The organism is Flexivirga meconopsidis, from assembly GCF_026162425.1.
Taxonomy (GTDB): Bacteria; Actinomycetota; Actinomycetes; order Actinomycetales; family Dermatophilaceae; genus Flexivirga; species Flexivirga meconopsidis.
This window is the reverse complement of record NZ_JAOBQJ010000003.1, coordinates 396288-451589: the sequence shown is the minus strand read 5'-3', so window position 1 is coordinate 451589 and position 55302 is coordinate 396288. Positions and strand designations below refer to the sequence as shown.

55 protein-coding genes, 3 tRNA genes and 1 riboswitch (2 of these 59 running past the window's edge) are annotated in these 55302 nt (G+C 68.9%); of the genes, 21 read left to right on the top strand and 37 right to left on the bottom strand.

All coding sequences use genetic code 11. The annotated features are described in order from the left end of the window. The 9 genes from N2M23_RS11915 to N2M23_RS11875 form a co-directional block, all read right to left on the bottom strand. Positions 1 to 1072, bottom strand: partial view of a UDP-N-acetylmuramate dehydrogenase gene (locus N2M23_RS11915; protein WP_265445760.1) — the 5' portion only. 17 nt of this gene lie to the left of the window's left edge; only the first 1072 of its 1089 coding nucleotides appear in the window; its start codon is at positions 1070 to 1072; the stop codon falls past the left edge of the window. Continuing rightward, positions 1072 to 1494 (bottom strand): MaoC family dehydratase, encoded by a 423-nt coding sequence (locus N2M23_RS11910; protein ID WP_265445758.1) that lies wholly within the window; start codon positions 1492 to 1494, stop codon positions 1072 to 1074. The genes N2M23_RS11915 and N2M23_RS11910 overlap by 1 nt, the downstream gene beginning before the upstream one ends. Further along, complete coding sequence (locus N2M23_RS11905; RefSeq protein WP_265445756.1) at positions 1487 to 1930, bottom strand: FAS1-like dehydratase domain-containing protein; 444 nt, start codon at positions 1928 to 1930, stop codon at positions 1487 to 1489. Before N2M23_RS11905 ends, N2M23_RS11910 begins: the two co-directional genes overlap by 8 nt. Positions 1931 to 2108: 178 nt before the next feature. Then, positions 2109 to 2279 (bottom strand): 50S ribosomal protein L33, encoded by a 171-nt coding sequence (gene rpmG / locus N2M23_RS11900; protein ID WP_171153271.1) that lies wholly within the window; start codon positions 2277 to 2279, stop codon positions 2109 to 2111. A gap of 54 nt (positions 2280 to 2333) precedes the next feature. Beyond that, a tRNA-Met gene (locus tag N2M23_RS11895) sits at positions 2334 to 2407 on the bottom strand. A gap of 46 nt (positions 2408 to 2453) precedes the next feature. Next, positions 2454 to 2526, bottom strand: a tRNA-Thr gene (locus N2M23_RS11890). Between the two features lie 75 nt (positions 2527 to 2601). Then, positions 2602 to 3468, bottom strand: coding sequence for a MaoC/PaaZ C-terminal domain-containing protein (locus tag N2M23_RS11885; RefSeq protein ID WP_265445753.1), 867 nt, complete (start codon positions 3466 to 3468; stop codon positions 2602 to 2604). A gap of 76 nt (positions 3469 to 3544) precedes the next feature. Further along, on the bottom strand, positions 3545 to 4912 hold the full coding sequence (locus N2M23_RS11880) for a 3-oxoacyl-ACP reductase (RefSeq protein WP_265445751.1): 1368 nt from the start codon (positions 4910 to 4912) through the stop codon (positions 3545 to 3547). 47 nt (positions 4913 to 4959) lie between these two features. Beyond that, a complete protein-coding gene (locus tag N2M23_RS11875; RefSeq protein WP_265445749.1) occupies positions 4960 to 6237 on the bottom strand; it encodes an acetyl-CoA C-acetyltransferase in 1278 nt (425 codons plus the stop codon). A gap of 91 nt (positions 6238 to 6328) precedes the next feature. On the opposite strand from N2M23_RS11875, the gene N2M23_RS11870 reads away from it, so the two are divergent. Both N2M23_RS11870 and N2M23_RS11865 read left to right on the top strand, forming a co-directional pair. Beyond that, entirely contained in the window at positions 6329 to 7042 is a 714-nt protein-coding gene (locus N2M23_RS11870; protein WP_265445747.1) for a TetR/AcrR family transcriptional regulator, read from the top strand. Positions 7043 to 7074: 32 nt separating this feature from the next. After that, positions 7075 to 8976: an acyl-CoA dehydrogenase family protein gene (locus N2M23_RS11865; RefSeq protein ID WP_265445746.1), complete on the top strand. Its 1902-nt coding sequence runs from the start codon at positions 7075 to 7077 to the stop codon at positions 8974 to 8976. Between the two features lie 26 nt (positions 8977 to 9002). Here N2M23_RS11865 and N2M23_RS11860 read toward each other — a convergent pair whose 3' ends face one another. Beyond that, positions 9003 to 10394, bottom strand: a complete 1392-nt coding sequence (locus tag N2M23_RS11860; RefSeq protein WP_265445744.1) for an MFS transporter — start codon at positions 10392 to 10394, stop codon at positions 9003 to 9005. A gap of 122 nt (positions 10395 to 10516) precedes the next feature. Here N2M23_RS11860 and N2M23_RS11855 point away from each other — a divergent pair, with 122 nt between their 5' ends. Together N2M23_RS11855 and N2M23_RS11850 are read left to right on the top strand one after the other, a co-directional pair. Beyond that, complete coding sequence (locus tag N2M23_RS11855) at positions 10517 to 11383, top strand: DMT family transporter (protein ID WP_279672220.1); 867 nt, start codon at positions 10517 to 10519, stop codon at positions 11381 to 11383. 33 nt (positions 11384 to 11416) lie between these two features. Then, positions 11417 to 12232: a MerR family transcriptional regulator gene (locus tag N2M23_RS11850; RefSeq protein WP_265445740.1), complete on the top strand. Its 816-nt coding sequence runs from the start codon at positions 11417 to 11419 to the stop codon at positions 12230 to 12232. Positions 12233 to 12281: 49 nt separating this feature from the next. Here the strand turns inward: N2M23_RS11850 and N2M23_RS11845 are convergent. Further along, a tRNA-Tyr gene (locus N2M23_RS11845) sits at positions 12282 to 12365 on the bottom strand. Between the two features lie 104 nt (positions 12366 to 12469). On the opposite strand from N2M23_RS11845, the gene N2M23_RS11840 reads away from it, so the two are divergent. Next, a complete protein-coding gene (locus tag N2M23_RS11840; RefSeq protein WP_265445739.1) occupies positions 12470 to 12967 on the top strand; it encodes a YajQ family cyclic di-GMP-binding protein in 498 nt (165 codons plus the stop codon). A 69-nt stretch (positions 12968 to 13036) separates the two neighbouring features. Here N2M23_RS11840 and N2M23_RS11835 read toward each other — a convergent pair whose 3' ends face one another. After that, positions 13037 to 13693: a hypothetical protein gene (locus N2M23_RS11835; RefSeq protein WP_265445737.1), complete on the bottom strand. Its 657-nt coding sequence runs from the start codon at positions 13691 to 13693 to the stop codon at positions 13037 to 13039. Positions 13694 to 13778: 85 nt separating this feature from the next. On the opposite strand from N2M23_RS11835, the gene N2M23_RS11830 reads away from it, so the two are divergent. Beyond that, a complete protein-coding gene (locus N2M23_RS11830) occupies positions 13779 to 14084 on the top strand; it encodes a hypothetical protein (protein WP_265445736.1) in 306 nt (101 codons plus the stop codon). 17 nt (positions 14085 to 14101) lie between these two features. On the opposite strand, the gene N2M23_RS11825 is transcribed toward N2M23_RS11830, so the two are convergent. Continuing rightward, positions 14102 to 14560, bottom strand: coding sequence for a hypothetical protein (locus N2M23_RS11825; RefSeq protein ID WP_265445734.1), 459 nt, complete (start codon positions 14558 to 14560; stop codon positions 14102 to 14104). Between the two features lie 72 nt (positions 14561 to 14632). Between N2M23_RS11825 and N2M23_RS11820 the strand changes: the two genes are divergently transcribed. Beyond that, positions 14633 to 15589 carry a Dyp-type peroxidase gene (locus N2M23_RS11820; RefSeq protein WP_265445732.1) on the top strand — a complete coding sequence of 319 codons (957 nt, stop codon included), beginning with the start codon at positions 14633 to 14635 and terminating at the stop codon, positions 15587 to 15589. A 69-nt stretch (positions 15590 to 15658) separates the two neighbouring features. Here N2M23_RS11820 and N2M23_RS11815 read toward each other — a convergent pair whose 3' ends face one another. From N2M23_RS11815 to N2M23_RS11805, 3 genes are all read right to left on the bottom strand, one after another. Further along, positions 15659 to 17866 (bottom strand): 5'-nucleotidase C-terminal domain-containing protein, encoded by a 2208-nt coding sequence (locus N2M23_RS11815; protein WP_265445731.1) that lies wholly within the window; start codon positions 17864 to 17866, stop codon positions 15659 to 15661. Positions 17867 to 18006: 140 nt separating this feature from the next. Then, positions 18007 to 19728, bottom strand: coding sequence for a TIGR03767 family metallophosphoesterase (locus N2M23_RS11810; protein WP_265445730.1), 1722 nt, complete (start codon positions 19726 to 19728; stop codon positions 18007 to 18009). Between the two features lie 101 nt (positions 19729 to 19829). After that, a complete protein-coding gene (locus N2M23_RS11805) occupies positions 19830 to 20420 on the bottom strand; it encodes a TetR/AcrR family transcriptional regulator (protein WP_265445728.1) in 591 nt (196 codons plus the stop codon). A 123-nt stretch (positions 20421 to 20543) separates the two neighbouring features. Here N2M23_RS11805 and N2M23_RS11800 point away from each other — a divergent pair, with 123 nt between their 5' ends. From N2M23_RS11800 to N2M23_RS11785, 4 genes are read left to right on the top strand one after another with little or no spacing between them, the layout of a single operon-like run. Then, positions 20544 to 21341, top strand: coding sequence for an SDR family oxidoreductase (locus N2M23_RS11800; RefSeq protein ID WP_265445726.1), 798 nt, complete (start codon positions 20544 to 20546; stop codon positions 21339 to 21341). A gap of 13 nt (positions 21342 to 21354) precedes the next feature. Further along, complete coding sequence (locus tag N2M23_RS11795) at positions 21355 to 22341, top strand: NADPH:quinone oxidoreductase family protein (protein ID WP_265445724.1); 987 nt, start codon at positions 21355 to 21357, stop codon at positions 22339 to 22341. Positions 22342 to 22392: 51 nt separating this feature from the next. Further along, complete coding sequence (gene fabG, locus N2M23_RS11790; RefSeq protein WP_265445723.1) at positions 22393 to 23157, top strand: 3-oxoacyl-ACP reductase FabG; 765 nt, start codon at positions 22393 to 22395, stop codon at positions 23155 to 23157. Between the two features lie 3 nt (positions 23158 to 23160). Continuing rightward, the gene (locus tag N2M23_RS11785) at positions 23161 to 23613 is read left to right on the top strand and encodes a MaoC family dehydratase (RefSeq protein ID WP_171153220.1); all 453 of its coding nucleotides are present in this window, start codon (positions 23161 to 23163) and stop codon (positions 23611 to 23613) included. 46 nt (positions 23614 to 23659) lie between these two features. Here the strand turns inward: N2M23_RS11785 and N2M23_RS11780 are convergent, their stop codons facing one another. Beyond that, positions 23660 to 24322, bottom strand: a complete 663-nt coding sequence (locus N2M23_RS11780; protein ID WP_265445722.1) for a VC0807 family protein — start codon at positions 24320 to 24322, stop codon at positions 23660 to 23662. A gap of 126 nt (positions 24323 to 24448) precedes the next feature. On the opposite strand from N2M23_RS11780, the gene N2M23_RS11775 reads away from it, so the two are divergent. Together N2M23_RS11775 and N2M23_RS20995 are read left to right on the top strand one after the other, a co-directional pair. Continuing rightward, the gene (locus N2M23_RS11775) at positions 24449 to 24664 is read left to right on the top strand and encodes a hypothetical protein (RefSeq protein WP_265445721.1); all 216 of its coding nucleotides are present in this window, start codon (positions 24449 to 24451) and stop codon (positions 24662 to 24664) included. Positions 24665 to 24731: 67 nt separating this feature from the next. Then, positions 24732 to 27596, top strand: a complete 2865-nt coding sequence (locus N2M23_RS20995; protein ID WP_341870597.1) for a helix-turn-helix transcriptional regulator — start codon at positions 24732 to 24734, stop codon at positions 27594 to 27596. 24 nt (positions 27597 to 27620) lie between these two features. Here the strand turns inward: N2M23_RS20995 and N2M23_RS11760 are convergent, their stop codons facing one another. Genes N2M23_RS11760 through pdxR form a run of 14 tightly spaced genes read right to left on the bottom strand, consistent with a single transcriptional unit; the run spans position 27621 to position 42331 of the window. Continuing rightward, positions 27621 to 28412: a serine hydrolase gene (locus N2M23_RS11760; protein ID WP_265445719.1), complete on the bottom strand. Its 792-nt coding sequence runs from the start codon at positions 28410 to 28412 to the stop codon at positions 27621 to 27623. After that, positions 28409 to 30868: an aminopeptidase N gene (gene pepN, locus N2M23_RS11755; RefSeq protein ID WP_265445717.1), complete on the bottom strand. Its 2460-nt coding sequence runs from the start codon at positions 30866 to 30868 to the stop codon at positions 28409 to 28411. The genes N2M23_RS11760 and pepN overlap by 4 nt, the downstream gene beginning before the upstream one ends. Before the next feature lie 45 nt (positions 30869 to 30913). Beyond that, a complete protein-coding gene (htpX, locus tag N2M23_RS11750) occupies positions 30914 to 31795 on the bottom strand; it encodes a zinc metalloprotease HtpX (RefSeq protein WP_265445715.1) in 882 nt (293 codons plus the stop codon). A 59-nt stretch (positions 31796 to 31854) separates the two neighbouring features. Further along, on the bottom strand, positions 31855 to 33303 hold the full coding sequence (locus N2M23_RS11745; protein WP_265445713.1) for an NADH-quinone oxidoreductase subunit N: 1449 nt from the start codon (positions 33301 to 33303) through the stop codon (positions 31855 to 31857). Further along, the gene (locus tag N2M23_RS11740; RefSeq protein WP_265445711.1) at positions 33300 to 34802 is read right to left on the bottom strand and encodes a complex I subunit 4 family protein; all 1503 of its coding nucleotides are present in this window, start codon (positions 34800 to 34802) and stop codon (positions 33300 to 33302) included. Before N2M23_RS11740 ends, N2M23_RS11745 begins: the two co-directional genes overlap by 4 nt. Continuing rightward, on the bottom strand, positions 34796 to 36847 hold the full coding sequence (locus N2M23_RS11735) for an NADH-quinone oxidoreductase subunit 5 family protein (protein ID WP_265445709.1): 2052 nt from the start codon (positions 36845 to 36847) through the stop codon (positions 34796 to 34798). The genes N2M23_RS11740 and N2M23_RS11735 overlap by 7 nt, the downstream gene beginning before the upstream one ends. After that, positions 36847 to 37152, bottom strand: coding sequence for an NADH-quinone oxidoreductase subunit NuoK (gene nuoK, locus N2M23_RS11730; protein WP_265445708.1), 306 nt, complete (start codon positions 37150 to 37152; stop codon positions 36847 to 36849). Before nuoK ends, N2M23_RS11735 begins: the two co-directional genes overlap by 1 nt. After that, complete coding sequence (locus N2M23_RS11725; protein ID WP_265445706.1) at positions 37149 to 37679, bottom strand: NADH-quinone oxidoreductase subunit J family protein; 531 nt, start codon at positions 37677 to 37679, stop codon at positions 37149 to 37151. The genes nuoK and N2M23_RS11725 overlap by 4 nt, the downstream gene beginning before the upstream one ends. Then, positions 37676 to 38260: a 4Fe-4S binding protein gene (locus N2M23_RS11720; RefSeq protein ID WP_265445704.1), complete on the bottom strand. Its 585-nt coding sequence runs from the start codon at positions 38258 to 38260 to the stop codon at positions 37676 to 37678. The genes N2M23_RS11725 and N2M23_RS11720 overlap by 4 nt, the downstream gene beginning before the upstream one ends. A gap of 7 nt (positions 38261 to 38267) precedes the next feature. After that, a complete protein-coding gene (locus tag N2M23_RS11715) occupies positions 38268 to 39233 on the bottom strand; it encodes a complex I subunit 1/NuoH family protein (protein WP_265445702.1) in 966 nt (321 codons plus the stop codon). Between the two features lie 58 nt (positions 39234 to 39291). Next, a complete protein-coding gene (locus tag N2M23_RS11710) occupies positions 39292 to 39822 on the bottom strand; it encodes an NADH-quinone oxidoreductase subunit C (protein ID WP_265445700.1) in 531 nt (176 codons plus the stop codon). After that, complete coding sequence (locus N2M23_RS11705) at positions 39819 to 40406, bottom strand: NADH-quinone oxidoreductase subunit B (protein WP_341870596.1); 588 nt, start codon at positions 40404 to 40406, stop codon at positions 39819 to 39821. Before N2M23_RS11705 ends, N2M23_RS11710 begins: the two co-directional genes overlap by 4 nt. Continuing rightward, a complete protein-coding gene (locus N2M23_RS11700; protein WP_265445698.1) occupies positions 40403 to 40819 on the bottom strand; it encodes an NADH-quinone oxidoreductase subunit A in 417 nt (138 codons plus the stop codon). Before N2M23_RS11700 ends, N2M23_RS11705 begins: the two co-directional genes overlap by 4 nt. A gap of 21 nt (positions 40820 to 40840) precedes the next feature. Further along, positions 40841 to 42331, bottom strand: coding sequence for a MocR-like pyridoxine biosynthesis transcription factor PdxR (gene pdxR, locus N2M23_RS11695; RefSeq protein ID WP_265445697.1), 1491 nt, complete (start codon positions 42329 to 42331; stop codon positions 40841 to 40843). A gap of 66 nt (positions 42332 to 42397) precedes the next feature. Here pdxR and N2M23_RS11690 point away from each other — a divergent pair, with 66 nt between their 5' ends. The 4 genes from N2M23_RS11690 (at position 42398) to N2M23_RS11675 (ending at position 46278) form a co-directional block, all read left to right on the top strand. Continuing rightward, entirely contained in the window at positions 42398 to 43312 is a 915-nt protein-coding gene (locus N2M23_RS11690) for a DMT family transporter (protein ID WP_265445696.1), read from the top strand. Positions 43313 to 43382: 70 nt separating this feature from the next. Then, positions 43383 to 43486, top strand: a riboswitch (SAM riboswitch). Between the two features lie 91 nt (positions 43487 to 43577). Continuing rightward, the gene (locus N2M23_RS11685; RefSeq protein WP_265445694.1) at positions 43578 to 44549 is read left to right on the top strand and encodes a MetQ/NlpA family ABC transporter substrate-binding protein; all 972 of its coding nucleotides are present in this window, start codon (positions 43578 to 43580) and stop codon (positions 44547 to 44549) included. Beyond that, a complete protein-coding gene (locus N2M23_RS11680) occupies positions 44546 to 45616 on the top strand; it encodes a methionine ABC transporter ATP-binding protein (protein WP_265445692.1) in 1071 nt (356 codons plus the stop codon). The genes N2M23_RS11685 and N2M23_RS11680 overlap by 4 nt, the downstream gene beginning before the upstream one ends. Continuing rightward, positions 45616 to 46278 (top strand): methionine ABC transporter permease, encoded by a 663-nt coding sequence (locus N2M23_RS11675; protein WP_265445691.1) that lies wholly within the window; start codon positions 45616 to 45618, stop codon positions 46276 to 46278. Before N2M23_RS11680 ends, N2M23_RS11675 begins: the two co-directional genes overlap by 1 nt. A 42-nt stretch (positions 46279 to 46320) precedes the next feature. Here N2M23_RS11675 and N2M23_RS11670 read toward each other — a convergent pair whose 3' ends face one another. The 5 genes from N2M23_RS11670 to N2M23_RS11650 form a co-directional block, all read right to left on the bottom strand. Beyond that, positions 46321 to 47022 carry a nucleotidyltransferase domain-containing protein gene (locus N2M23_RS11670; RefSeq protein ID WP_265445689.1) on the bottom strand — a complete coding sequence of 234 codons (702 nt, stop codon included), beginning with the start codon at positions 47020 to 47022 and terminating at the stop codon, positions 46321 to 46323. 28 nt (positions 47023 to 47050) lie between these two features. Then, positions 47051 to 47530 carry a VOC family protein gene (locus tag N2M23_RS11665; protein ID WP_265445688.1) on the bottom strand — a complete coding sequence of 160 codons (480 nt, stop codon included), beginning with the start codon at positions 47528 to 47530 and terminating at the stop codon, positions 47051 to 47053. A gap of 40 nt (positions 47531 to 47570) precedes the next feature. Beyond that, the gene (locus N2M23_RS11660; protein WP_265445686.1) at positions 47571 to 48950 is read right to left on the bottom strand and encodes an HNH endonuclease signature motif containing protein; all 1380 of its coding nucleotides are present in this window, start codon (positions 48948 to 48950) and stop codon (positions 47571 to 47573) included. A 164-nt stretch (positions 48951 to 49114) separates the two neighbouring features. Beyond that, positions 49115 to 49957, bottom strand: coding sequence for an MBL fold metallo-hydrolase (locus N2M23_RS11655; protein ID WP_171153166.1), 843 nt, complete (start codon positions 49955 to 49957; stop codon positions 49115 to 49117). Continuing rightward, the gene (locus N2M23_RS11650) at positions 49954 to 50355 is read right to left on the bottom strand and encodes a DUF4186 domain-containing protein (protein ID WP_265445684.1); all 402 of its coding nucleotides are present in this window, start codon (positions 50353 to 50355) and stop codon (positions 49954 to 49956) included. The genes N2M23_RS11655 and N2M23_RS11650 overlap by 4 nt, the downstream gene beginning before the upstream one ends. 316 nt (positions 50356 to 50671) lie before the next feature. On the opposite strand from N2M23_RS11650, the gene lon reads away from it, so the two are divergent. Next, entirely contained in the window at positions 50672 to 53065 is a 2394-nt protein-coding gene (lon, locus tag N2M23_RS11645) for an endopeptidase La (RefSeq protein ID WP_265445683.1), read from the top strand. Between the two features lie 105 nt (positions 53066 to 53170). Here lon and N2M23_RS11640 read toward each other — a convergent pair whose 3' ends face one another. After that, the gene (locus N2M23_RS11640; protein WP_265445681.1) at positions 53171 to 53932 is read right to left on the bottom strand and encodes a hypothetical protein; all 762 of its coding nucleotides are present in this window, start codon (positions 53930 to 53932) and stop codon (positions 53171 to 53173) included. Positions 53933 to 53994: 62 nt separating this feature from the next. Between N2M23_RS11640 and N2M23_RS11635 the strand changes: the two genes are divergently transcribed. From N2M23_RS11635 to N2M23_RS11625, 3 genes are all read left to right on the top strand, one after another. Beyond that, positions 53995 to 54396, top strand: coding sequence for a CoA-binding protein (locus N2M23_RS11635; protein WP_265445680.1), 402 nt, complete (start codon positions 53995 to 53997; stop codon positions 54394 to 54396). 75 nt (positions 54397 to 54471) lie between these two features. Continuing rightward, on the top strand, positions 54472 to 54915 hold the full coding sequence (locus N2M23_RS11630) for a carboxymuconolactone decarboxylase family protein (RefSeq protein ID WP_265445679.1): 444 nt from the start codon (positions 54472 to 54474) through the stop codon (positions 54913 to 54915). After that, a protein-coding gene (locus N2M23_RS11625; RefSeq protein WP_265445677.1) for a sigma-70 family RNA polymerase sigma factor crosses the window boundary here: on the top strand, positions 54867 to 55302 show its start. Its footprint extends 455 nt past the window's final position; only the first 436 of its 891 coding nucleotides appear in the window; the start codon lies at positions 54867 to 54869; its stop codon lies off the right edge, out of view. The genes N2M23_RS11630 and N2M23_RS11625 overlap by 49 nt, the downstream gene beginning before the upstream one ends.

Sequence of the window (55302 nt, the reverse complement as noted above, 5' to 3'; positions counted from 1 at the left end):
CGAACACCGGCTCGTTGACCAACTCGACTCCGAACGCGTCCAGCACCCCGTCGCGCACCTGCCGGGCCAGCGCGGCCACGTCGGCCGCCTTCGCGTCGCCGCGGTTGGTGATCGCCAGCGGGTGCTTGGTCGACAGGGCGGCCGGGCCCGGCATACCGAAGCCCTTGTCGAAGCCGGCGTGCTGGATCAGCCAGGCGGCGCTCGTCTTCACCCCAGTGCCCTCCGTCGGCCACCCCGGCGGCGGTGGCGCGTCGGCGCCGAACCGGTCGGCGGCAGCCAGGGTCAGCTGCTCGAACGCGTTGCCGCTGATGATCGGGTTGGTGAAGAATGAGCCGCACGACCAGGTGTCGTGGTCGGCCGGGTCGAGCACCATGCCGCGACGGCGACGCTGCTCCAGCACGGCGTCGCGGGCGTCGCCGAGCGGCACGCGAGCGCCGAGCTCCACGTCGAGTCCGCGCGCGAGCGCCTCGTAGCCGACCGGCTGCGACAGCTCCGTCGGACGCAGCGCGAAGAGCACGTCGAGCACCACGTAGCGACCGCCGCCGCGGAAGGGTGTGCCCTTGAACAGCGAGTGACGGTAAGCGAATTCGCAGTCGGCGCTCGCGAAGGTGACAACTCGCTGCTCCTGCCGATCGAAGGTCCGCACCGAGGCGATCGTCTGCGCGACCTCCTGACCGTAGGCGCCGACGTTCTGCACCGGCGTCGCACCGGCCAGTCCGGGTATGCCGGACAGGCCCTCGACCCCGGACCAGCCCTCGACACAGCAGCGCGCGACGAAGTCGTCCCACTCCTCCCCCGCCGCGACCCGCACGTGGACGCCGCCGCAGTCGTCGGCCGACTCGACCTCGACACCTGTGTTGGCGATCCGCAGCACCGTGCCGCGGAAGCCGTCGTCGGCGATCACCAGGTTGGAGCCGCCGGAGATCACCAGCAACTGCTCGTCCGCGTCGTCGACCTCGCGCACCGCGTCGACGATCTCGTCGGTGGTCTCGGCGACGACCAGCCGGTCGGCCGGGCCGCCAACGCGCATGGTGGTGAGCGGGGCCAGCTCGACCCCGTCGGCTTCGCGCATCAGGATCGTGCCGGCGCGGGCGTCAGCGCCACGGTCGCGCGGGCGCGCACCAGGACCTTGTCGTCGCCGTGGGTGGCGGTGATGTCGATCGTGGCGGTGCCGTCGGTGACGTCCTTCACGGTGCCGCCGACCTGGATGTCGGCGCCCCCGTCATACGAGACGGGGACGGGTGCGCTGAACCGCACGCCGTATGACGTGACCCGTCCGGCGTCACCGAGCCAGTTCACGACCGGCTGGATCGCCGCGCCCATGGTCCACATGCCGTGCGCGATGACGTCGGGAAGGCCGACGGAGGTGGCGAAGCGCTCGTCCCAGTGGATCGGGTTGAAGTCGCCGCTGGCACCGGCATAACGGACCAGCGTGGCGCGGTCGACGTGGACGGTGCGCGGCGGGATCTGGTCGCCGGGCTTGAGGTCATTCACCGCGGATCACCACCACGGAGGTCGTGTCGGTCACGACCTCGCCGTCGGCGGTGGTCAGCTGCGTGCCCAACGTCACCATCGAGTGGCCGCCGGCCTGCCGGACCTTCTCGATCGTGGTGGTCGCCTGCACCTCGTCGCCGGCGGTCAGCGGCCGGTGGTGGGTGAAGGACTCCTCGCCGTGCACCAGCCGGCTGAAGTCGATGCCGGCCTCGGGGTCGATCATCGCGGCCGCCTCGCCCTGCTGGGCGATCAGCACCGCGAAGGTCGGCGGCGCGATCACATCGGCGTAACCGCGCTGCTTGGCGACGGCGGGGTCGAAGTGGGCCTCATCGGTGGCGCCGACCGCCTTGGCGAACTCGGCGATCTTCGCGCGCGACACGACATACGGCGGTGACGGCGGGTAACTGCGGCCCGCCACCTCGGGGTTCACTGGCATGCCCGCGAGCCTATCGAGGACCCACTGCTACCACGAAATGTGGACTTGTCACGTGCTGTAGCACGTGACAAGTCCACATTGAGCGGTACGTGTTCGGGCGATTCCGATGTCGTGGTGACGATGCGATCAGGGAACGAGGAACGAGTTCGCTGATCGAGGAGGAACCGCGACCAAAAATCTAGCGAGTCTCGCGGTGCAGCGTGTGCTTGCGGTCCCGCGGGCAGTACTTCATGAACTCGACGCGGTCGGGGTTGTTGCGCCGGTTCTTCTTGGTGACGTAGTTGCGCTCTTTGCACTCGGTGCACGCCAAGGTGATCTTGGGGCGAATGTCTGCGCTCTTGCTGGCCACGGCAACCTGCTCTCGAAATTACGTGTCTGTCTTGGGTGATGCGGAAATGTTCAGTAGCGGGAGCGGGGCTCGATCCCGCGACCTCACGATTATGAGTCGTGCGCTCTAACCAGCTGAGCTATCCCGCCTCGGACGGGCCCCGGACCACGCGAGGTGGACCGTCGGACCCATCGGAGCCCCCAAACGGAATCGAACCGTTGACCTTCTCCTTACCATGGAGACGCTCTGCCGACTGAGCTATAGGGGCCTGCCTGACCGGCGCGTGACGGATTGTCACCCTGCCGAGCAGCGCAGCGAAAAGGCTACCTCACTGCCTCTCCGATCACGAAATCGGCCGCACCTGCCCCCGCACGAGCTCGGTGCCCTTGCGGTGGTTGCGCAGCGCCAGCTCCCACGATCCGTCCTGTCCGCCCTGGTGGGCGACGAGGCGGGTCGTGCCCGGGATGACGACCGGCTTGCGGAACGACATCGTCGCGACATACGAGTCCGGGAGACGGTTCTCGATGGCCGCGAGCATCGCCGCCTGGCTCCACATGCCGTGCACGATCGCCGACGGGAAGCCCATCGCCTTCGCGCTGAGCGGGTGCATGTGGATCGGGTTGACGTCGCCGCTCACCGTGGAGAACTGCCGGCCGAGGTCGCCGGGCAGCCGCCAGATCATCCCGGGGCCGTCCGGCGCCTCGTCCTCCTCGGGCCGCGGCGGCACGTCGCCGTCGATCCGCTGACCGCGATAGAGGTATGTCGCCAGCCCCTCCCAGACGAGCTCGTCGCCGACGTGTGCCTGCGAGACGACGTCGACCTGGACGCCGCTCTTGTGCGGGCGGGCGTTGGTCGCCCACGTCGAGAGGTCAAGGGTCTCGTCCAGGGTCACCGGGCGGTGGACGGTCAGCGTGTTGTCGAGGTGCACGCTGCCGACGAGCGGGTACGGATACTTGCCTTGCGTGAAAAGCGTTACCTGCAAAGGGAATACCAGATTGTGCAGGTAGGTCGCGGGCAGCTCTTCACGCAGCGTGTAGCCGCACACGTGGTCGTAGTCGGCGAGCGCGCTCGGGTCGACCTTGACGCCCTTGCGCACCACCTTGACGTCGGGCAGGCCGCCCTTGCCGCGGCGGCCGCGCGAGGACGCGACCGCCTTGGCGTAGAGCTTGCCCAGCGACGGCGCGGATTTGAGTTCGATCACTTTCGTCATCGACATCACCGTTCTTGGAGTCGGGGTCCCCGCGAAGTATCGGAGCGAGGAACGAGCGAAGAACTTCGTGGGGTGGTCAGGCGCCGAGCTGGCTCTGGCCGCAGACGCGCAGCACCTGGCCGGTCACGCCCGCCGAGCCGGGCTCGGCGAAGAACGCGATCGCCTCGCCGACGTCGACCGGCTGGCCGCCCTGCAGCAGCGAGTTGAGCCGGCGGCCGACCTCGCGGGTGGCGAACGGGATCTTGGCGGTCATCTCGGTCTCGATGAAGCCGGGCGCGACCGCGTTGACGGTGATGTTCCGGTCGGCGAGCGTCTGCGACAGTTGCCGCACCATGCCGATCACGCCGGCCTTGGACGCGGCGTAGTTGGACTGGCCGCGGTTGCCGCCGATGCCGCTGATCGAGGCGACGCCGATGATCCGGCCGCCGTCGGCGAGACCGCCCTTCACACCCTTGTCGAGCAGCACCTTGTTGATCCGGAACTGCGCGCGCAGGTTGACGTCCAGCACACTGCCCCAACGGTTTTCGTCGGTGTTGACGAAGAGTTTGTCGCGGGTGATGCCGGCGTTGTGCACCATCACGTCGAGCTTGTCGCTCTTGCGCGCGACCGCCTCGGCGATGCGCTCGCCGGCGTCGGCCGCGGTCACGTCGAGCTGCAGGGCGGTCGCCCCGAGCGAATTGGCGACCTTGCTGAGCGCCTCGCCGGAGGCGGGAATGTCGACCAGGATCAGATTGGCTCCGGCCCGGGCGAACACCTTGGCGATCTCGGCGCCGATGCCGCGCGCGGCACCGGTGATCACGGCGGTCTCGCCGGCGAGCGGGGAGTGCCAGTCGTCGACGTCGGGCACGTCGGCGTCCCGCACTCGGATCGGCTGACCCGAGACGTATGCCGAGCGGCTCGACAGCAGGAAGCGCAGCGGGGCGGCCAGCACGGCCGAGTCACCCTGTGCCTTCTCGTCCACCCACAGCAGGTTGGCGGTGCCGCCGCGCAGCATCTCCTTGCCGATCGAGCGGGTGATGCCCTCCAGCGCCTGCTGGGTGGCGGCGGCCTCGGGGTCGGACAGTTCGCTCGGCGTGGTGCCGATGACGACCAGCCGCGCGGACGAGCCGGTCTTCTTCAACGCGGGGGCGACGACCTGACGCAGCTCGTCGAGCTGGTCGAGCGTGCGCGCCTGCGTGGCGTCGAAGACGATCGCGGCCAGGCGCGCGTCATACGACGTCTCGGGGGTGGCGTCGACGACCTCGCCGCCCGACGCCTTGACGATCGCCGACGCGGAGGCGGCGACCGGCGCGGAGCCGATGCCGGCCACGGCGGCCGGCCCTTCGAGCAGCTGCTGGCCCTCCTTGTAGCGGCGCAGCAGGGCCGGCTTGGGCAGCCCGAACTGGCTGGCTACCTTCTTGCCGAGCGGGTTCTTGTTGACCAGGTTCGAATAAGTGTCAGCCATCGTCTATCGCTCCTTTGTCGTCGTCTGCGGGCGTCGCTCGTGCGTCATCACGCTGCCTCCAGAATGGCCACCACACCGAGGCCACCCGCGGCGCAGATCGAGATGAGCGCCCGGCCGGAACCCTTCTCGTGCAACTGTTTTGCGGCCGAGGCGATGATCCGGCCACCGGTCGCGGCGAAGGGGTGCCCCGCGGCGAGCGAGGAACCGTTGACGTTGAGCTTGCTGCGGTCGATCGAGCCCAGCGGTGCCTCCAGACCCAGCTTCTCCTTGCAGAACTCGGCGCTCTCCATCGCGGCCAGGTGGCACAGCACGGTGGACGCGAACGCCTCGTGGATCTCGTAGAAGTCGAAGTCCTGCAGGGTCAGGTTGTTGCGCTGCAGCAGCCGCGCGATGGCGTATGGCGGGGCCATCAACAGGCCCTCGTTGCCGGTGACGTAGTCCACCGCCGCGGTCTCGCCGTCGACGAACCGGGCGAGCGGGGTGATCTTGTGCTCGTCGGCCCACTCCTTGGTGCCGAGCAGCACCGCGGAGGCGCCGTCGGTGAGCGGCGTGGAGTTGCCGGCCGTCATCGTGGCGCCCTCACCCTTGCCGAAGACCGGCTTGAGCTTGGCGAGCTTCTCGACCGTGGAGTCCGGCCGGAGGTTGTTGTCCTTGGTCACCCCGAGGTAGGGCGTGATCAGGTCGTCGAAGAAGCCGCGGTCGTAGGCGGCGGCGAGGTTCTGGTGGCTGAGCGCCGTCAGCTCGTCCTGCGCCTCGCGGGTGATGCCCCACTCCTTGGTGGTGATCGCCTGGTGCTCACCCATCGACAGGCCGGTGCGCGGCTCGCCGTTGGTCGGCTGCTCCGGCGCCAGCTGCGCCGGGCGAATCTTGAGCACGGCCGAGATGCGCTGCTGCGGCGTCTTGGCGTAGTTGGCCTTCATCAGCGTGCGGCGCAGACCGTCGTTGATCGCGAGCGGTGCGTCCGAGGTGGTGTCGGTGCCGCCGGCGATGGCCGAGTCGATCTGCCCGAGCGCGATCTTGTTCGCGACCAGGATCGCCGCCTCGAGACCGGTGCCGCAGGCCTGCTGCACGTCATACGCCGGGGTGGTCGGCGACAGGTGCGAGCCGAGCACGGACTCGCGGGTGAGGTTGAAGTCGCGCGAGTGCTTCAGCACCGCACCGGCTGCGACCTCCCCGAGACGCTCGCCGGCGAGGCCGTAGCGCGAGACCAGGCCGTCGATCGCGGTCGTCAGCATGTCCTGGTTGGAAGCCTTGAGGTATTTGCCACCGGATCGCACGAACGGGATCCGGTTGCCACCGAGGACGTAAACGTCACGAGGGCTCATGAGGGAGTCTCCCTTGGGGGTCGAACTGAGCGGGTGAATTACCGATACCGAGAGTAGCAGGTACAGCGAGTTTCGGATACTCTCGATTGTCATGGGTATGCCGGAGGAGACCCGCGTGGACGGTCGCGATGCGCGGTGGACGCAGCATCGCGAGCAGCGACGACGCGAGTTGATCGACGCTGCGGTGCGCGCGATCCGCAGCTACGGCGCCGCGGTCGGGATGGATGAGATCGCCGCCGAGGCCGGCACCAGCAAGACCGTCATCTACCGGCACCTGGGCGATCGCATGGGTCTCTACCTGGCCGTCTGCGAGAGCGTCGACAACCGCATCCTCGGCGATGTGCAGAAGGTGCTGAGCGAGGTCGACACGGTGGGGACGACGACCGGCGCCACGCCGTTCGCCGGTCACGCCCGTGCACTCATCGAGGCCGTCATCGACAGTTATCTGCGCCAGGTGGAACGCGATCCCGAGGTCTACCGCTTCGTGGTCCGGCGCCCGGCACTGAACGTCGCGCCCGACGAAGACCCGGTCGCCGGCATCAGCGACACCATCGCCCAGGTGCTCGAACCGATCTTTGCCGAAGCCCTGGCCGCCACCGGACAGGACACGACCGCCGCGCGCATCTGGGCACACGGGCTGATCGGGTTCGTGCGAGAGTCGGCAGACCGCTGGCTCGCCGACCCCGAGCGGCCACCACGCGAGGTCGTCGTGCGATACCTCGCGGCATTCGCGTCGGTCGGGCTGACCGGCGTGCTCGGCATCGACCCGGGAGAAGACTCCGGCGGGGACCCGCCGGGGACCTGACCGCCAGCAACACCACCTCGAAGGAGAGTGTGATGAGCGATCCCATCGTCACCGAACTGCGTGACACCCTCGACGGCCGGTGGGCCGAGCTGCGGCGCCGCGCTCGCGACGAGTTGTCGGCCGACTGGATGCTCGCGCCATACGGCCTGAGCATCGCCGAACACCGAGAGCTGACAACGAAATCGCTGCAACGGATTGCTGACGAGGGTTACGGCCGGGTCGGCTTCCCAACGGCGTTCGGCGGCGAGTTCGACTACGCCGCCTCGTGCGTGCTCTTCGAAATGCAGGCGTTCGGGGACCTGTCGCTGCTGGTGAAGGTAGGCGTGCAGTTCGGGCTGTTCGGCGGGGCGGTCGCGCGCCTCGGCACCGAACGGCACCACGCGGCATACCTCAAGGACATCATGGCCGCGAAGCTGCTCGGGTCGTTCGCGATGACCGAGGTCGGCCACGGCAGCAACGTCCAAGCACTGGAAACCACTGCGACGTATGACGATTCGACGCACGAACTCATCATCGACACCCCGACCGAGTCCGCGGTCAAGACCTACATCGGCAATGCCGCGAAGGATGCCCGGATGGCGGTCGTCTTCGCGCAGTTGCAGACCGCCGAGGGCGGGCACGGAGTCCACGCGGTGCTGGTGCCGGTGCGCGACGAGGCGGGAAATCCGTTGCCGGGAGTGACGATCGGCGACAACGGCGTCAAGGGCGGGCTGCCGGGCGTCGACAACGGCACCTTCGCCTTCCAGCAGGTGCGGGTGCCGAAGGACAATCTGCTCGACGCCTTCGGTGATATCGACGACGACGGTAAGTACGTCTCGTCGATCGACAACCCGGACCGGCGCTTCTTCACCATGCTCGGCACTCTGGTGCGCGGGCGGGTCTGCGTCGGTGGCGGCTCGGGCGCCGCGGCGAAGAAGGCGCTGGCCATCGCGATCCGCTACGGCAGCACCCGGCGGCAGTTCTCCGCACCTGGCGCCGAGCAGGAGAACGTCATCCTCGATTACCTTGCGCACCAACGCAATCTGCTCCCCCGCCTGGCGAAGGCCTACGCGCTGAGCTTCGCGCAGAACGCCGTCACCGAGCGGTTGCAGGAGCTGCAGGGTGAGGGTGCGGAGCCCGATCAAGAAGGACAGCGGGAGCTGGAGTCGCGGGTCGCCGGGCTCAAGGCGGTCACGACCTGGCACGCGCTCGACACCATCCAGGCCTGCCGCGAGGCGTGTGGCGGCGCGGGTTACATGGCCGAGAACCAGCTGGTGCAAATGCACGCCGATGTCGACGTCTTCGCAACCTTTGAGGGCGACAACACCGTGCTGCTGCAACTGGCGGCCAAGGGTCTGCTCACCGACTACAAGGAGATGTGGGGCGACCTGGACGCGATGGGCATGGTCGGCAAGATCGCCGGCCAGCTCGGTGACCGGCTCGTCGAGCGCACCGCCGGCCGCGCCGGACTGCAGCGGCTGATCGACACCGCGACCGGTCGCGACGACGACACCGCCACCGACAGCCTGCCCTGGGCACTGTCGATGTTCGAGCAGCGGGCCGAGCACGTGCTCGAGACGTTGGGCAACAGGCTGCGAAAAGCGACCAAGGACAATGCCTTCGAGCTGTTCAACGCCGCGCAGGACCACGTGCTCTTCGCGGCCCGGGTGCACATCGACCGGTGCGTGCTCGAAGCCGCACTGGAGGCCCACGAGGCGATGACCTCCGGCGCGGCCAAGGACCTGCTCGGCCGAGTCCTCACGCTCTACGCGCTGAGCTCGATCGAGCAGGACAAGGCATGGTTCATCGAGCACGGGCGGATCAACGCCACCCGTTCGCGCGCGGTCACTGCCTCGGTGAACGACCTGTGCCGCGAGCTACGCCCGCACGCACTGACGCTCGTGGACGCGCTCGGCGTGCCGGACGAGTTGATCACCGCGCCGATCGCGCAGTAGCGGGATCGCCGGCCGGACTCGCGCGATCAGCCCTCGGTTGCCGGCTGCGCCTTGCTGGCCGGTGCCCGGAGCGCGACCGCGGTGAGGATGCCGCCGACCGCGACCAGCGCCGCACACCACCACATCGAGGCGCGGTAGGCGTCGCCGACGGCAGCGGGGTCGCGGTAGGCGGTGCCGGACAGCCCGACCAGCAAGGGCAGCACCGCGACGGCGAGCAGCCCCGCGGTGCGCGAGACGGCGTTGTTGATCCCGCTGGCGAGGCCCGACTCCTCGTCGGGCACAGCCGCCAGCACGGTGCCGGTGAGCGGTGCGACGAGCATCGACAACCCGAGACCCATCAGGATCACGCCCGGCAGCACCTGCCCGATGTATGACGGGGCATCCGGCGCGAGCGCCAACCACGCGAAGCCGACCGTCAGCACGGCCGAACCGGCGACCATTGGCGTGCGCGCCCCGAATTTCGTTGCCACCGCACCGAAACGGGACGCCAGGAAGAACATGATGATCGACACCGGCACGGTCGCGGCGCCCGCCTCGAGCGGCGACCAGCCGGCGCTCACCTGCAGGAAGATCGCGAGGAAGAGCATCGACCCGGACAGCGCCGCGTAGACGAACAGCGTCACGATGTTGATCACCGAGAAGTCGCGGGAGGCGAAGATCGCGGGTGGCAGCATCGGGTGCGGCTCCCGCAGCTCGAAGAGCACGAACGCCACCCCGGCCACCACACCGATGATCAGCGCGCCGACCGTCGTGAGCGAGGCGCCGGTGTCCGGCCAGGCGGTGAGCGCCCAAGTGATGCCGGCGAGCGTGATCGGGGCGAGCACGACCGCCCACCAGTCGAAGCGGTAGACGTCGTCCTCGTCGCGTGACTCGGGCGCCGGCTTCAGCAGCCACAGCACGATGGCGGCGAGCGGGACGTTGATCCAGAAGGCGATCCGCCAGTCGATCCCGACCAGCCAGCCGCCGATCACCGGGCCGGCTGCGGTCGCGATGCCGAGGGTGCCGGTCCACGCACCGATCGCCCGCATCCGGTCCTCCGGCCGGAACGACGCCTGCAGCATCGCCAGCGAACCCGGCGTCATCAGTGCCGCGAAGACGCCCTGCAGCACCCGGGCGAGCACCACGGTCTCGATCGTCGGACCGATCGCGACCAGCACCGAGGCCAGGGCGAAACCGGCTATCCCCCAGGCATATACGCGCTTGCGGCCGAGCCGGTCGCCGAGCGATCCGCCGACGAGGATGAGTGACGCCAACGACAGCGTGTAGCCGTTCACCACCCACTGCAGACCGGCGAGGTCGGCGTGCAGGTCGTCGCCGATGTGCGGCAGTGCGACGTTGGCGACCGTGCCGTCGAGGAAGCCCATGCCGGAGCCGAGCACGGTGGTGGCGAGCAGCCGTCGACCGGCGGGCTCGCTCATCGCCAGCAGTCTTCGGTCGCCTGTCTGGTTGTCGGTCATTGACTGTCCAAGGTCGCCATACCCGCCATCATTCCCCCGGTGCCGTCCCCGTATTGGCGATCGATAGTGTCGCTTCGGTGTCCATGCACGCCCTTGCCCTGGTGCTCACCGCCGCCGTACTCCACGCGGTGTGGAATATCGCGGCCAAGCGGGTCCAGGGCGGCAGCCAGGTCTTCGTGTTCTGTTATGCCCTGCTGTCTGCGGTGCTGTGGTTGCCGATCGGCGCGATCGTGCTGCTGAGCAGCGATGCGTCGATCGGTTGGCCGCTACTGCTGGCGAGCGCACTGTCCGGGCTGTTCCACAATCTCTACGGTCTGGCCCTGCAGACCGGCTACGACAAGGCGGATCTCGGGGTCGTCTACCCGGTCGCGCGCGGCACCGGGCCGTTGATCACCATGCTCTTCGCGATTGCGGTGCTCGGCGAGCGCCCCGGGTTGCTCGGCGTCGCGGGAGGTCTCGTCGTGGTGGCCGGGGTCGCGGTCGTCGCAACCGCTCGGGCTCCGGAAGGCCGTGCGGCACAGCGGCATTCGCCATACAGCGGGATCCTGTGGGGGACGCTGACCGGGCTGACCATTGCGTCATACACGCTCTGGGACGACCACGCGATGACCGAGCTCGCACTGCTGCCGATCCCCTACTTCGCACTCACTGCCGCCTGGCAATCGGTGCTGATGGCGCCGACGCTGCGCGGACAGAGCGAGACGATGCGGCGGATCGTGCGCGACCACTGGCGCGAGGTCGCGGTGATCGCGGTGCTGTCGCCGCTGGCGTACGTGCTGGTGCTGCAGGCGATGACGACGACGCCGGTCGCGCTTGTCGCACCGGCCCGTGAGTCGAGCATCGTGGTCGGCGCGCTGCTCGCCTGGTGGCTGTTCAAGGAGCCTCGTCCGGCACGCAAGCTGCTCGGTGCGGTCGTGGTGCTCACCGGGATCGCGCTGATCGCGGCTTGACCCTCACACCGTGTCAGCGGCCAAGCTCGTGCCATGACCGACACTTCGAACCTCATCCCGATCGGCAGGTTCTCGTCGCTCACCCGCATCAGCGTGCGGATGCTGCGCCACTACGACGCACACGGTGTGCTCGTGCCGGCGCAGGTCCGTGCCGACACCGGCTACCGGCTCTACGCGCCCAGCCAGGTCGGCGACGCGATGCTCGTGCGACAACTGCGTGACGTGGGGTTCGGCGTGCCCGCCATCGGTGCCCTTCTGGCCGCCCGCGGCACCTCCACCTTCACCTCGGCGCTGGAGCAGCAGCGCGCGGTGCTCGTGGACGAGACCCGGGCCGCGCAACACCGTCTGGACCTACTCGACAAGATGCGCGAGACGCATCGGAAGGAACTGACCATGTCTGTCACCATCGACGAACACCCCTTCGAGGCACGCCACATCGTCGCGTTGCGCGACACCATCCCGACGTATGCCGACGAGGGCCGGCTCTGGGACCGGCTGCTGCCGGAGGTGGAACGCCAGCGCATCGCGGTCGACGGGCCGTGCGGCGCGCTCGACCTGGACGACGAGTTCCAGGAGCAGGACGTGGACAAGGAGATCTTCGTCCAGGTGCCGGCCGGTACGACGGCGGCCGCGCCGCTCACCTCGCGTGACCTCCCGCAGCAGCGGGCGGTGCGGGCGACGCTGACCGGCCCCTACACCGAGATCGGTGACGCTTGCGACCAGCTCGCGCGCTGGGCGGCCGACCGTGGCACCCCCGGCACCGGCGGCATGCGCTACGTCTATCTCAACGACGTGCGCAGCACCCCGCCGGAGCAGTTGGTCACCGAGATCTACCTGCCCATCGGCTGACGTGGGTATGGCGAAGGCCCCGACCAACCGGTCGGGGCCTTCGCGCACGTGGTGCCAGGTCAAGGATTCGAACCTTGGTAGCTTTCGCGACGGATTTACAGTCCGCTCCCATTGGCCGCTCGGGCAACCTGGCGAGTGCGTGGACGAGGATAACAAGCCTCCCGGCACCGGTGCCAATCGAGCGCGCGCGGCATACTCGGTCGAACATCACCAGCGCACCCGAGGAGCGACACGATCATGGCCGACTCGTCCTTCGACATCGTCAGCAAGACCGACAAGCAGGAGGTCAGCAACGCCCTCAACCAGGCCGCGAAGGAGATCTCCACCCGCTACGACTTCCGCGGTGTCGGCGCCGAGATCGACTGGTCCGGCGAGAAGATCCTGATGAAGGCGAACGCCCCCGAGCGAGTCCTGGCGGTGCTCGACGTCTTCCAGACCAAGCTGGTCAAGCGCGGCGTCTCGCTGAAGGCTCTCGAGCTGTCCGACGACGGTGAGCCGAAGGTGTCCGGCAAGGAGTACCGCCTGGAAGCGGCACTGAAGGACGGCATCAGCCAGGAGAACGCCAAGAAGATCTCCAAGATCATCCGCGACGAGGGCCCCAAGTCCGTCAAGTCGCGTATCGAAGGCGACGAGCTGCGCGTCACCAGCAAGTCCCGCGATGACCTGCAGGAGGTGCAGCGCCTGCTCAAGGCCGCCGACCTGGACGTGGCGTTGCAGTTCACCAATTACCGGTGACTGAGCAACGTTTCCCCGTGCCGCGACACCTCACTCCTGGACCGCCTGCTGTAACCCGTGCTCCGCAGGTCAGCCGTCCGCCGAGGAGATCGCGAAAACGATCACCGCAATTACGAACACTGTGCCCGCCCACGGCAGCCACGCCAGCAGTGCGGCGAGCTTCTCCTGGCAGCGGTAGTGGTGAACTGCGTCCTCCAGGGCGACCAGCGCGGCGTCCGTGTCGTGCAGTGCGGCGGCGATCTGCTGCGCGGCCCGCAGGTCAGTCGCCGACACCGGGCGGCCGTGCCACTGTGGCTGCTGGCCGCGACGCAAGGCCCCTAACGCCTCCTGAGCCAGCGCACGCTGTGAACACAGATCGGTCACTGTGCGTTCGCCGGCAAGGAGCGTTTCGGCATGGTTGCGCACCCAGCGCACCGTGTCGTCGCTCATCGGCTCGGGGTCGTCCGGGTCCAACGAGCCGGCGTTGATCTCCGCAGCGGAGATCTCGGTCGCCGACGGCCGCGGGACAGCCAGGATCCGGGCCGCGGCAGTGAGCAACCACAATGCCAGCCCGATCGCGACCGCGGCCGCCGCTGCCGAGACGATCCCGCGCCAGGTCCCCAGGTCGTGCAGCCTGGTCAGCTGCAGCCCGCCGACCAGGACCACGGCTGTTCCGCCGGCGGCACCGACCAGCCATTTCACCGTCGAGCGTAGGTCGGCCAACGCCGCAGCCGCAGGGCTCGTCACGGGCATTTCCTGACCCCTGTCGCCGTTGTACGACATAAGGAGTACATTAGCCATGCAGATCGAGGGACGAGGGCGGTGAGGCACGATGACTCAGATCGACAGCCAGATCAGCAGCACAGCGATCTACACCATGCGCGAACTCAACCACGAGACTCCCCGGGTCATCCGGGAGATCAACGAGAGCGGCCGGCCGGCGGCGATCACCCGCCGCGGGCGGTTCGTCGCGCTCATCACGCCGCTGGCTGATGCCGGTGTGGAATCAGCCGCGCTATCGAAGGCGCTGGAGGCGGCGCCGGACAGGGCGCAGCTGCTCGGCGAGCAGACCGCCCAGAAGATCCTCTCCGCTGCGCAGGTCGCCGACGAACTCGACATCACGCTGCCCGAGCGCTGACCGGCCCGCTGAACTGCTCACGCCAGAGACGGCAGGTGTCTGGCGACGACGGTGTTGTCCCATACCTTCACGACCAGCAGCATCTCGCCCCGGCGCTGAAGCCGGCTCAGACCGGGGCGCTCGTCAACGGTCCTGTGCAGCCGGTGATGGATCATTTCGTCACTGGTCACCCGCCGGTACAGCAGCAGAAAGTTGAACGCCTGCCAGCTGTTGTCAGCGGAGTCATCGTCGGTGTCCCAGCCCTCGAAGGCGTCCAGGTCCGCCAGGCGGACCCCGCGACGCCACCACAGGCCCGGCCGGCGGGCGAGCTGTCCTTCGATCGCCGATCCACTGTCAGGCTCCCGGAGTTCAGTCAGCGCGATGTCCACCAGTTCGGCCCGCACGGCACGGTCATCGATGCGCCGCAGGTCCTGGCAGGCCGCCTGGCTGATCCTGGTATCCACTCGGCCACTATGACGCACCGGCGGAGCGGGCACGCCTCTACGCTCGCAGCTTTGCTGACGGGAGTCCGCACACCCTGGCCGTCCGGCCAACTAGGCTTGTCAATCATGGTGGATCAGCAGCAGATCGACAGCCAGCCCCAGTACATCGACAACCCGTTGACGCGTGCCGCCGCGTTCCTCGTGCTCACGATCAATGACGGCGACGAGGCCATGGCGAAGGCCCGGTCCGTGGTCGCCAGCACCGGCGACCTCATCAAAGACGTCCGCATCCGGTCGCTGAAGAACATCTTCACGGCCAACGTCGGCATCGCCGACCGGGTGTGGGACGGCCTGACCGGTGGCAAGCCAAAGCCCAAGGAACTCAAGCCTTTTGCCGAGATCAAGGGCGACAAGCACACCGCCGTCTCAACCCCTGGCGATCTGCTCTACCACGTGCGCGCCGACACCATGGACCTCGTGATCGAGTTCGAGAAGATCCTGCTCGAGGCATTCGGCGACTCGGTCACCCCGGTCGACGACGTCGCCGGGTTCCGATACTTCGACGACCGCGACCTGCTGGAATTCGTCGACGGCACCGCCAACCCGGCCGGGCTCGACCAGCCCTTCTCCACCACGATCGGCGACGAGGACCCCGACTACATCGGCGGCAGCTACGTCGTGACACAGAAATACCTGCACCAGCTCGGCGACTGGCGCAAGCAGAGCACTGAGGACCAGGAGCAGGTCATCGGTCGCACCAAGTTCGACAACGTCGAACTGCCGGACGCCGAGGGAAACGCCCAGAAGTCGCACAAGACCCTCTGCACCATCACCGACGACAAGGGCGTCGAGCACGACATCCTGCGCGACAACATGCCGTTCGCGACACCGGGCAAGGGCGAGTACGGCACCTACTTCATCGGCTACTCCCGACACCTCTGGGTGACCGAGAAGATGCTGGAGCGGATGTTCATCGGCGACCCGCCCGGCAAGTACGACCGCATCCTCGACTTCTCCACGGCGGTCACCGGCACTACCTTCTTCGTCCCGTCCCGCGGCTTCCTCGCGGCGCTCGACGACTGACCGGCCAACGCGAAACCCGCCCGGAATCAATCGATTCCGAGCGGGTTTCGCTTACCGCTGTATGACGGCTCAGCCGCGCACGCGCCGGCCGAGCAGCGTCACGCCCGCACCCAGCAGGAGCAGCGCTCCGCCGCCGAGCAGCAGCATCCGGTTGTTGTCGTTGCCGCCCGCACCGCCGTCGGTGATGATCGGCGGACCGGTCGTGGACGACGTGCCGGTCGGCTCACCCGTCGAGGACGACGAGTCAGTCGGCGAGGCGGTCCCACTGCCCGACGGAGACGGCGACGTCGTGTCGCTGCCCGACGGAGACGGCGACGGCTCACTACCCGCCTGCACGGTGACCGGCATCGTCACCGTGGTGCCGGTCTGCGCGGCCTTCACCACCAGGTCCGCCTGACCCGCGACCGCGTCGGCCGGGATCTTCACCGTGATGTCCGCGGTCTCGTTGCGCGACGGGAACGGCGGAGTGCTGCTCAGTGCCTTGGTCACCGGGAAGCTGCCGAGGCTCTTGCCGCCGAGCAGCACCTCCACCGAGGTCGTGGTCGGGGACCCGAGGCTGGTCAGGTCCAGACCGGAGACGGTGAACTTGGTCTCCTGGCCCGCCGTCACCTGCGTCGGCTGATTCTCAACGGCCACACCGTTTTTCGCGAAGCTCGGACTGAGCGGACTGTTCTCCTTGATCCACTCCACGAAGAGCCCTTGGTCGATCAGACCGGAGTCTCGCGAGTCCGTACCCTTCGCAAACTCGGTGAAGTTGTCACCGCCGGCGATCAGGAACGAGTTGGACGCCACCTTGTAGGTCGCCTTCTCGTCGAGCGGCTTGCCGTCGACCGTGACCGAGGTGATGTGGCTGCCGTCGGCTGCCTTCGGGTCGAAGGTGTAGGTGACGTTCTTGGACAGCCCGAGCTTGAGGAACGGCCGCGAGTTGCCGGCCGGCTGCCACTGCTGCTCCAGCACCGTCTTGAACTGCGCGCCGGTCAGGTCGATCGTCTGCACGGTGTTGTTGAACGGCATGATCGAGGCCGCGTCGGCATACGTGATCTTGCCGCCGTTCTTGGCCAGCAGATCCGCACGCACCCCACCGGGGTTCATCACGCCGATGGTGACGCCGCCCTCGCGACCCGGCTTGTTGAGCGAGTCGCGGTAGCTCTGCGCGATCGCGTTGGACAGCGTCGACTCGCGCATCCGGTCGTCGCGGGCACCGTCCTTGTAGGCGGTGGTGATGTCGCCGGTCAGCGTGCCGATCTGCTGCTGACCGATCTGCTCGGCCTTGGCATTCGCAGTGTCGACGATGTTCGCGGCCTTGGTGTACGCCGGGTCGTTCGCGCACGCGGCGGTCGGCGCGGTCACCTCGCGGTTGGCCACGTTGTACTGCTCGACCTTGCCCGTCTGCTTGTTGTAGCCAAGTTGCAGCACCCCGAGGTACTGCGCGTAGAACCCGGTCTGCACGACCGGGCGCGTCCCCTCACCGCCGGGCACCGGGGCATCGAACGCGTAGCGCATGTGCGTGTGACCGGTGAAGATCGCATCGACCGACTTGTCGGTCTGCTGCACGATCTGCTTGAACTGCGCGCTGGCCGCCTCGTCCTGCTCGAGCGTCACGCCGTCGCCGCCCATCGGGGCGCCCTCGTGATACTCGGCAACGACGACGTCCGCCTCACCGTTGGCCGGGTTGCCGTCCTTCAACTCCTTGGCGACCTTGCTGACCGCGGCCACCGGGTCGCCGAAGTCCAGGCCGGCGATGCCCGGCTTGGCGACCAGGCTCGGCACGTCCTTGGTCACCGCGCCGACCACGCCGACCTTCACGCCGTTGACGTCGATGACCTTGTATGCCGGCAGCGCCGGCGTCGTCGTACCCGCCTTGTAGACGTTCGCGCCCAGGTAGGTCCAGTCGGCCCGCTGCTGCACCCGGCCAGTCAGGTCGTCGAATCCCTTGTCGAACTCGTGGTTTCCGACCGCTGACGCCTTGAGGCCGAGCGCGTTCAGGTAGTCGATCGACGGTTCGTCGTTCTGCGAGGCCGACTCGAACGGCGAGCCGCCGACGTTGTCACCCGCGGACAGGAACGTGGCGCCCGGCAGCTCCTGCTTGGCAGTGGTCACCGTGCAGGCGAAATCCTTGCTGAAGTGACCGTGGAAATCGTTGGTGTTGAGCAGGTTCAGCGGCGTCAGGTTCGCGTCGATCTTGTCGACCTTCGTCGCCGCTCCCGCCGTGGGTATGACGAGAGCGGCGCCGACGGCGACTGCGGCTGCAGCGCCCGCGGCACGGGTGAGCTTCATGAGTCCTCCGGAACGTGATGGATGAGGCGGAGCCGGGCCCTCCCCAGGGGCACGCTCCAACCACTCATCTTGGCGCAGGAAGCACGACTCTGGGCCGTGTTGCGCCGAAGTTCACCGAAGGTTCGGTGCTGGGGCGCCGGTCAGCCGCCGGGCTTGGTGAGCAGCAACTCGGTGTTGTGATCGCCGGCCCCGCCCGCCCGGTTGGGGTCCTTACCGAGGTCGTTGTAGGAGAACTCGCGGTAGAGCGAGGCGAGCGAACCGGCGTCGCCCGCGTCGTACGACGCTTGGTATGGCGCGGCCGACTCCACCAGCGTGGTGAACAACGACAACGTGCCGTCGCGGTTGTCGCAGACGTCGATGATCCGAGCGTGCTGCGGGAAGTCGATGTGCGACGCAGTGTTGATCTCCCACCAGCCGCGCTCCGGCACGTCGTGGCCGCGGGCGGTGATCCGGTTGTCGTGGGTGTGCCCGTTGACCCACGCCAGCACGTTGGGGAAGCGCGACAGCACGCCACGCACGTCGGGGCCGGAGTGCCGAATCTCCAAGCGGTCCGGGGCGATCAGCAGATTGCCCATACTGTCGGAGGTGTGGTGACTGAACACCACGAAGTAGCTGTCCTGCACGCCGGCCTTGGTGACCTTCCGGCCGAAGATGTCGTAGAAGTGACTCGAACCCTTCTCGAGCACGTCGATCAGCCAGGTGTACTGCTGGTGCCCGAGCGATCCGTCGGTGAAGCCCGCGCGGTTGGTCGAGTCGAGGGCGATGCCGGTGACGCCCGGAGCGATCTCGAAGGTGTAGTAGCCGTTGCCAGTCGCGACGTTCTCCGCGGTGAACCCGTGACCGGCCGGACCCGGCCCCTCCGCGCCTGCATCGAGGTGGGCCTGCATGTATTCCTTGGGAGTAAAGGGCTTTCGCCGCTCATCCGGGGTCACTTTGGTGCCGGACTTGAGCGCGGACGACATGCCGAGGATCGAGGTCGCACCGCCCTGCACGGCCGCCTTCAATGCGCTGTCGGCGCTGCTGGACGAGAAACCGGTGAATTTGAAGTCGCCGGTGTAGACCGCCTTGAGCAGCCCCCAGTCGGAGGGCAACGTGCCTTCGACCGAGTCGTCGTGGTTGCCGAAGACGCTGAACCATTTGGTCTGCAATCCGGGACTCGTGTGCGCCGCCGTAGCGCGGGCGAAATAGCCTGGCAGGTAAGGAAATCCGACATCCTTGAAGTCGTCCTTGGCCGGATCCTGCGGGTTGTAGTAGAAGGAGTTTCCGCTCGTCTGGGCGCCTTCCCAGCGCTTCGGGTCACCGGTGTTGGGCGTGACACTGCCGCCGTTCAACAGCGTCAGGAACCAGTCGAGCTCGATCGTTTCGTGGTTGTCGGTGTTGTCACCAGTGGTGACCACACAGTCGAAGACGCGTCCCGAGAACGGCCCACGCGCGATGTCGTTGATCCGCCGGACGAGCTGACCAGTCCCCTGAGTGCCCAGCGCCTCGTGCGGACGGAACGCGGATCCGGTGACACCGCGCAGGAATTCGAACCGCATCGGCGACTGGGCGTCGATGACGTGCAGGTCGGTCAGCTGCACGAAGGAGGCGAGTGCAACCCGCTTGTCGTCACGGCCCGCCATACCCGTCGCCAAGTCGTCACGCACGACCAGTGGGTAACCCGGGCCGGCCGCGAGCCTGCTGTAGCCGCTCGCCTTCACGGGCGTGGCGACCTGCTCCAGCGTGGTGCCGCGGACGCTGTGGGCACGCCGCGCGGCGTCGGCCGCAGCGCGTGCGGTGCCGGCACCGCTCCACCCGAGCACTCCCGCTCCGGCAGCGCCGGCACCGGCAATGAGCAACGAACGGCGGGAGATCTGTGGCATGACGGCCTTTCGACGCGGTAGGCGAGCTCCTACCGACACTCCCAGAAGCAGGGTGCCCTTAGGTGAACGGGCGACCAACTTTTTCGTATGGCGTCGCGGCCTCAGCCGCCGCGGTAGCCGGCCATCCGCAGTGCCATCTGCGCGTTGTGCGCGGCAATCCGCTCGGGCGACCAGTCGCCGTCCTCGACGTACCAGCGCGCGACGTCGATCGACATCCCCATGATCGCGTTGGTGGTCATCCCGATCTCGCCGCAGTCGAAGTCGCCGGACTCGACCCCTGCGGCGAGCACCTCGCGGATCAACAGCTGGATCGCGTGGCGCAGCCCGTCGATCGTGGCGCGGTGCTCGTCGGTCAAGGCGGCGAGCTCGTAATTGACGACCCGAGCCATCGTGTGGCCGAGGGTGTGGCCCATCACGAATGTGTGCACCATCGCGGCCAGTTGTGCAGGCGGGGTGCCGGCGCCGTCGCGTGCCTCACGCAAGGATCGGACCGTCGCCTCGTGCCCCGCGAGCGAGATCGCATAGAGCAGCGACTCCTTGGTGCGGTGATGCACGTAGACCGCGGCCGGCGACATACCCGCCGCCGCGGCGATGTCGCGGGTCGTCGTGCCGTGAAAACCCTTTGCCGCGAAGGCATCCCGTGCGGCGTCGAGCAACTTGGTGCGGGTCGACTCCGCTGCGGGCAGGGACACTCGGGGATTCACTTCCTCTAAGCTCAAAGAACGGGTGCTCGTTGACGAGCATGCCCCAGCGTGCGACGCTAAGCAAGCGCTTAGTCAGCGTTTCCCGGCCTTACCCAAGGAGTGTGCACGCCCGTGACCGAATGGACCGATCGCGCGGTCGTGGTGACCGGCGCTGCCCGCGGCATCGGCGCCGCCATCGCGCAGCGCCTGGCCGACGAAGGCGCGCGGATCGTCGTCACCGATGTGCTGCCGCGCGACCTTGCGCAGACCGCCGAGGCGATCGGAGCACATCCTGTCACCGCTGACATCGGCACCGAGGACGGCGTGCGATCGGTCGTCGACCAGGCACGGGCTCACTTCGGCCGCGACATCGACGTGTGGGTCGGCAACGCCGGGGTCGCACAGGGCGAGGGCTTGGACAGCAGCGAGACCGAGTGGGCGTCCTCCTGGGAGATCAACGTGCTGGCGCACGTGCGCGCTGCCCGCCTGCTGGTGCCGGGCTGGCTCGAGCGAGGGCACGGCCGCTTCGTGGTGACCGCATCCGCCGCCGGGCTGCTCACCATCCTCGGCCAGCCGACGTATGCCGTCACCAAGCACGGCGCCGAGGCGTTCGCCGAGTGGCTGGCCGCGTCCTACGGCCACCGTGGGATCGACGTGCACGCGATCTGCCCACAGGGCGTGCGCACCGACATGTATCCCGGCCCGGACGACGGAGCCCTCGCCGCAGTCATCGGTCACGACGGTGCGTTGCAGCCGGCCGATGTCGCCGATGCGCTGGTGAAAGCCGTTGCGGCCAAAGAGTTTCTGGTGCTGCCGCACCCGGAGGTCAAGGACTACTTCGCCTTTCGGGCGAGCAACACTGACAAGTGGCTGAGCGGCATGCAGCGGCTGCAGGCACGCGTGGACCAACTGGGAGCAGACGAGAAGTGAAGGCGACAACCCGATGAAGGCGTGGCAGGTGCAGGAGCTCGGCGATCCGGGCGACGTGCTGCAGCAGGTGGAGCTCGACGCACCCTCCCCCGGCCCCGGCCAGGTGGCGGTCAAGGTGCGCTCGGCGGCGCTGAACTTCCCCGACGTGCTGATGTGCCAGGGGCTCTATCAGGTGCGCCCGGACCTGCCGTTCGTGCCGGGCGTGGAGCTGTGCGGCGAGGTGACCGCGCTCGGCGAGGGTGTGGACAACCTGCAGGTGGGCGATCGACTGATGGGCGGGTCGGCAATCCCCGCAGGCGGATTCGCCCAGTTCGCACTGATGCCAGCCACGAACTTCAAGGCACCGGAGTCGCTCGACGACGACGCAGCAGCGGTGCTGATGATCGCCTACCAGACGGCCTGGGCAGCGCTCTACCGGCGAGCCGAGCTGAGACCCGGCGAGACCGTGCTGGTGCAGTCCGCAGCGGGCGGTGTCGGATCCGCAGCGGTCCAACTGGCAAAGATCGGTGGCAACCCGGTGATCGCGATCGTCGGCGGAGCCGAAAAGGCAGAGGCGGCAAAGGCACTCGGCGCCGACGTGGTGATCGATCGCACCGCGGAGGACGTCGTCGCGCGGGTGAAGGAGGCCACCGACGGCAAGGGCGCCGACGTCATCTTCGATCCGGTGGGCGGCGACGCGTACGACCTGCTCACCAAGTGCGTCGCGTTCGAAGGGCGGATCGTGCTGGTCGGCTTCGCCGGTGGCCGCATCCAGGCGCCGCCGCTCAATCACGCTCTGATCAAGAACTATTCGATCCTCGGCCTGCACTGGGGCTACTACAACGTCAAGAAGCCCGAGGTCATCGTCGAGGGCAACGAGTTCCTCTCGAGCCTCGCCGACGCCGGCAAGATCAAGCCGCTGATCAGCCGCCGGTTGTCCTTCGGCGAACTGCCCGACGGACTCGAAGAACTCGCCGCCGGCAAGACCATCGGCCGCCTGGTGTGGCACCCGACCGCCTGACGCAAACCGACCCTGACGAGACTCTCGTCATACATCGATGAAGGAGAACGCATGACCGACAGCACCCCCACCCGCACCGCGATCGTCACCGGCGCGGCACGTGGCATCGGCGCCGCCGTCGCCGAGCGACTTGCCAAGGACGGCAATGCCGTTGCCGTGCTCGACCTCGACGAGGGCGCCTGCCAGGCGGTCGTCGACCGCATCACGCAGGCCGGCGGCAAGGCACTGGCGGTCGGCTGTGACGTCAGCGACGAGGAGTCGGTGACCGCCGCCGTCGACCGTGTCGCCAAGGAGCTCGGTGCGCCGACCGTGCTGGTCAACAACGCCGGTGTGCTGCGCGACAACCTCATCTTCAAGATGTCCGCGGACGACTGGGACACGGTGATGAACGTGCATCTGCGCGGCAGCTTCCTGGTGACCCGCGCGGTCCAGAAGCACATGACCGAGGCGAAGTTCGGCCGGATCGTCAACCTGTCGAGCACGTCGGCGCAGGGCAACCGCGGGCAGGTCAACTACTCCGCCGCCAAGGCCGGCCTGCAGGGCTTCACCAAGACGCTGGCGATCGAGCTCGGCAAGTTCGGGGTCACCGCCAACGCGATCGCACCCGGCTTCATCGTCACCGACATGACCGCCGCGACCGCACAGCGGGTGGGCGTCGACTTCGACCAGTTCCAGGAGCTGGCCGCCAAGGAGATCCCGGTGCAGCGAGTCGGTCGCCCCGAGGACATCGCGGCCACGGCGTCGTTCTTCTGCAGTGACGAGGCCGGCTTCGTCAGCGGTCAGGTGCTCTACGTCGCCGGTGGCCCGAGGGACTGAGTCATGCGCACCTTCAACGGAATCGAGGAATTGCAGGCCGCGGTCGGCGAGCACCTCGGCTACAGCGAGTGGCACGAGATCACCCAGGAACAGGTCAACCTGTTCGCGGACGCGACCGGCGACCATCAGTGGATCCACGTGGACGTGGAGCGCGCCAAGGAAGGACCGTTCGGCGGCACGATCGCACACGGCTACCTGACGCTGTCGATGATCCCGATGCTTTCGTGGGAGGTCTACGCGCTCGAGGGCGTGAAGATGGGCATCAACTACGGCTCGAACAAGGTGCGTTTCCCGACGCCGGTCCCGGTCGGCTCGCGGGTGCGCGGTGGCCTGGAGTTGCAGTCGGTCGAGCCGTCGTCGCTCGGCTTCACCGTGACGATGAAGGTCACCATCGAGATCGACGGCCAGGACAAGCCGGCCTGTGTTGCCGAGACGCTGTCGGTCGTGGTGCCGTGACGGGCTGACGTCATACCCGTCATATCGGGCACGAGGAGGCCGGCGCTCACGCGAGAGCGTCGGCCTCTTCGCGCATCTGGCGGATGCCGGCGATGGTGATGACCGTCATGATCGCGAACGCGGCGATCTGGACGACCACCGAAGCAGCGACCGCGATGTCGATCGAGGTCAGGTAGATGATCGCCACGCGGACCAGCGCCTCCACGATCAGGCCGATCCCCCAGAGCAACCCGAGCTGGACGAACTTGCGCCGGAAATCGGCAGACTCGGCCCAACCACGGTGCAGGTCGGCACGATCCTTCGCACTGCCGGCCAGCCGGGTCGCGACGGCAAAGGTGAGCGGCTTGCCGAAGCGACACGAGCCGAGGAAGACAACCCCCGCCACGAGCGTCAGCGCGGCATTCTTCAGCAGCATGAAGCGCGGGTCGCCGGTGAGGAACGACGCCGCAGTGCCGGCCGCGAAGATGAACAGCATGAAGCCGGCGAACGCATCGACCTGCTTGGTCCGCCACGCCACCCAGAGCAGCCGGACGCCGGCGACGATCGTGCCGGCGAGCAGCGAGTTGAAGGTCGACATACCCGCTGATCGGGCCAGGTAATAGGCGACCACCGGCAACCCGATGTCCCACAGCAACATGGTCACCAGCCCGGCGAGGCGCACGTCCTTGCCGTAGGCGCCCGCGTGCTTACCGGTGTCGGCCTGCTCCATGGCCGATCAGTCTAAGGCGGTCGAGCGCCGATCGGGGCCGGACAAATAAGGCATCCGCCCCATGTGCGGCACTACCTCAGGCGACGAATGTCGAGGTCGAAGCACCCGACCCGACAAGGAGTGGCCATGAACAACTTCACCGGACCCGCACTCGACACCGAGCTCGCCTACCGCCGCGAGCGCATCGCGCACGACTTCGCCGTCGCGCACGGCTGGGAACTCAGCCTGCGCCGGGTGACCGGCTGGGCACGGCGGCTCGCCGGAGGCGGAGGAGGACAGAACGGCCGGGCGTCCGGCAAGGGGCCGGCCGCGCGACCGCTGCCGACGCTGACCTGGCGCTGAAGTGGCGCCGACTGGCGCTGAAGTGGCACCGACGGCCGATGTCGGTGCGGGCGGGCAGAATGATCCCGTGTCCTCCCCGCTCGCACCCACCGGGCCGATCTTCGGGCGCGCCTTCGAGGTCGAGGATTTCGCGTCGCTGCTGGCCGATCGCGAGCGGTCGTCGGTGACTCTGCTGGGCGGCGACGCCGGGGTCGGCAAGACCCGTCTGGTCGCCGAGGTGGCGCAGCGCTGCCGCGACCTCGGGGGACGCGTGCTGCTCGGTCACTGCCTCGACCTCGGCGACAGCGCCGGCCCCTATCTGCCGATCACCGAGATGCTGCGGCAACTGCGCGCGGCCGAGCCGCAGCGGTATGCCGAGGCCGCCGCCGGGCTCGCGGGGCTCCAGCCGGGCGGCACGACCAACCCGACCGAGGTGTTCGACGCGGTCGCGACGTTCCTGGAGCAACTGGCGCAGGACGGGCCGCAGCTGGTCGTGGTCGAGGACGTGCACTGGGCCGACCGCGCCACCCGCGAACTCCTGACCTATCTCTTCACCCGGGGGCTGCCCGACCGAGTGCACCTGCTCGCGACCTACCGCACCGATGACCTGCATCGGCGGCACCCGCTGCGCCCCCAGCTCGCGGAGTGGTCGCGGCTGCCGGCGGTGCGACGTGCCGGGTTGCAGCCGCTGCCGCCGTCGGCGGCCGAGGAGCTGGTGCGCCACCTACGGCCGCAGCTGACCGAGCCGCAAACCGCGGCGATCGTCGACCGGGCCGGCGGCAATCCGTTCTTCACCGAGGAGCTCGTCGCGGCATCCGGTGAGTCGGTCGGTGCCGCGGGCTTGCCGGCAGAGTTGGCGGATCTGCTTCTGGTCCGGGTGGATTCGCTGGGTGACGACGTGCGGCAGGTGCTCCGATCAGCATCAGTCGCAGGACGCTCGGTGCGTCATACGACATTGGCGCAGCTGACCGAACTCGACGCGGCGCGGCTCGAGGGTGCGCTGCGGGCCGCGCTGGACGGCCAGGTGCTGGTGACGACCGAGGACCAGTGCTACGCATTCCGGCACGCGTTGCAGTCCGAGGCGTTGTATGACGACCTGCTGCCGGGTGAGCGGGTCCGGCTGCATAGTCGACTGGCCGACCTGTGGGCCGATCGTGCGGAGCCGGGCGCCGCGGCGGCGGTTGCGCTGCACGCCGAGCGCGCCGGCCGGGTCGAGATGGCGATCGAGGCGTCGGTGCGGGCCGGCGAGGTGGCGATGGGCACGGCGGCGCCCTCCAACGCCGTGCCGCACTTCGAGCGTGCTCTGTCGCTCGCCAGTCAGCACCCGGAGCTGGCTGGCGCCGTCCCGGTCGACCTTCCGCAGCGCACCGCGGAGGCGTTGCTGCGCAGTGGTGACCCGCACCGCGCGGCGAGCCTGATGCGGGACGCGCTCCACGGGCACTCCGGGCCGTTGCCCGAGCGCGCCGACCTGGTGCGACTGCTTGCCTCCGCGCTGCTCTTCACCGATCTGCCGCAGCTGCCGATCGCCGCCTTCGACGAGGCGGTCACCTGGGTGGACGACCCCGAGCATGCCGCCGTGCACGCCGCGCTGCTGGCCCTCAAGGGCCGGACGCTGATGTCCGAGGAGCGCTATGCCGAAGCGACCGCGGTCATCGATGATGCGCTGACCATCGCGCGGCAGGGGGACAGCGCATCGGTGGTGATCGACCTGATGACGACCCGGGCCAAGCTGGACGGCCTGACCGGTGATTACACCGGAGCGGTCGCCGGGCTCGAGGCCAATTGGCAGAAGGCACGCGCGCACCACGACGTGCAGGGCGAGTTGCGGGCGCTGCACCAGCTGGCCGGGCTCCAGTCGCGCGCAGGGCAGCACCAGGCCGCCTACGACACCTATGCCCTTGCCACCCGGCGCGCGGACGAGGGTCACGCCTCCGGCGACACGCACGCCTTGTCCAGCCGCACGTTCGGTGCCGTGCTCGCCGCCAAACGCGGCGATTGGGCAGTGGCCAATGCCTTGCTGGAGCTGGACTTCCCGGTGTCGCCGATGTTCGAGGCCGGCTTCGATGTCGTCCGCATGCAGCTGGCCCTGATGCGCGGCGACCCCGCCACTGCCCGCGCTGTCTTCCCGGCCGTGCGCGCGGTCTGGACCCAGGACATGTTCTTGCTCGTCAACGCGGGGCCCGCGATGGTCGAGGTGTTCGGCGCCGAGGGCGATCCCGCTGCCGCGGTGCGGATGTATGACGAGACGCTCGCCACCGCGCGCGACGTGTGGAAGCTGCACGTCTTTGACGCACAGCTCCATCTGACGGCGGTGCTCGTGCAGGTGCTGGCGGACGTCGCCCGGGAAAACCAGCGCGCACGCTCGCAGTGGCAGCCGGCGGCGGACGCCGGTCTGGCGGTGCTGGAGGGCGTCGTGGCCGACCGTGGCACCGACCAGATCCTCGGCCTGGAGTCCCGCGCGTGGCTGGCCCGCGCCCGCGCCGAGCTGTTGCGTTTCCAATGGGCCGGTGTCGGCGCGCCCGACAGTGCACTGATCGACCAATTCCGGTCCGCTGCAGCACTTTTCGACGAGTGCGGCTTTCCCTACGACCGTGCGGAGAGCCAGGTGCAGCTGGCCCGCGCCCTCTTCGCGGCAGGACAGCGCACGCAGGCCCGCGACGTCGCCTCCCGAGCGGCGGACACCGCTCGCGCGCTCGGCGCCCGGCGGTTGATCACGGCCGCCCGCGTCGGGACGACCGGCTCAGCTCCGGCAGCCGACGGCGCACTGACCAACCGGGAGGCCGAGGTGCTCCGTCTGGTCGCGGGCGGGCGCACCAACGGTCAGATCGCCGCCGAGCTCTTCATCAGCCCGAAGACCGCGAGCGTGCACGTGTCCAACATTCTGGCCAAACTCGGCGCCACCACCCGCACCGAAGCCGCCGATCTCGCCCGGCAGCAGGGCCTGCTCGACTGAGGAGCCACGCGTGGCGGCCCGTCGTCAGCGCAGCGCAGCGCGGATGGTGTCGCCGTGCTCGCGCATGCGGCTCATCACGGTCGCCAGTCCGGGTGCCGCATCGTCCCCGGCCCAATTGGCCACGACCGCGTAGGCGACCGTGTCCGACCCGTTGGTCACGATGCCGACGTCGGCCCGGATGCCGTCGTCGGTGCCCGTCTTGTTGCGCAGGCCCGGCTGGTCGTCACCACCGATCTCGTTGTGTGCCAACGGATCGTCGAGGAATGCCGACGCGACCATCGACAGGTCCGTGTTGAGTGACATCCACTCGCCGACCAGCGGTGACACCACGCCGGCCTGCAGGGCCGTGAGGAAGCCGACGAGCGACCTTGCGCTCGCACGGGACAGGGTGGGCGGCGTGCCGGGGCCGCGCTGTTCTCGTGGCACGTCGCTGACGTAGTCGAGCAGCTCCATCGGCGGTGCCCCGATGGAAGCACCGAAATCCTGCACGGCGCCGAGGCCCACCAAGTCGATGAGCACGTTGGTCGCGAGGTTGTCGCTGACCGCGCCGACCAGCCGGCACGCGTCGAGGACGGTGAGGTCCTGCTGGTCGAGCAGGTGCCACAGTCCGGAGTCTCGCACGAATTGTGCATCCTGCTTGCTCACCCGTCGATCTGCTTGCAGGACACCGGATTCGAGCCGGCGCGCCACCTCACCGAGCAGGAGCAGCTTGCCGACGGAGGCGGTCTTGAGGACCAGGTCGGCCGACTCGTCCAAGATCGGCGGCGCGTCGGGTCGGGCGAGTGAGACGGCATACGCGCTCCAGGAGAGGGTCATCGAAACTTTCTCCGTGACGCCAGCTGTTCACGCAACACGTTCGTGCTGTCCACCATTGCCCGGCGCATTCCGCTGGGCAAGTCTGCTGTCAGCGCGGTCTCGGCCAGCTCGAGGGTGCGGTCGTCGGTGTGGGTCAACGGGTAGCCCGACGTCACCAACTGTCGCATCACCATGTCACCGAACCGGTCTGCCAGCAGCGGCAATTCGGTGAAGAAGCGCTCGACATACGGCTCGGTCAGCTCCTGGTCGAGACTGGAGAAGAAGGAGGTGAGGATCGTCTGCGCCTCCCGGTTGGACAGCGTCGCGTTGCCGATGAGTTGCTGCCACGCCCGCTGCTTGGCCGGCCCGGTCGGGATGGCGGTGCGCGCGCCCAGAGCTGCGAGTACACCCCGGGACGACTCGTCGCGTGCGGCGTGCTCGGCGATCTCCTCCTCGGGCATCGACCCGATCTCAGCGAGGCGATGGACCAGGAGCCAGCGGAAGTCCTCATCGGAGTCGAGCGCAGGCGGGAGCCCGTCGCCGGCCAGCCAGCGACGCAGCAGGTCGACGTCCTGGCTGGTCCGTGCCACCAGTCGGGCCGCGGTCAGCTTCGTCGAGGCCGGCGCAGGACCCTCGGTCAGCGCCCGAAGGCCCGTATTCGCAAGGAGATCAAGGCAATCCGGCGTCTCCTCGGGTGGCAGGTAGCGACTTGGCAGGAGCTGCGCCACGGCGGCGCCAACGCCGCTCATGATCGCGTCCTCGGGTTCGAGCCACCAGGTGCGCGCGAAGGTGTCCAGCAAGAGCCGGGGGTTGACCGTGCCGAGGGCGAGGCCATTGGTGAGAGACGACCAGATGACGGCGCGCGCGGTCGCGTCCGGGATCAGCGGCAGTTGCTCGGCGATGCGTGCCTGAGTGGCAGGGTCCAGCTCGACAATCCCCCATGCTGTGTCGGTTGCGTTGGGCAGCAACAGCTTCGGTTCGATGTCGTATGACGGCAGCTTCGTCCGGTCCCGCTCCACTCGGACCGTCTCGTTGACCACGACCTGCCCGTCGCGATAGCCCACTACGTCCAGCAGGTGCGGCCGATCGGCCGGGAACTCGGCGGGAGTCGTGCGCACCACAGTGTCGGAACCGTCCATCGAGAAGACATCGGTGCCAGGGGTGAGCAACCAGGCCTGCGTCCACCGGTGCAGATCGACTCCGCTGCTCGCCTGCATCGCGTCGAGGAAGTCTTGCAGCGTCGCGTTGCCGAAACTGTGCTGTTCCAGGTAGTTTCGGACGCCCTGCCGGAAGGCGTCCTCGCCCAGGTACGCCTCCAGCTGGCGCAGCGCGGAGGCACCCTTCGGATAGGTGATGCCGTCGAGGTTGAGCAACGCGGAGTGCACGTCAGGTGCCGGCATGCCCGCGATCGGATGGGTCGAGGGTGCCCGGTCGGCGGCATACCCCCAGTTTTTGCGGATCACCGAGAAGTCCAGCCATGCCTCGGTGAGATTCGTTGCCCGGGAGCGCTGCTGGTGGGCGACGAACTCGGCGAACGACTCGTTCAGCCACAGGTCGTCCCACCAGCGCATCGTGACCAGGTCGCCGAACCACATGTGCGCCATCTCGTGGGCGATGACGGTGGCGCGCAGCAGGTGCTGGCTGTAGGACGCCTCGCCCTGGAAGACGAACTCGTCGCGGAAGGTGACACAGCCCGGGTTTTCCATTGCGCCCATGTTGAACTCCGGCACGAACACCTGGTCGTATTTGCCCCAGGGGTAACCGATTGCGTAGACCCGGTGGTAGTAGTCGAAGGCCTCCTTGGTCACCGCGAACATTTCATCGGCCTGCTCGCGCAGCTGCTCGCCGAGAGTGGCCCGGGCGTAGAGCCCGAGCGGAATGCCGTCGTGCTCATCGCTGACGCTGACGAACGGCCCCGCGCAGACGGTGAAGAAGTAGGTGGCGATCGGCCGGGTGGGCGCGAATCGCCATACGTCACCGTCGTGTTCGGCGAGCGGGGCGTTAGCAGTGACCACCCAGTCCGACGGCGCCGTGACCGTCAGGGAGTAGGGGGCCTTGAGGTCGGGCTGGTCGAAGCAGGCGTAGATCTTGCCCGCAGCCGACGCCGCGGGGCTGCCGTAGAGGTAGACCTGACCGTCCTCGGGGTCGACGGCGCGGTGCATGCCCTCGCCGTCCCGCACGTAACGCATGGTCGCTTCCACAACGAGCTCGTTGTCGGCCTGTAACGCGTCCAGGCGCAGCCGCCCGTCGCGGGCGGCCGATGCGTCGATCGGTCTGCCGTTCAACGCCATCGAGGCGATCTGCCCCGGCATGAACTCGGCGAAGGTGCCGGCTCCGGGTTCGGCGCAGGCGAAGCGGATGGTCACCGGCGACCCGAACACCTCGTCGCCGCGGGTGAAGTCGAGCTCGAGGTCGTATGACGTGACGGTGAGCAGTGCGGCGCGTTCGACCGCCTCGGTCCGGAGCAGGGTTGCCATCCCGCCAACCTAAGCCAACCCCATCCGGCGTGATGCGTGGGATGGTCAGCGAGTGATCTCCCGGCCGTACGCCTGATTCTCAAGTCGCTTGATCCGCTCGGCGGTGGGTGGGTGGGTCGACATCAACCGCGACACGTCCTGCGCGCGGAACGGGTTGGCGATCATCAGGTGGCTGGCGTTGACCACCTTCGGCTCGGGCGCGAGCGGCGTGCGGGCGGTGCCGCTCTCGAGCTTCTGCAGCGCGGAAGCGAGCGCGAGCGGGTCGCCGGTCAGCTTCGCGCCGTCCTCGTCCGCGTCGTACTCACGGGTCCGGCTGATCGCGAACTGGATCAGCATCGCGGCGATCGGCGCGAGCAGCGCCATCGCGAGCATCGCAATCGGGTTCGGGCGGTCGTCGTCGTTGCTGCCGCCACCGAACATGCCACCGAAGAACATCATCATCTGCGCGATGGAGGTGATGATGCCCGCGAGCGCCGCAGCGATCGACGAGGTGAGGATGTCGCGGTTGTAGACGTGCATCAGCTCGTGGCCGAGCACGCCGCGCAGCTCCCGCTCGTCGAGCAGCCGGAGGATGCCCTCGGTGCAGCAGACCGCCGCGTGCTGCGGATTGCGGCCGGTGGCAAACGCATTCGGCGCATCGGTGGGCGAGATGTAGAGCTTCGGCATGGGCTTGCCGGCCTTGGTCGACAGCTCGCGCACGATGCGGTACATCTCCGGCGCCTGCGCCTCGCTGACCGGGTAGGCGCGCATGGCCTTGATCGCGAGCTTGTCGGAGTTCCAGTAGCTGTAGGCGGTGGTCGCCACCCCGATGAGCGCAAACAGCCAGATCAGCTTGCCGCCGGCGACGACGGCGCCGATGCCGAGCAGGATGACCCAGATGCCGCCGAAGAGGGCGGCAGTCTTCAGGCCGTTGTAGTGACGGTGCATGTAGTGGAAAACGTGCGATCAGGCCCGCTTTGTTCCGTATGGCGGGGTCGCCCCACCAGTCAGCGTCCGACCAATCCGAGCAGCAGCTGCGGCGCGATGCTGGTCACCACGAGTGCCGCCAGACCGATCGCGACGACGGCGAGGTGCACCGGGTGCAGCCGGTCGTGCGTGCCCGGGTCGGTCGGAGCGCCGAAGAGGATCCGCAGCCAGCGCAGGTAGACCGCGACGCCGAGCATCGCGTTGACCGCCGCCACGATCGCAAGCGGCCACAGCCGCCCACCGGCGACCGGGCCGAGCGCGAGCACCTTGGCGACCAGGCCGACCACCGCGGGCGGCAGCCCCATCAGCGCGAGCAGCGCGAGCGCCAGCGTGACGCCGAGCAGCGGGCGCCGCCGCAGCAGACCACCGTATGACGCGAGCCGCGTCGCGTGGTTGCGTCCGTCAGAGTGCGCGAGCGCCGTCACGACGGCGAAGGCGACCAGGGTCGCGAGCGCGTAGACGACCAGGTAGCCGGCGGCCGCCCGGACGGCGTGGCTGGAGACGGCCGCGAGCGGCAGCACCACCCAGCCGGCCTGCGAGATCGTCGACCAGGCGAGGAAGCGCAGTGCCTGCTGCTCACGCAGCGCCATCACATTGCCCACGGTCATCGAGATCGCGGCGAGCACGCCGATGGCCGCGAGCGCCGACGTGCCGAGCACGGAGACACCACGGAAGATCACAAGGAGCGCGCCCAGCGCGGCCACCTTCGAGGTGACCGCGAGGAAGCCGCCGATCGGCACCGACGCGCCGCCGAACGCTTCGGGCGTCCACGCGTGGAACGGCACCAGCGACAGTTTGAAACCGACGCCGGCCACGATGAAGACGACGGCCAGCGCGAGGATCCGGCGAGAGTCGGCGTCGTGCGATGCCGCCAGCACCGCGTCACCGCCGAGTTGCACGGTGCCGGTGGCGGCGAACCACAGGGCGGCGCCCATCGCGGTGATCGCGAAGCTGACCAAGGAGGTCGTGAGCAGCGACAGGGCTCCGTCGGTCGCCGAGCGCCGGGCGCGCAGCGCGACCAGCGCGACCGTCGGCACGGTCGCGAGCTCGAGAGTCACCAGCCAGGAGGTCAGGTCGCGTGCGGCGACGACGCCGCTCGCACCCGCGGTTGCGGTCAGCAGCAGCGCCGCCTGCACCGGTGCACGCTCGGTCGGCACCCGAATCGGCAACGCCAGCAACACAATCACCGCCGCACTGACCAGCGCGGTGAATTGCAGACCGGCACCGACGTGGTCGACGGCATACAGGCAACTGCCGTCGGACAGACAGAGCGTCCGGCGCGGGTTGTCCGCCGACGGCAGCAGACCGGGTATGACGGTGGCCGCGCCGACGAGCAGCAACCCGGCGGTGAGCGCCCAGTGCACCCGGCCGAGCCGGGGCGCGATCGCGTCGACGACGAGCACGAGGAGCGCGCCGACACCGGGCACCAGCACCGGTGCGAGCAGCCACCAGTCGTAGGTGAGCGTCATCGCCCGACCACCGCCATCAGGTGGTCGACCGCTCCGGAGGTGGTGTTCAGCAGGATGATCGGCAGCACTCCCAGCACCACGGTCGCGGCGCCCAGCACCGTGACGACAACGAGTTCGCCCCCGCGGGCGTCGGATTCGGGAGAAGGCGGCAGCGGTCGACCGCCGTCGGCGTCGCCCATCCACACGATGCGCAGCACCCGCAGTGCGTATGCCGCGGCCAGCACCGCACCGACCGCGGCCACTGCGGCGAGCAGCCGGAACCAGCCGGTGGACCGGTCGCCGCCCGGGTTCCAGGCACCGAAGATCGCCAGCACCTCACCCCAGAAACCGGCGAGGCCGGGCAGGCCGAGCGACGCCGCGAGTCCGATGACGAGCGCAAGACTGAGCCGCGGCGAGACGTCCCGCAGTGCGCGCCGCGCGACGCTGAGATCGTCACCGCCCCACCGGTGTTTGAGGCCGCCGACAACCGCGAAGAGCAGCGCGGACACCACGCCGTGCGCGATGTTTGCGAAGAGGGCCGCCTGCAGACCGATCGCGGTGCCGCTCATCAGACCGAGCACCACAAAGCCCATGTGGGCGACCGACGACCAGGCGATGAGCCGCTTGAGGCTGCGCTCGACGAGGCAGACCAGGCCGCCCCAGACGATGCCGATCACCGCGCACGTCGCCACGTATGGCGCAAGCCGCTCCACGCCCGCGGGCAGCGGCGCGATGACCAGCCGCACGATGCCGTAGGTGCCCATCTTCAGCAGCACGGCGGCCAGCAGCATCGAGCCGGCAGTCGGCGCGATGGTGTGCGCACGAGGCAGCCAGGAGTGCAAGGGCCAGATCGGCACCTTGATGGCGAGGCCGATCAGCAGGATCGCGGCGACGACGGTCTGCTGCCCGGCAGGCAATGGGTGCCGGGCGAGGGTCGCGAGGTCGGCAGTGCCCGAGGCGAAGACCATGGTGAGGATCCCGACCAGCATCAGGGTCGAGCCGAGCACCGTGTAGAGCACGAAAGTTGCTGCGGCCCGGGCACGTTCGCTCGCGTCCTTGGGGTCGCCGAAGCGGTTGATCAGCACCCACATCGGCACCAGCACGACCTCGAAGGCGAGGAAGAAGCTGATCGCGTCCTGCACCAGGAAGGTGGCGATGCCGCCGCCGATCACCAGCAGCAGGCAGCCGAAGAAGGTGCCAGGCGTGCCCCCGCCAGGTTGTTCGTGCCGCGCATGTATGACGACGAGCACGCCGACGGCCGCGGTCATCAACAGCAGCGGCACGCTGATCCCGTCGACCGCAAGGTGCAGTCGCATGCCCACTTCGGGCACCCACGGCCGGTTGAGACTCGGGCGGTCGTAGGCGATGAGCGCGGCCGCGAGCAGCGAGATCAGCGTTGCGGCGAGCGAGACGGCGTACGCCGTGTGCCGGCTGACGGCGCGGGGCACCCGGTCTCCTGCGACGAGAGCCAGGCCGGCGACGATCGGGGCGAGGGGCGCGGCGAGCAGTGCGGCTACCACCAGATCACCCCCATCAGTCCGACGAGCACGACACCGAGCGCGACTGCGACCAGGCCACTCGTGGGGCGCCGGGTGTGCAGCCGGAAACCGGCGCCGGCGACCCGCGTGACGAGCGCGGGCAGCGCCTGCACCCCGCGGTCGAGGCCGCCTTCCAGCCGGGCGACTCCGCGGGCCAGGGCGACCACCGGACGTGCGACCAGCCCGACATACCCGGCATCGACGTCGAAACCGCGAGAGGCCGAGCTTCGCAGCGGCAACGGCAGCCGAGCTGCCGCGTCGCCGTAGACGGTGCCGATCGACATCAGCCGGACCAGGAGCGCCACCGCTGCCATCAGCACCAGCGATGCGCCGATCAGCCAGAGGTTGGCGTTCTCCCAGTCGACCTCGAGCATCGGGCTGAAGATCAGCGCGCCGCCGACGATGGAAAGAATCGCCAACAGTTGCAGGCCGGTTCGGGCGCCGGCCCCGGGCTGCGGCTCCGGCAGCGGGCCGTCGTCGTCATCATCGACCACCGGCGGCATCGGCTCGTCGCGCCGCAACGGCCGGCCGTGGACGTCGACCTGCGGCGATCCGGCGAGCATCTCGACGATGCCGACGTCGCGGATGTCGTAGGAGTCCTCGACCGCCTCGCGCACGACCACCCGCTGGCGGCCGGTGCGGTGGACCAGGATCAGCCACATCCGGGTCGTGTATGCCGCGGTCAGCGCCACCACACAGACCAGCGCGACGAATGCGATCCGCGCACTGACGTCGCCGTCGACGCCGCGCCGCGCGGCCTCGTCGACGATCAGGTCCTTGGACACGAAGCCGACGAGCGGTGGCACGCCGGCCAACGCGAGCAGGCCGATCCCGACCAGCCAGCGGACAGCCAGGTGCTTGCTCAGCGCACCGGACTGACGCTCGACGATCGTGCCGCCGACCAGCACTGACAACCAGCCGATCAGCAGGAAGAGCAGCGCCTTGAACATCGCGTGCGACAGCAGGTGGCTGATCCCAAGGTCGGCCGGCTCACGCACCGGGAGCACGGCGAGGCCGAGCAGCATCAGGCCGACCTGGGACACGGTCGACCACGCGAGCAACCGCTTGAGGTCGTGCTGGCAGAACGCGAGCACGGCCGCGCCGACCATCGAGACCGACGCGACGATCGTCAGCACGACACGGGCCGTGCCGGAAAGCTCCAGCAGCGCAACCAGTTTGGCGAGTACGACGGTGCCCGCCGCGACCATGGTCGCGGCGTGGATGAGGGCGGACGCCGGTGTCGGGCCCTCCATCGCGTCGGGCAGCCAGTCCTGGAACGGCACCTGCGCGGACTTGCCGGCGACTGCGCAGATGACGCAGAGCAGTGCCGCGGTGAGCGCGGTGCCGTGGTCGGCTGCGGCCGACTGCCAGTGCTGCACGATCTGCGGGATCGACGTGGAGCGGGCGCCGAGGGCGAGCACTGCGAGACCGATCGCGAAAGGTGCATCCGCGATGCGGGTCACCAGGAATGCCTTGTATGACGCGCGTCGCGCCTTGGCGCGCTCGGACTCGTGACCGATGAGCAGGTAGGAGCACCAACCCATCAGCTCCCAGCCCACCAGGATCAGCAGCACGTCACCGGAGAGCACCACCAGCTGCATCGCGGCCGTGAACAGGCCGACGGTTGCTGCGAATTGCCGATATCGCGGATCGGAGTAGAGGTACCAACGGGCGAAGACCTGCACCACGAGCGACACCAGCGCGACCGCCACCGCGACCAGCACCATGAGCCGATCGACCTGCAGCCGCAGCGGGACGGCGAGCGCCGGGCCGACCTTCAACTCGCCGATGGTGCGCGGGTCGGCGACCGCTCCCCCGCGCGCCTGCTGGGCGAGCAGCGCGGCCGCAGCGAGCAGCCCGAGCAGTCCGCCGATCGCGGCGATCACGAACGCGCCGCGCGCACTGCGGCGGGTGAGCACCAGGATCAGCACGCTGACCGCGGCGGGCAGCAGCACGACCAGGTGGCTCGGCTGCAGGACCAGGTCGAGCGCCAGGGACTGGGTGTCGAGACGCGAGGCGGAGGGCATCAGTCGTCACTCCCCCGCTGCGAGACGTCGATATTGCCGCGAGCGCGGAAGACGGCCAGGATCACCGCGAGCGCGACCGCGATCTCGGCCGCCGCGATGGTGATGATGAAGACCGTCATGCTCTGACCCGCGCGCAACGGGTCAGCGGTCAGCGATCCGACGGTCACGAAGAGCAACCCGGCCGCGGCGAGCATCAGCTCGACGCCGATCAGCACGAGCACGGCGTTGCGGCGAGCGAGCACGCCATACAGGCCGACTCCGAAGAGAATGCCGACCAGCAGCATCGGCAGGACGGGGTGGATCACCGGGCATCCGCCTCCGAGTCGTCGCGTCGGCCGATCGGCATACGCGACAACGCAAGCGCGGCGACCAGGGCGATCAGCAACAGCGCGGACAGCAGCTCGAAGGGCCACACCCAAGTGCCGAAGATCTGGCTCGCCAACACGTGGGTGCTGCCGCCTCTGACCGTGATCGCGTCGTTGCCGAAGGCCGAGATGAGCACCGCCGAGAGCAGCGCGGCGGTGGCGGCGCCGACGACGAGCGCGGCCGCGCGTTGCGGCAGCGGGGTGTCGTGATCACGACTGCGACCGATGGGCGCCCGAGTGAGCATCAGGGCGAACAAGACGAGTACGACGATGGCCCCGACGTAGACCAACAGCTGCACCAGTGCTACGAATTCGGCGCCCAGCACCAGATAGCACCCGGACAGCGACGCGAGCGCGACGACCAGCCAGAGCGCGGAGTGCACCAGGTGCTTGGTGCTGACCGCGAGCACGGCGGCACCGGTGCTGATCGCGCCGGCGAGCGTGAAGAGCACGTCATACGTCGTCATGGCTGCTCCTCGGTGCCGGGCCGCGGCACCTCACCGGCGCCGCGCTTGGTGGTGCGCCCGGCCGCCGGGTCGTCCTCGGGCTCGACGTCCACCACGAGTTGCTGCGCTTCGGTCTGCGGCAACTCGGGCACGAGCGGCTCGGGTGCCGGCACGGTCGGCATCCACTGGCCGAGAGTTTCCTTCTCCTGCAACAGGTCTCGGATGTCGGTGGTGGAGTATTCGAACTCCGGGCTCCAAAAGAGCGCGTCGAACGGGCAGACCTCGATGCAGATGCCGCAGTACATGCAGAGGCTGAAGTCGATCGCGAAGCGGTCGAGCACGTTGTGCTGCCGGGCGCGACCGCCCTCGGTCGTCGGCGGGGTCGTCTCCTTGTGGGAGTCGATGTAGATGCACCAGTCGGGGCACTCGCGGGCGCACAGCATGCAGGAGGTGCAGTTCTCCTCCAGCAGGGCGATGACTCCCCTACTGCGCGAAGGCAGTTCGGGTTTGACATGCGGATACTGCTGGGTGTGCGCGTGCGTGGTCATCGTGCGCGCGGTTGTCGCCATACCCTTGGCCAGACCGCTCAGGAACTTCGTCATTGCGACATCACCTCGAGGTCACCACCACTCCGATAGCTGTGATCGCCAGCTGCAACAGGGCCAGCGGCACCAGACCGAGCCAGGCGACCCGCTGCAGCTGGTCCTCGCGCAGGCGGGGCCACGCGACACGGATCCAGATGATCAGCACCGCGAAGATCGCACCCTTGAGCAGCGTCCAGAGCCAGCCGATCTGGTGGTCGAACGGCCCGGTCCAGCCGCCCAGGTAGAGCACTCCGAGCAGCAGGGACATCACCACGATGCCGGCGTACTCGGCCAGCAGGAAGAGCGCGAACCGCAGGCCGGTGTACTCGGTGTAGGGGCCCATCACCAGCTCCGAGTCGGCCACCGGCATGTCGAACGGCGGGCGCTGGAGCTCGGCGGTCGCCGCGACGAGGAAGACGAGCGCCCCGGGCAGCTGCCACAGCAGCCACCATGGTGTCCAGGCGTGCGCGATGCCGACGAGCGACAGCGAACCGGCGGCGATCGCGAAGGATGCGCAGGCGAGGATCAGCGGCAACTCGTAGGAGACGAGCTGGGCCGCGGTGCGCAGGCCGCCGAGCAGGGAGTACTTGTTGCCGCTGCCCCAGCCCGCCATCAGCGTGCCGACGGTGCCGATGCCGCCGACCGCGAGCACCCACACCAGACTGCCCGGCACGTCGGCGCCCACCGTGTGCGGGCCGAGCGGGATCACCGCCAGCGCAAACAGATAGGACACGATGCCGAGCGCCGGCGCGATGCGGAAGACCCGCTTGTCCGCGGCGAGCGGGACGATGTCCTCCTTCTGGCTGAATTTGATGCCGTCGGCGACCAGTTGCGCCCAGCCGTGGAAGCCGCCGGCCTCCATCGGGCCGAGGCGGCCCTGCATGTGCGCCATCACCTTGTGTTCGGTCTGGCCGACGAGCAGCGGCAGCACGAGGAAGGCCGCGAGCACGCAGACGGCTCGCAGCACGATCTCGACGATGTCGCCTGCCATTACCGGGGTCCTCGCGAAGTATCGGAGCGAGGCACGAGCGGAGAACTTCGTGGGGTGGTCATCGCGGTCCCCAGCTCTCGTCGGGTATGCCGGGTGGCTGCATCCGGCGTCGCGGCGTGCGGGCGGGTTTGCCGTCGGTGCTGTCGCCGCCCGGCTCCTTGGCGCCCGGCCACGGCTTGCTGACGCGGGCGGTCAGCACGAACGACTTGCGCAACGGATTGCCGTCGAAACCGTCCGGCAGCAACAGTTTTCGCAGTCCGAGACCGGTGCCGTCGTCGAAACCGGTGAAGTCGATGCCGAACATCTCGTAGGTCTCCCGCTCGTGCCAGGCGGCTCCGGCGAAGAGTTGGGTGAGGCTGTCGATCGAGGCACCGTCGGCGATCCGGGTGCGGGCCAGCGTCTCGCGGAAGGCGCCGTGGCGGGTGTCGTAGAGGTGGGCGACGATCTCCAGGCCCGGGTTGTCCTCGGCGTCGGTCTCGTCGACCGCGGTGAGGTAGTCGAAGAAGTCGAAGCCGGCCTCGCGCAAGCCCAGGAGCGTGTCACGCCAGTCTGCGGGTTCGCAGCTGACAGAAGGGATCTCGTAGGTCACGTCGTCTGCTCCGGTGGGGCGACGAGCGGACGGCTGACCTCGGCAGCCGAGGCGCGACGCCCGGCATACGGTCCGAGACGACCGCGCAGGCTCTTGGTCTGCAGCTTCTCCTGCGCGATCTGCTGCTGCAGCACGAGGATGCCCTGCAGCAGCGCCTCGGGGCGCGGCGGGCACCCGGGGACGTAGACGTCCACCGGGATCAGCTGGTCGACGCCCTTGGTGACGCAGTACGAATCCCAATAGGGGCCGCCGGAGTTGCTGCACGCCCCGAAGCTGATGACGTACTTCGGCTCCGGCATCTGGTCGTAGAGCCGGCGCACCGCGGGTGCCATCTTGTCGGTGACCGTGCCGGACACGACCATCAGGTCGGCCTGTCGCGGGCCGGGCGCGAACGGGATCACCCCGAGCCGGATGAAGTCGTGCCGGGCCATCGATGCCGCAATGAACTCGATGGCGCAGCACGCGAGCCCGAAATTGAATACCCACAGCGAGTAGCGACGCCCCCAGTTGAGCACCAGGCGCATCGGCTTCGGCGCGGCCGCCTGGCCGGCGCCGACCCGGGGCATGGGCAGGTCGGTGGTCATCGTTTCTCCCCTGCGGGCTCAGCGACGGATGAGCGGGGACCCTCCTGGGGCGAATCTGCCCAGTTGAGCAGGCCACGACGTGCGGCGTGCAGCAGGCCGACGAGCAGCACCGCGATGAAGATGCCCATCTCCACCAGGCTCACCACGCCGAGCCGGTGATCGCGCAACACCAGCGCCCATGGGAAGAGGTAGACCGCATCGACCGCGAAGACGACATACAAGAAGGCGTAGGTGACGTAGCGGATGTGGCTCTGCGCCCAGCCGCCGGTGACCGGATCGACGCCGGATTCGTAGGTCGTGAGCTTGGCCAGGCTGGGCGCGCGCGGCGCCAGCAGCCGCCGCGCAACCATGGCAGCGACGAACAGCAGGGCGCCGGCCAGGCCCACGCCCGCCAGCACCAAGTAGCCCGTCATTCCCGAAGACACCCCGGCAGACTAACGATCGGCGCCGGGTTCTTGCGGTAGGTGACCGCCAATCGACACGTGTGTACCTACCCATCGGCTGCGCGAGCCGACTGCTGTGGCGATGATTTCGACGGCTTCGGCAAGGCCGGCCGGCGATTCGACACCGTAGCCGACGACCAGCCCCGGATCCCCGGGCGTATGACGGTGCATCCGCAGCGGCTGCGCCCGCACGCCACGCCGGGCGAGTTCGAGCACGAGTTCGTGGTCGTCCAGCCGGCCGGCGAGCGCCGGGAACGTGACCTGGACGTGCAGCCCGGCCGCGACTCCGCCGATCGTGGCGTCCGGCAGGGCCGCGCGGAGCGCGCGCAGCAATGCGTCGCGGCGGTCACGCTGCCGGGACCGCTGGCGGCGCAGGTGCCGGTCGTAGTCGCCGGACGCGATGAAGCGGGCGAGGACGAGCTGCGGCAGCGCCGGTCCGCCGAGGTCGCTGGCCCGCTTGGCGACGACCAGTTCGTCATACAGCCGTGGCGGCGGGACCAGCCAGCCGAGTCGCAGACCGGGGGCCAGTGACTTGGAGGTGCTGCCGGTGTGCGCGACCAGGTCCGGGGCCGTCGGCTGGATCGCGGCCACCGGCGCCCGGTCGTAACGCTGGTCGGCGTCGTAGTCGTCCTCGATGATCAGCCGGCCGCGACCGGCCCAGTCGACCAGTTCGCGGCGCCGGTCCGCGCTCAGTACGACACCGGTCGGAAACTGGTGCGCCGGCGTCACAAAGACGCTCGGCGCGCGCGTTGCGGCCAGCCGTTCGACGACCAGTCCGTGCGTGTCGACCGGCACCGGCCGCGCTCGAAGACCCCAGTGCGCCAGCTGCTCGACGGCGCCGGCAGAGCCTGGATCCTCCACTGCGACAAGGTCTTTGCCGGCCTTGACCTGTGCCTGGGCAAGCAGCGCGAGCGATTGGGCGACGCCGGTGACCACGAGGACCCCGTCCGCGTCGACCCGCAGACCCCGGGTGCGCGCCAGCCACGCCGCGAGCTCGGCGCGCAGCACCGGGTGACCGCGGGGGTCGCCATACCCGAGCTCGGCAGCAGGTGTCTCGGTCAGCACGGCCCGCTCGTGTCGCAGCCACGCGGCACGCGGGAAGTCGGTGAGATCCGGCAACCCCGGATAGAGATCGAGCCGTATGCCGCCCGGCGCCGCTCCAGGATGCGGCGATGTCGGCGTGGTCACGGCCGCGCTGCGCCGGCCCGCGCGCTGCGGCCGGGCCGGCGCCGCGCGCACCGTCGTCCCCGCCCGGGTGCGCCCGTCGACCAGCCCTTCCTCGCGAAGACGCTGGTAGGCCTCGACGACGGCGCCGCGCGCGATCCGCAGATCCGCTGCGAGTTCCCGGGTGGCGGGCAACCGGGCTCCGGGCGCCAGCCGCCCGTCGGCGATCGCGCCGCGCAATTGACCGGTCAGCCATTCGGTGACCCCGCGCGCCGGTGCCCGCGACCGATCGAGCTGCAGGAAGTCGGCACCGGTCATTGGTCCACTATGGCGAGGTTGGATTGGCCCTTCAATAGGTCCAAAACGCCTGCCATCGTCATTGTCATGAGCAGAACAGGTCGAGCCGGGGTCGGTGGCGCGCTGGCGATGTCGTTCGTCGGGGGCAGCGTCGCGGTCAGCGCCGGGCTGTCGCGGGCACCGTTCCTCACCGTCCAGGCATTGCGGTATGCCGTGGCCGCCGTCCTGCTGGTGGCGCTCTGCGCACTCACCGGCCGACGGATCCAGCGGCCGCGTGGTGTCGAGTGGCTGTGGTTGGCCGGGGTCACCGGCTGCGGGCTGATCCTCTTCAACGTCGCGCTGATCGTCGGCGGCGAGCACGCCGAGCCGGCCGTGCTCGGGGTCGCGGTTGCGTGTGTCCCGGTGGTGCTCGCGGCGGTCGGCCCCGTGCTCGAAGGATCGTCCACGACCGCCCGGGCGGTGCTCGCGGCGGCCGTCGTCACGCTGGGCGCCGCGCTCGTCGAGGGCTTCGGTCGCAGCGACGCGGTCGGACTGGTCTGGGCGGTCGTCGTGTTCGCCTGCGAAGCGGGCTTCACCCTGTTGGCAATGCCACTCTTCGCACGGCACTCGCCGTTCGGCGTCTCGGTGCACACCACCTGGCTGGCTGCGGCCGGCTTCGCACTTCTCGGCGTATGGCGCGAAGGCCCGCGCGCCGTCCTGCGGCTCGACGGATCGGAGCTGGCGGCGACCGCATTCCTCGCGGTGTTCGTGACGGCCGGGGCGTTCGTGCTCTGGTATGGCTGCGTCGCGAGCCTCGGCGCCGCTCGCGCCGGGCTGCTCACCGGGATCGCACCGGTGGCCGCGGCGATGACGGGCGTCGCACTCGGGCACCCCTTCCCCGGCATCGGCGTCTGGGCCGGAGTCGCAGTGGTGGCAACGGGATTGGCCCTCGGCTTGCGGTCACGTCACGCCGAGCCGGCGACCCGTCGCAGTGGCGAGGCGATCGAGCCGACGCCGGTGTGAGCCGGGTCACAACCCGTTAGCGGCGTTACGCATTTTGACTTATCCCGTAACTTCGACTTATGTTTTGAGTAGTCACGAGATCCAACGCGAAGCCCTGGCTTGTTGGACGGCAACCCTCACGCACGTGGCGGGGTGCTCCAGGTGATGACTAGGCCATCACGGCAAGCACGGCAGCCCCGGCTACCGCACTGCGCGCAGCAATCCTGCGCGCGGTGCGTTTCGTGCGTGCCGCGCCGTCATACACGAAACATGAGGGATGACAAGGATGTTCGAAACTCCTGGGAGTGTCGGCTCGGACGACCCGAACCGGCCGAAACTGCCTCCGCGCCCACGCAGCGGGACGAGTCGGCGCACCGTCGCCGGCCTCGCAGTGCTCGGCCTGGTTGTCGGCGGGGCGGGTGGCTTCGCCGCTGGTCGCGGCACCGCGCCGAGCGGCTCAGGTGAGTCGCTGCGCACTGTGACGATCGGCGTCACCGATGCCGACCAGGACTACTGGACCACATTCAAGCAGTTGGCCCGCGACAAGGGCATCCGCATCAAGACGGTCAACTTCCAGGACTACACGCAGGCCAACCCTGCGCTGGCGCAGGGTCAGCTCGATCTGAACCTCTTCCAGCACCTGGTCTTCCTGGCCAACTACAACGTCTCGTCGCATCAGTCGCTCACACCGATCGGTTCGACGTATGTCGTGCCGCTCAGTCTCTACTCCTCGAAATACCAGAAGCTGCAGCAGATCCCGGCCGGTGGCAAGGTTGCCATCCCGAACGACCCGACCAACCAGGCGCGGGCGTTGCTGGTCCTGCAGTCGGCCGGGCTGGTGAAGCTCAAGAACGGCGGCAACGTGCTGTCGACCCCGGCCGACATCGACAAGAGCGCCTCGAAGGTGTCGGTCACACCGGTCGACGCCGCGCAGACGGTGACCTCGCTGTCGTCGGTCGACGGCGCGGTCGTCAACAACAACTTCGCCCTCGACGGCAAGCTCGACCCGAGCAAGGCACTCTTCTCCGACGACCCCAAGTCGGCGCAGTCCGAGCCCTACATCAACGTGATCGTCGCCCGCGCGCAGGACAAGGACAACCCGACCTACGCCGAGGTGGTCAAGCTCTATCAGGACCCGCGTGTGCGCAAGCAGGTGATCGCCGAGAGCAAGGGCACCAGCGTGTCGGTGGTGAAGCCCGCGGCGGACCTGCAGAAGATCCTGGCAGGGCTGCAGAAGACCGTCGAGGCATCGTCATGAGCGCCTCGACCCTGACCGCACCGTCCGCCGAAGCCGTGTCCGAGGATCAGCTGATCGCGCGGATCGCCAACGTTTCCAAGGTGTTCGGTCGCGGCGACTCCGCTCACACCGCACTGGAGGAGGTAACCCTCGACATCCCGCGCGGCGAGATCTTCGCGGTGATCGGCTACTCCGGCGCGGGCAAGAGCACGCTGGTGCGACTGCTCAACGGCCTGGAACGTGCCACCTCGGGCACGGTCACAGTCGATGGGACCGACATCACCGCCCTTGCCGGCAAACCGTTGCGTGACGTCCGTCGCCGGATCGGGATGGTCTTCCAGCAGTTCAATCTGATGCGGTCGCGCACCGTGGTCGGCAATGTGTCCTATCCCCTGGAACTCGCCGGGATGGACCGCGCCGAACGCGAGGACCGAGTGGCCCAACTGCTTTCGTTCGTTGGGCTGTTGGACAAGGCGTGGTCCTATCCGGAGGAATTGTCCGGCGGGCAGAAGCAGCGCGTCGGCATCGCCCGGGCACTCGCCACACAACCCGACCTCCTGCTGGCCGACGAGTCCACGTCCGCACTGGACCCGGAGACGACCCGCGACGTGCTCGGCCTGCTGCGCCGGGTCAACGAGGAGCTGGGGATCTCGATCGTGGTGATCACCCACGAACTCGAGGTCGTCCGGTCGATCGCCGACCGGGTCGCGGTCCTGGACGGCGGCCGGGTGGTCGAGACCGGGCTCGTGCGGGACGTGATCGGCACTCCACAATCACCGACAACGCGGCGATTCCTCGCCGCCGCGACCGGCTCAAGCTCGAACGAGGCTCTGCGGCAACACCTTCCGAAGGATCTGCAGGGCACCCTCGTGTCGGTCACGGTGGGTGATGAGCGACGTCTCGGGCGCACATTGAGCGCGGCGGCCCGAGAGCACGGCGTCGACTTCGAAATCCTCCGCGGCGGCGTCACCGAGCTGAAAGCGGAGACCTTGGGCAGCTTCACCCTCGCCCTGACCGGGTCCGCGGACGCCGTCGAGGCCACCGTGCGCGCTCTGCGCGGCATCGGCACGGCGGAGGTGATCTCCTGATGTCCACCGATTGGGCCGCGCTGTGGCCGACCTTCCAGACCGCGATCTTGCAGACGCTGATCATGGCTGTGGTGACGATCGCGCTCGGCGGTCTGCTCGGGCTGCTGCTCGGGGTCGCGCTGTTCACCACCCGGACCGGCGGCCTGCTGGAGAACCGCGCGGTCAACACCGTGCTCAACGTGCTGGTCAACATCATCCGGCCGATCCCGTTCATCATCTTCGTGACGGCGATCGCTCCGCTGACGTTGCGCGCGATGGGCACCACGATCGGCACCACCGCAGCTACCTTCCCGCTGGTCATCGCGGCGACCTTCGGTGTCTCCCGCATCGTCGAGCAGTCTTTGGTCTCGGTCGATCCCGGCGTGATCGAGGCTGCCGAAGCGATGGGCGCCTCACCCTGGCGGATCGTCCGGTCGGTGCTGGTGCCCGAGGCGCTCGGTCCGCTGATCCTCGGCTACACGTTCGTCTTCGTCGCGGTGGTCGACATGACCGCGATCGCGGGGGCCGTCGGTGGCGGCGGGCTCGGTGACTTCGCCATCACCTACGGCTACCACCGCTTCGACTGGGCCGTCACCTGGGTCGCCGTCGCCGCGATCATCGTGCTGGTGCAGTTGGCGCAGTTCAGCGGAAACGCGTTGGCCCGCAAGGCTTTGCGGCGCTGATCTCGGCCGAATGGCGGGGCGACCGGCTTCCGGCCGGGTAGCTCAGGGTTTGCTGCCACGCAGATGTCCCGCCTGCAGCGGGCCGCCGGCCGCGTCGAGCACGGCGCGGCCGGCAGCGACCACCTGCTCAAGGTCGGTGAGCGTCGCCGCCCTGATCAGTCCGAAGCGGTCGGTGTCGTCGCTCAGCCGGAGTTCGCGCAGCAACCACTTGCCGGTCCCGAGCCAGTGCCGGTCCAGGCCGAGCGCGAGTACTGCGGCTTTGCGCCAGGACGTCGCGGCGACGACCGCTGCCTCCGCCGCGTCCCGTGGATCGGCGAGATCGTCGAGCAGGGATGTCAGCGCGTAGCGGCATGCGTCGATCTCGTCGGAGGTGAGCGGGGCGGGACCAGCTGCCATGACCGCGCGCGCCTCGGTCTGCCAATCCTGAGTCGTCGTGCCACTGGTCAGCGAAATACCTTCGGCGGCAAGACGATCCAGCACAGGACGGCGTTCGGCCCGGCCGCGGGCGGTCCAGGTGCGGATCGCAGCCGGCCCGTAGACGAAGGCCTCGACGAGCTGCCCGTCATACCTGCTGGTCTCGACATAGGACACGTCTGCCTGGTCCTCTCCGAGGATGACGAGGACGTCGAGATCGGAGGTGGCGGTGGCGTCTCCCGTCGCCGCGCTGCCGCCGAGGAACGCGATGGCTGCGTCCGGGTGTTTGGCGGCGAGGAAGGCACGGGCTCGCTGGACAAGGTCGGTCACGGTTCGCATGGTGCCGTCGGCATGTCGGTCAGCGTTCGCGGGTGTCGTCGGTGGTGAATCCTGCCCGCTGCGAGCGCTGTTCGAGCGATTCGAGTTCTTGGAAGAACGTCACCTGCCAGCCGGCCGGACCCTGCACACGGGCGTTCAGACTGCGGAACGGCGTCTCGATGGGCGGCGCCAGCACCTCGGCCCCCGCGTCGCGGACGGCGTCCACGGCCGCCGTGGTGTCGGCCACTTCGAGTGCGATCCGAAGTGTTGGCCCGACGTTCGGCGGCATGCCCTCGACCTTGTCGATCGCTTCGGCGTGCTCCCGGGTTGCGAGCTCGATCGTTGCGACCCCGGCGTGCAGGATTGCGACGCGGTCGTCGCCTTCGGTGGCAAAGGCAGCCTGCTCCGGCATACCGAGCACGTCGCGGTAGAACCGCAGCGCCTCGTCGAAGTCGTCGGTCTCGATGATCAGCCGAAGCTGTTTCGGCAGGGCGGCTTTCGGCGGGGTCGCAGCACTCATGGCGTCAGTGTGCTCGGTGACGGGTTCGGACGGCAGTGATTTACGCGGCGGCGTGGGTGTGGCCGGGCATGCGTCCCTCGGTGAGGTCCCAGGTCACGCCGTCGGGGCGGACTCGTGCGGTGAACCCTCGGCGGTGGACTTCCTGGTGATGTCGGCAGCACAACATCGCGGAGTTGGTCAGGCTGGTGGTGCCGCCGGCCCACCACGGCGTCACATGATGGACCTCGCAGAAACCCGGCGGCCGATCGCAGCCGGGGAAGGTGCACCCGCCATCACGTATGAGCACGGCCGCGCGTAACCCCTTGGTCACGAGGCGTTCTCGTCGGCCCACGTCCAACGGTTGACTGGGTCCGCCGAGCACTGCGGGGATCAGGTCCGCGTCACACGCGGCCCGCCGGGCCGCTCCGGCATCGAAGACGTCACCCGCGGGTGTGGTTGCCCCGCCGATCCCTTCGGTCAACGACTTGAGGTCCATCGTCAGCAGGACCGTCGCCGCCGACCCCACCGGAGCCGCCTCGCCGGCAGCGACTTTCGCGCCCGCGGTCACCAATTCGACCAACGCATCCGCTCGGCGTTTGCCCGGAGTGCGGTCATCCCGCACGGTCCTGTTGGCACTGGTGGCTACGGTCGAGTCACCGACACCGGGCGTCTGGTCCGGGGTGGCCGGTCGGGGTGCGGAGCCGGCGGTGATCGCCGCCTTCAGCACCGCGGCATTCGCCGGCGCCAACTCGGCCACGAGTCGGGTCATCCCCGCGGCCGTGGTGCCCCAGGTCAGGGTTTCGACGGTCTCGAGTTTCGCGTCCTGCGCCGACAACGCCTCCGATGCGTAGGTCGCCAGGATCTTCCGGGTCAACGCCTGCACACCCTTGACCCCGAGCGACGGTTCGAGTTGCAGGAACCACGACAACACTTCACCCCGGTCCGCGGACGGCACCACGGGTGCGACCTTGTCCGCATGGGTCAACGCGGCCCGCGCCGTGCTCACCGTGCACGACCCGCGTGCGACGGCTGCCGCGATCACCGCGTTCTTCGGTTCCCGGCACGCCTCCGCCACCACCGCGATCGACTTCGCCTCCACCGGTTCGACCGGCACCCCAGCCGCCGCGGCGTGCCGACACACCCACTGGGTGGTGTTCGCCGCCGTCGAGCCCGCGACCGTGCCCCGGTCGACCGCTTCCGCGGTCGCGACGGTCGCGAGCTGGGCGAACCGGCCTGACAGTCCCAGCAGTGTTTCGGTCAGCGTCTCCAACTGCTCTTCGCCGAGCTGGTGCAGCACGCCCGGCACCTCACCGGCTATCGCCGCGACCGCCTGCAACTGCGCCAAAACCTCCGGCCCACGACCCGGTTCAACCGGCACCCGAACACCATCCTCCGGCACGTCCGGACGATCCGGCAGCGGCACAGCAGAATCGAGAGACACGGCTCGAATCTCCTTCCGCCGCAGTGGTTTTCGTCGTTGTGATCATCATAACGTCGACCACCGACGACCGGAGGTCTGTTCGAACGAACTTCGCGAAACTGTCTGCCCGTGCGACGACGCAGCGTGATCGCTCAGGAGATCGGCGACGAGTCGCCGCGCGGCGCCTATCGTCCGCGGCGGAGGGGTTGCCAAGCGAAACCGGCGGTCGTGCGAGTCACGTGGCCGGGACCGAAGTGGCAGGGCAACAACAGACCTCCGCTGTCGGCGAGTTTCTCCACCAGCTGCCTTCGCGTCTGGTGCGCCCGGTCCGGGTCGAAATCACCGGAGTGCGCCAACGCGAGATCAGCCATCTGAAACGGATGGTGCAGCAGGTCGCCACAGACGACGGCGAACTCATCGCCGTGGCTCAGTTCGACGACCACATGCCCGGCGGTGTGACCCGGGGCGGCACGCACGGTCACTCCGTGCCCCAGATCGACGGGCAGGTCGACCTCATCGATCAATCCAGCGTCGAGCACGGGACGCACGCTGTCCTCGTAGGTGCGGGCCAGGTCCGCCACCGGCCCGTCGACATCCGCCGTGGCCACCAGACTTTGCAGCCAGGCGAGTTCTTCCCGGGGCACCAGGTGCCGGGCGCGGGGAAAGACCGGCACCCAGGAGGCATCGACGAGACGCGTCAGGCCACCGCAGTGATCGGGATGCAGGTGTGTGCACACCACGACATCGACGTCTTCCGGCTCGACGACCGTCGCCAGCCGGTCGAGATAGTCGGTGTGGAACCCATCGTGCGCAGTCAGGACCGGCCGGTGCTTGTCATTGCCGTTCCCGGCATCGACCAGCATCGTCAGGTCGGGCGTGCGCACTACATAGGTGGCGATCGTGAAATCCAGCGAGTCGCCTGCGTAGAGCTCGGGCGTGACGGCCGGGAACATGTCAGCCGGCGCGAATCGCCACGACTCGAGCTCGACGACGCGCTCGACCTCAACCGGCCCGACGCTGTACGTCATGCTTCGCAGTGTGCCGACTGGTCGGCACCACACTCGAGCGCGACCCAGCGGCATACGACCGTGATCACATAGTCGAACTCGGCGGGCGTCAGATCGTGACCCTTGCGAATGCCGTGCGTGCGCTGCAGGCAACTGCGGCAACACGTGCCGGTCGCGTGCTGGGCCCGAAACACCGGATGGCCGCCCCACGGGGTCTGCTTGCCGTCCTTCACCGGCCAGGCAGGCGCGAGTCGCCGCGCGATCAGGTCGCGTGCGTGGTCGCGCACCACCGCCATACCGCGCTGCGCCACGAACTCCCGCTCCGGCGGGCACAGGTGGAAGCGCGCGCGGAACGGCTGGCGGCCGATCGCCGCCAGCCGCGCGTCGATCGTCGCCGGGTCGATGCACGTGATGGACATGCTTCGAGGCTAGAAGCCGGGTGTGACAGTCCGGCGTCCCGTGACCAACCGTGCGCCTGACGTCACCCTCGCTTACGAGACGGCGAGTCCTCTCTCGATCCGGCCCGTCGCGTATGACGGGAGCCGCGCCCCATCCGCTCCCGGACACCGATCGGCACCTGCCCGCGCGAACCGGACCGAAGTCCGCAACTCGGGAATGAAACAACCCGCGCAAGCCTTGAGTGGATAAGACTCAACTTCCGATGAGCGGCCCGGCTCGTCCACCGGCACCGACCGACGAACCCGCCCGGACCGCGCCAACGCTTGTAGGAGAGCGATGACCACGACCTTCGAGCTGCCGGTGCTCTTTCTGCACGACCAGGTGGCTTTGCCCGGAATGACCCTGCCGATCGAGCTGGACGACGAGGCTCGCGCCGCCGTCGACGCGGCCCGCGCGGCCGGCAAGGACCAGCTGCTGCTGGCTCCGCGCATCGACGACCAGTACCCGACCCACGGCGCGATCGCCAAGATCGAGCAGGTCGGCCGCATGCCGAACGGCGAACCCGCCGCCGTGCTGCGCGCCACCCAGCGCGCCAAGATCGGCCGCGGTATCGCCGGCCCCGGCGCCGCCCTGTGGGTGGAGGCCGAGACCGTCGACTCCCCCACGCCGAGCGAGCGCACCCGCGAGCTCGCGACCGATTACAAGCGACTCGTCGTCGCCAGCCTGAAGCGCCGCAACGCGTGGCAGGTGATCGACCACGTCGAGTCCACCGACGACCCGTCCGCGCTGGCCGACCTGGCCGGCTGGGCGTCATACCTCTCGCTGCAGCAGCGCGTGCAACTGCTGGAGGAGGCCGACCTCGACGCCCGCCTGGAGCAACTGATCGCGTGGACCAGCGATCACCTCGCCGAGCAGGAGGTCTCCGACAAGATCGCCAGCGACGTGCGCGACGGCATGGAGAAGAGCCAGCGGGAGTTCCTGCTGCGCCAGCAACTCGACGCCATCCGCAAGGAGCTCGGCGAGAACGAGCCGGAGGGTTCGGAGGACTACCGCGCCCGCGTGGAGGCCGCCGACCTGCCCGACGCCGTCCGCGAAGCCGCACTGCGTGAGGTGGGCAAGCTGGAGCGCTCCAGCGAGCAGAGCCCCGAGGGCGGTTGGATCCGCACCTGGCTCGACACGGTGCTCGAATTGCCCTGGAACGAGAAGACTTCCGATGCCACCGACATCTCGGCGGCGCGTGAAGTGCTGGACGCCGACCACCACGGCCTGGAGGACGTGAAGGACCGCATCGTCGAATACCTCGCGGTGCGCGCCCGTCGCGCCGAGCGTGGCCTGGAAGTGATCGGCGGCCGCGGCTCGGGTGCCGTGCTGGCCCTGGCCGGCCCTCCCGGGGTCGGCAAGACCTCGCTCGGTGAGAGCGTGGCACGGGCGCTCGACCGCAAGTTCGTGCGCGTCGCCCTCGGCGGCGTGCGGGACGAGGCCGAGATCCGTGGTCACCGCCGCACGTATGTCGGGGCGCTCCCCGGCCGCATCGTGCGCGCGATCAAGGAGGCCGGCTCGATGAACCCGGTCGTGCTGCTGGACGAGATCGACAAGGTCGGCTCGGACTTCCGGGGCGACCCGGCGGCGGCGCTGCTCGAGGTGCTCGACCCGGCGCAGAACCACACCTTCCGCGACCACTACCTCGAGCTCGACCTGGACCTTTCGGACGTGCTCTTCATCGCGACGGCCAACTCGCTGGAGACCATCCCGCCGGCCCTGCTGGACCGGATGGAGCTGGTCGGCATCGACGGCTACACCGACGACGACAAGGTCGCCATCGGCGCCCAGCACCTGCTGCCCCGGCAGCTGGAGCGGGCCGCGCTGACCGCCGACGAGGTCACGATCTCGGACGACGCGCTGCGTGAGATGGCCGGCAACTACACCCGCGAGGCGGGCGTGCGGCAGCTCGAGCGGTTGATCGGCAAGGTGCTGCGCAAGGTCGCGACCAACCTCGCGACCGAGAAGGCGACCGCGCCGGTGCATGTCGAGGTCGGCGACCTGCGCGACTACCTGGGTCGTCCCCGGTTCACCCCGGAGTCGGCCGAGCGCACCTCGGTGCCCGGCGTCGCGACCGGGCTCGCGGTCACCGGCATGGGCGGCGACGTGCTCTTCATCGAGGCGGCCAAGCCGCTGTATGACGTCACCCCCGCTGGCGGCGAAACCGTCACGGCCGGAAGCGATTCCGGCGCCAAGGCGGGCGACCCGCGCCTCACGCTCACCGGCCAGCTCGGTGACGTGATGAAGGAGTCGGCGCACATCGCGCTGTCCTACCTGCGGGCGCACGGCACCGAGCAGGGCATCGACCCCTCGACGCTGACCGGCTCGGTGCACCTGCACGTGCCGGCCGGCGCGACCCCGAAGGACGGCCCGTCCGCCGGCGTCACGATGGTCACCGCGCTCGCCTCGCTCGCGACCGGGCGACCGGTGCGCAGCGACGTCGGCATGACCGGCGAGGTCACGCTCAACGGCCGGGTGCTGCCGATCGGTGGCGTGAAGCAGAAGCTGCTCGCCGCGCAGCGGGCAGGCTTGACCACGGTCTTCATCCCGCAGCGCAACGAGCCCGACCTGGACGACGTGCCGCAGGAGGTGCGTGACGCGCTCGAGATCAGGCCGGTGAGCGACGTCGCGGACATCCTCGCCGTGGCTCTCGAGCCGGCGGCCGCGCAACCCCAGGCGGACGCGGCCTGACGCCATACGGCACTGAACGGCACCGAAAGGCCCCGTGGATCTTCTCGATTCACGGGGCCTTTCTCATGCGTGGGCCCGCGCGACCTTCGCCGCTCGCTCCCGATCTCACCGCTCGCGAACGTCGCCTGCTGGAGGACTGACCTGCACCGGCTGCGTCGGGGCCCCGGCGATCGCGTCGGCGAAGCGCAACCAACGTCGACCCCAGATCTGGTCGCTGCGCGCCGCCCGCTCGGTGGCGACGCGCTGCTTGCGCGAGCCCTCGGCATACCTCTTGACGAACCACGGCGACCCGGGGCGGGCCAGTCTGATCGCGCCGACGACGGTCACCAGCGGCAGGAAGATGCCGAACAGCACCACGCGATACTTCCCCTTCAGCGCGCAGATCCAGCTCAACCCGAGGAAGATCGCGAGCACGACCACCGCCGCGATCACGACCACCGGGCCGCCCTCGAAGTCGGCACCGGTGACCGGCGCAAAACCCAGCACCGCCAACGCCAGACACACCGTCGCGAGCGCGACCGCCTGCACCGACGCACGTCCCTCATTGGCCCAGTAGACGTCCTGCAGGTGCAGGATCAGGGCGAACTCGTCGAGCACCAGCGACGCTCCGACGCCGACCGCGATCCCACCCAGGCACCGTATGACGGGGGTCGCGGCGCCCGTGGTCACCACGGCGCCGACGAGCAGCAGGATCAGGCCGGGCACCGCGTGGTGCACGTGCACCCCGGAGTCGGTGACGTTGTCCTTGAACGGCCCCTTGCCCGCCCGGATGAGCCGGGTGATGCCGCGGGTCACCAGGAAGGTCACCACGAACGCCGCGAAGAGCAGCATCAGTGGCAGTCGCGTGCTCTGGAAGTCGCCCGTCATGTGTGCCCCCGATCGTCGGTCCGGTTGACAGTAGTCCCACCGGGCTCACTACCGTCGAGTTCATGACCGACGAGGAAGTCCGGGCCATCCTGCGCGATGCGCGCACGATCGCGGTGGTGGGCGTGTCCGACAAGCCGACCCGGGCGAGCAACGGCGTCGTCGACTACCTGCGGCGTAACACCGACTACGAGCTGTGGTTTGTCAATCCGCGACTGACCGAGCTCTTCGGGCAGCCGGTCTACCCCGACCTTGCCTCGCTGCCCGGCGCGCCCGACATCGTCGACGTCTTCCGCCGTTCCTCCGAGTTGCCGCGGGTCGCCGACGAGGCCGTCGCCGCACACGCCAAGGTGCTCTGGCTCCAGCTCGGGCTCGCCGACGAAACCGTCGCGGCGACAGCGCGATCCGCCGGTCTTCAGGTGGTCATGGATCGCTGTCTCAAGGTCGAGCACCAACGCCTGGTGTAGCGGACTGTCACGTTTCGCAGGGTGCCGGTCGTCGTATCTGGTGACCGACACGACAACCAAACCAAGGAGCACCCGATGCCCACCCAGCGCATGGACCTGTCGACCGTGGCACCCGACGCGATCAAGGCGATCTACGGCATGGAGAAGTACAGCGCCGCCAACGTCGACCCGACCCTCTACGAGCTGGTGAAACTGCGCGCGTCGATGATCAACGGCTGCGCGTTCTGCGTCGACATGCACAGCCACGACGCGACCGAAGCCGGCGAAAAGCCGCAGCGGCTCTACGGATTGGCGGCCTGGGAGGACTCGCCGTTCTACACCGACCGCGAGCGCGCGGCCCTCGCGCTGACCGACGAGGTGACCAGGGTCAGCGAGGGCGGGGTCAGCGACGAGACGTGGAACGCCGTCGCCGACGAGTTCAGCGAGAGGGAGGTGGCCGACCTGCTCATGGCGATCGCGACCATCAACGTGTGGAACCGGATCGCCATACCGACGCTGCAGCAGCCGCCCATCAGGTGACGGCCACGGGCGACCCGCACGCCGCGGCCTGGCAGACCGGCCGGCCGCGGATGCTCGCCCATGCCTACCGCATGCTCGGCTCGTGGCAGGACGCCGAGGACGTCGTACAGGAAGCCTGGCTGCGACTGGCCGGCACCGGCGAGCTGCGCAACCCCGACGCCTTCCTCACCACCACCGTCACCCGGCTCGCGATCGACCGGCTGCGGGCGCGCCAGCGCCGGCAGGAGGACTACATCGGCCCGTGGATCGCCGAGCCGGTGGCTACCGATCGGCTGCCCGACGAGGCTGCCGTCGACCGTGACCTGCTGTCCCTGGCGGCGGTGCAACTACTCGAGCGCCTCACCGCTCCGGAGCGCGCGACCTACGTGCTGCGCACCGGATTCGCCT

Coding starts and splice junctions, on each gene's coding strand:
- N2M23_RS11905 (WP_265445756.1), bottom strand. CDS start 1,930: ATGCCAGTGAACCCCGAGGTGGCGGGCCGCAGTTACCCGCCGTCACCG.
- N2M23_RS11885 (WP_265445753.1), bottom strand. CDS start 3,468: ATGACGAAAGTGATCGAACTCAAATCCGCGCCGTCGCTGGGCAAGCTC.
- N2M23_RS11880 (WP_265445751.1), bottom strand. CDS start 4,912: ATGGCTGACACTTATTCGAACCTGGTCAACAAGAACCCGCTCGGCAAG.
- N2M23_RS11875 (WP_265445749.1), bottom strand. CDS start 6,237: ATGAGCCCTCGTGACGTTTACGTCCTCGGTGGCAACCGGATCCCGTTC.
- N2M23_RS11870 (WP_265445747.1), top strand. CDS start 6,329: ATGGGTATGCCGGAGGAGACCCGCGTGGACGGTCGCGATGCGCGGTGG.
- N2M23_RS11865 (WP_265445746.1), top strand. CDS start 7,075: ATGAGCGATCCCATCGTCACCGAACTGCGTGACACCCTCGACGGCCGG.
- N2M23_RS11860 (WP_265445744.1), bottom strand. CDS start 10,394: ATGAGCGAGCCCGCCGGTCGACGGCTGCTCGCCACCACCGTGCTCGGC.
- N2M23_RS11855 (WP_279672220.1), top strand. CDS start 10,517: ATGCACGCCCTTGCCCTGGTGCTCACCGCCGCCGTACTCCACGCGGTG.
- N2M23_RS11850 (WP_265445740.1), top strand. CDS start 11,417: ATGACCGACACTTCGAACCTCATCCCGATCGGCAGGTTCTCGTCGCTC.
- N2M23_RS11840 (WP_265445739.1), top strand. CDS start 12,470: ATGGCCGACTCGTCCTTCGACATCGTCAGCAAGACCGACAAGCAGGAG.
- N2M23_RS11830 (WP_265445736.1), top strand. CDS start 13,779: ATGACTCAGATCGACAGCCAGATCAGCAGCACAGCGATCTACACCATG.
- N2M23_RS11820 (WP_265445732.1), top strand. CDS start 14,633: ATGGTGGATCAGCAGCAGATCGACAGCCAGCCCCAGTACATCGACAAC.
- N2M23_RS11815 (WP_265445731.1), bottom strand. CDS start 17,866: ATGAAGCTCACCCGTGCCGCGGGCGCTGCAGCCGCAGTCGCCGTCGGC.
- N2M23_RS11810 (WP_265445730.1), bottom strand. CDS start 19,728: ATGCCACAGATCTCCCGCCGTTCGTTGCTCATTGCCGGTGCCGGCGCT.
- N2M23_RS11795 (WP_265445724.1), top strand. CDS start 21,355: ATGAAGGCGTGGCAGGTGCAGGAGCTCGGCGATCCGGGCGACGTGCTG.
- fabG (WP_265445723.1), top strand. CDS start 22,393: ATGACCGACAGCACCCCCACCCGCACCGCGATCGTCACCGGCGCGGCA.
- N2M23_RS11785 (WP_171153220.1), top strand. CDS start 23,161: ATGCGCACCTTCAACGGAATCGAGGAATTGCAGGCCGCGGTCGGCGAG.
- N2M23_RS11780 (WP_265445722.1), bottom strand. CDS start 24,322: ATGGAGCAGGCCGACACCGGTAAGCACGCGGGCGCCTACGGCAAGGAC.
- N2M23_RS11775 (WP_265445721.1), top strand. CDS start 24,449: ATGAACAACTTCACCGGACCCGCACTCGACACCGAGCTCGCCTACCGC.
- N2M23_RS11760 (WP_265445719.1), bottom strand. CDS start 28,412: ATGACCCTCTCCTGGAGCGCGTATGCCGTCTCACTCGCCCGACCCGAC.
- pepN (WP_265445717.1), bottom strand. CDS start 30,868: ATGGCAACCCTGCTCCGGACCGAGGCGGTCGAACGCGCCGCACTGCTC.
- htpX (WP_265445715.1), bottom strand. CDS start 31,795: ATGCACCGTCACTACAACGGCCTGAAGACTGCCGCCCTCTTCGGCGGC.
- N2M23_RS11745 (WP_265445713.1), bottom strand. CDS start 33,303: ATGACGCTCACCTACGACTGGTGGCTGCTCGCACCGGTGCTGGTGCCC.
- N2M23_RS11735 (WP_265445709.1), bottom strand. CDS start 36,847: ATGCCCTCCGCCTCGCGTCTCGACACCCAGTCCCTGGCGCTCGACCTG.
- N2M23_RS11725 (WP_265445706.1), bottom strand. CDS start 37,679: ATGACGACGTATGACGTGCTCTTCACGCTCGCCGGCGCGATCAGCACC.
- N2M23_RS11720 (WP_265445704.1), bottom strand. CDS start 38,260: ATGACGAAGTTCCTGAGCGGTCTGGCCAAGGGTATGGCGACAACCGCG.
- N2M23_RS11715 (WP_265445702.1), bottom strand. CDS start 39,233: ATGGCAGGCGACATCGTCGAGATCGTGCTGCGAGCCGTCTGCGTGCTC.
- N2M23_RS11705 (WP_341870596.1), bottom strand. CDS start 40,406: ATGACCACCGACCTGCCCATGCCCCGGGTCGGCGCCGGCCAGGCGGCC.
- N2M23_RS11700 (WP_265445698.1), bottom strand. CDS start 40,819: ATGACGGGCTACTTGGTGCTGGCGGGCGTGGGCCTGGCCGGCGCCCTG.
- pdxR (WP_265445697.1), bottom strand. CDS start 42,331: ATGACCGGTGCCGACTTCCTGCAGCTCGATCGGTCGCGGGCACCGGCG.
- N2M23_RS11690 (WP_265445696.1), top strand. CDS start 42,398: ATGAGCAGAACAGGTCGAGCCGGGGTCGGTGGCGCGCTGGCGATGTCG.
- N2M23_RS11685 (WP_265445694.1), top strand. CDS start 43,578: ATGTTCGAAACTCCTGGGAGTGTCGGCTCGGACGACCCGAACCGGCCG.
- N2M23_RS11680 (WP_265445692.1), top strand. CDS start 44,546: ATGAGCGCCTCGACCCTGACCGCACCGTCCGCCGAAGCCGTGTCCGAG.
- N2M23_RS11675 (WP_265445691.1), top strand. CDS start 45,616: ATGTCCACCGATTGGGCCGCGCTGTGGCCGACCTTCCAGACCGCGATC.
- N2M23_RS11665 (WP_265445688.1), bottom strand. CDS start 47,530: ATGAGTGCTGCGACCCCGCCGAAAGCCGCCCTGCCGAAACAGCTTCGG.
- N2M23_RS11655 (WP_171153166.1), bottom strand. CDS start 49,957: ATGACGTACAGCGTCGGGCCGGTTGAGGTCGAGCGCGTCGTCGAGCTC.
- N2M23_RS11650 (WP_265445684.1), bottom strand. CDS start 50,355: ATGTCCATCACGTGCATCGACCCGGCGACGATCGACGCGCGGCTGGCG.
- lon (WP_265445683.1), top strand. CDS start 50,672: ATGACCACGACCTTCGAGCTGCCGGTGCTCTTTCTGCACGACCAGGTG.
- N2M23_RS11640 (WP_265445681.1), bottom strand. CDS start 53,932: ATGACGGGCGACTTCCAGAGCACGCGACTGCCACTGATGCTGCTCTTC.
- N2M23_RS11635 (WP_265445680.1), top strand. CDS start 53,995: ATGACCGACGAGGAAGTCCGGGCCATCCTGCGCGATGCGCGCACGATC.
- N2M23_RS11630 (WP_265445679.1), top strand. CDS start 54,472: ATGCCCACCCAGCGCATGGACCTGTCGACCGTGGCACCCGACGCGATC.